The sequence below is a fragment of the Novosphingobium resinovorum genome (assembly GCF_036352595.1).
Taxonomy (GTDB): domain Bacteria; phylum Pseudomonadota; class Alphaproteobacteria; order Sphingomonadales; family Sphingomonadaceae; genus Novosphingobium; species Novosphingobium resinovorum_B.
This window is the reverse complement of sequence record NZ_JAZFAX010000028.1, coordinates 1-57,671: the sequence shown is the minus strand read 5'-3', so window position 1 is coordinate 57,671 and position 57,671 is coordinate 1. Positions and strand designations below refer to the sequence as shown.

At 67.9% G+C, this 57,671-nt stretch carries 49 protein-coding genes and 1 riboswitch (1 of these 50 running past the window's edge); of the genes, 23 read left to right on the top strand and 26 right to left on the bottom strand.

Annotated features, from left to right (window positions below; translation table 11 throughout):
* Positions 1-2,172, bottom strand: partial view of a TonB-dependent receptor gene (locus tag V2S85_RS21035; RefSeq protein ID WP_330704771.1) — the 5' portion only. The gene continues 177 nt to the left of window position 1, outside the view; 2,172 of the gene's 2,349 nt are visible here — the first part of the coding sequence; the start codon lies at positions 2,170-2,172; its stop codon lies beyond the left edge, outside the window.
* A gap of 111 nt (positions 2,173-2,283) precedes the next feature.
* Here V2S85_RS21035 and V2S85_RS21030 point away from each other — a divergent pair, with 111 nt between their 5' ends.
* A complete protein-coding gene (locus V2S85_RS21030; protein ID WP_330704770.1) occupies positions 2,284-2,901 on the top strand; it encodes a TetR/AcrR family transcriptional regulator in 618 nt (205 codons plus the stop codon).
* Positions 2,902-3,072: 171 nt separating this feature from the next.
* Entirely contained in the window at positions 3,073-3,711 is a 639-nt protein-coding gene (locus tag V2S85_RS21025) for a L,D-transpeptidase family protein (protein ID WP_271182012.1), read from the top strand.
* Here V2S85_RS21025 and tilS read toward each other — a convergent pair.
* From tilS to V2S85_RS21000, 5 genes are all read right to left on the bottom strand, one after another.
* The gene (gene tilS / locus V2S85_RS21020; protein ID WP_330704769.1) at positions 3,708-4,697 is read right to left on the bottom strand and encodes a tRNA lysidine(34) synthetase TilS; all 990 of its coding nucleotides are present in this window, start codon (positions 4,695-4,697) and stop codon (positions 3,708-3,710) included. The genes V2S85_RS21025 and tilS overlap by 4 nt on opposite strands.
* Positions 4,678-5,649 carry a hypothetical protein gene (locus V2S85_RS21015; protein ID WP_330704768.1) on the bottom strand — a complete coding sequence of 324 codons (972 nt, stop codon included), beginning with the start codon at positions 5,647-5,649 and terminating at the stop codon, positions 4,678-4,680. The genes tilS and V2S85_RS21015 overlap by 20 nt, the downstream gene beginning before the upstream one ends.
* 229 nt (positions 5,650-5,878) lie before the next feature.
* Entirely contained in the window at positions 5,879-6,889 is a 1,011-nt protein-coding gene (locus tag V2S85_RS21010; RefSeq protein ID WP_330704767.1) for a helix-turn-helix domain-containing protein, read from the bottom strand.
* A gap of 166 nt (positions 6,890-7,055) precedes the next feature.
* Positions 7,056-9,332, bottom strand: coding sequence for a phosphoenolpyruvate--protein phosphotransferase (gene ptsP / locus V2S85_RS21005; RefSeq protein ID WP_330704766.1), 2,277 nt, complete (start codon positions 9,330-9,332; stop codon positions 7,056-7,058).
* A gap of 144 nt (positions 9,333-9,476) precedes the next feature.
* Positions 9,477-9,632 (bottom strand): YdcH family protein, encoded by a 156-nt coding sequence (locus V2S85_RS21000; protein ID WP_330704765.1) that lies wholly within the window; start codon positions 9,630-9,632, stop codon positions 9,477-9,479.
* 262 nt (positions 9,633-9,894) lie between these two features.
* On the opposite strand from V2S85_RS21000, the gene V2S85_RS20995 reads away from it, so the two are divergent.
* The 7 genes from V2S85_RS20995 to V2S85_RS20965 all read left to right on the top strand — a co-directional run bounded on the left by V2S85_RS20995 (position 9,895) and on the right by V2S85_RS20965 (position 15,900).
* Positions 9,895-10,092 carry a YdcH family protein gene (locus V2S85_RS20995; RefSeq protein ID WP_330704764.1) on the top strand — a complete coding sequence of 66 codons (198 nt, stop codon included), beginning with the start codon at positions 9,895-9,897 and terminating at the stop codon, positions 10,090-10,092.
* Between the two features lie 227 nt (positions 10,093-10,319).
* Entirely contained in the window at positions 10,320-10,808 is a 489-nt protein-coding gene (locus tag V2S85_RS20990; protein ID WP_330704763.1) for a DUF1465 family protein, read from the top strand.
* A gap of 74 nt (positions 10,809-10,882) precedes the next feature.
* On the top strand, positions 10,883-11,779 hold the full coding sequence (locus tag V2S85_RS20985) for an MBL fold metallo-hydrolase (RefSeq protein WP_330704762.1): 897 nt from the start codon (positions 10,883-10,885) through the stop codon (positions 11,777-11,779).
* A 630-nt stretch (positions 11,780-12,409) separates the two neighbouring features.
* A complete protein-coding gene (gene nadA / locus V2S85_RS20980; protein WP_330704761.1) occupies positions 12,410-13,396 on the top strand; it encodes a quinolinate synthase NadA in 987 nt (328 codons plus the stop codon).
* Positions 13,397-13,634: 238 nt separating this feature from the next.
* Entirely contained in the window at positions 13,635-13,982 is a 348-nt protein-coding gene (locus V2S85_RS20975) for a hypothetical protein (RefSeq protein ID WP_330704760.1), read from the top strand.
* Between the two features lie 83 nt (positions 13,983-14,065).
* On the top strand, positions 14,066-15,745 hold the full coding sequence (gene ybaL / locus V2S85_RS20970; RefSeq protein ID WP_330704759.1) for a YbaL family putative K(+) efflux transporter: 1,680 nt from the start codon (positions 14,066-14,068) through the stop codon (positions 15,743-15,745).
* Positions 15,742-15,900 (top strand): hypothetical protein, encoded by a 159-nt coding sequence (locus V2S85_RS20965; RefSeq protein ID WP_330704758.1) that lies wholly within the window; start codon positions 15,742-15,744, stop codon positions 15,898-15,900. The genes ybaL and V2S85_RS20965 overlap by 4 nt, the downstream gene beginning before the upstream one ends.
* Positions 15,901-15,904: 4 nt before the next feature.
* On the opposite strand, the gene V2S85_RS20960 is transcribed toward V2S85_RS20965, so the two are convergent.
* The 3 genes from V2S85_RS20960 to V2S85_RS20950 form a co-directional block, all read right to left on the bottom strand.
* A complete protein-coding gene (locus V2S85_RS20960; RefSeq protein ID WP_330704757.1) occupies positions 15,905-16,387 on the bottom strand; it encodes a hypothetical protein in 483 nt (160 codons plus the stop codon).
* 165 nt (positions 16,388-16,552) lie between these two features.
* Entirely contained in the window at positions 16,553-17,641 is a 1,089-nt protein-coding gene (locus tag V2S85_RS20955; protein ID WP_330704756.1) for a L,D-transpeptidase family protein, read from the bottom strand.
* A 117-nt stretch (positions 17,642-17,758) separates the two neighbouring features.
* Positions 17,759-18,229: a peptidylprolyl isomerase gene (locus tag V2S85_RS20950; protein ID WP_330704755.1), complete on the bottom strand. Its 471-nt coding sequence runs from the start codon at positions 18,227-18,229 to the stop codon at positions 17,759-17,761.
* Between the two features lie 236 nt (positions 18,230-18,465).
* Between V2S85_RS20950 and mgtE the strand changes: the two genes are divergently transcribed.
* Entirely contained in the window at positions 18,466-19,911 is a 1,446-nt protein-coding gene (gene mgtE, locus V2S85_RS20945; protein ID WP_330704754.1) for a magnesium transporter, read from the top strand.
* A gap of 158 nt (positions 19,912-20,069) precedes the next feature.
* On the top strand, positions 20,070-20,465 hold the full coding sequence (locus V2S85_RS20940) for a DUF1489 domain-containing protein (RefSeq protein WP_330704753.1): 396 nt from the start codon (positions 20,070-20,072) through the stop codon (positions 20,463-20,465).
* Between the two features lie 269 nt (positions 20,466-20,734).
* On the opposite strand, the gene virB11 is transcribed toward V2S85_RS20940, so the two are convergent.
* From virB11 to V2S85_RS20900, 8 genes are all read right to left on the bottom strand, one after another.
* Positions 20,735-21,778, bottom strand: a complete 1,044-nt coding sequence (virB11, locus tag V2S85_RS20935; RefSeq protein WP_330704752.1) for a P-type DNA transfer ATPase VirB11 — start codon at positions 21,776-21,778, stop codon at positions 20,735-20,737.
* A 6-nt stretch (positions 21,779-21,784) separates the two neighbouring features.
* Positions 21,785-22,864, bottom strand: coding sequence for a TrbI/VirB10 family protein (locus tag V2S85_RS20930; RefSeq protein ID WP_330704751.1), 1,080 nt, complete (start codon positions 22,862-22,864; stop codon positions 21,785-21,787).
* Between the two features lie 3 nt (positions 22,865-22,867).
* Positions 22,868-23,791 carry a TrbG/VirB9 family P-type conjugative transfer protein gene (locus tag V2S85_RS20925; RefSeq protein ID WP_330704750.1) on the bottom strand — a complete coding sequence of 308 codons (924 nt, stop codon included), beginning with the start codon at positions 23,789-23,791 and terminating at the stop codon, positions 22,868-22,870.
* A complete protein-coding gene (locus tag V2S85_RS20920) occupies positions 23,788-25,032 on the bottom strand; it encodes a type IV secretion system protein (protein WP_330704749.1) in 1,245 nt (414 codons plus the stop codon). The genes V2S85_RS20925 and V2S85_RS20920 overlap by 4 nt, the downstream gene beginning before the upstream one ends.
* 4 nt (positions 25,033-25,036) lie before the next feature.
* Positions 25,037-27,466, bottom strand: a complete 2,430-nt coding sequence (locus V2S85_RS20915; protein WP_330704748.1) for a VirB4 family type IV secretion/conjugal transfer ATPase — start codon at positions 27,464-27,466, stop codon at positions 25,037-25,039.
* Positions 27,467-27,494: 28 nt separating this feature from the next.
* The gene (locus tag V2S85_RS20910) at positions 27,495-27,776 is read right to left on the bottom strand and encodes a VirB3 family type IV secretion system protein (RefSeq protein WP_330704747.1); all 282 of its coding nucleotides are present in this window, start codon (positions 27,774-27,776) and stop codon (positions 27,495-27,497) included.
* Between the two features lie 4 nt (positions 27,777-27,780).
* Positions 27,781-28,119: a TrbC/VirB2 family protein gene (locus V2S85_RS20905; protein WP_330704746.1), complete on the bottom strand. Its 339-nt coding sequence runs from the start codon at positions 28,117-28,119 to the stop codon at positions 27,781-27,783.
* A gap of 263 nt (positions 28,120-28,382) precedes the next feature.
* Positions 28,383-28,757, bottom strand: a complete 375-nt coding sequence (locus V2S85_RS20900) for a hypothetical protein (protein ID WP_330704745.1) — start codon at positions 28,755-28,757, stop codon at positions 28,383-28,385.
* 328 nt (positions 28,758-29,085) lie between these two features.
* Between V2S85_RS20900 and V2S85_RS20895 the strand changes: the two genes are divergently transcribed.
* The 3 genes from V2S85_RS20895 (at position 29,086) to V2S85_RS20885 (ending at position 34,415) form a co-directional block, all read left to right on the top strand.
* The gene (locus V2S85_RS20895) at positions 29,086-30,726 is read left to right on the top strand and encodes a hypothetical protein (RefSeq protein ID WP_330704744.1); all 1,641 of its coding nucleotides are present in this window, start codon (positions 29,086-29,088) and stop codon (positions 30,724-30,726) included.
* Between the two features lie 88 nt (positions 30,727-30,814).
* Positions 30,815-33,517: a TonB-dependent receptor domain-containing protein gene (locus V2S85_RS20890; protein ID WP_330704743.1), complete on the top strand. Its 2,703-nt coding sequence runs from the start codon at positions 30,815-30,817 to the stop codon at positions 33,515-33,517.
* A gap of 111 nt (positions 33,518-33,628) precedes the next feature.
* Positions 33,629-33,743: riboswitch (yybP-ykoY riboswitch) on the top strand.
* A 96-nt stretch (positions 33,744-33,839) separates the two neighbouring features.
* Positions 33,840-34,415 (top strand): TMEM165/GDT1 family protein, encoded by a 576-nt coding sequence (locus tag V2S85_RS20885; RefSeq protein WP_036526437.1) that lies wholly within the window; start codon positions 33,840-33,842, stop codon positions 34,413-34,415.
* A gap of 220 nt (positions 34,416-34,635) precedes the next feature.
* On the opposite strand, the gene phoB is transcribed toward V2S85_RS20885, so the two are convergent.
* The 8 genes from phoB to V2S85_RS20845 all read right to left on the bottom strand — a co-directional run bounded on the left by phoB (position 34,636) and on the right by V2S85_RS20845 (position 43,027).
* Positions 34,636-35,325: a phosphate regulon transcriptional regulator PhoB gene (gene phoB / locus V2S85_RS20880; protein WP_008828293.1), complete on the bottom strand. Its 690-nt coding sequence runs from the start codon at positions 35,323-35,325 to the stop codon at positions 34,636-34,638.
* Positions 35,322-36,023, bottom strand: a complete 702-nt coding sequence (gene phoU, locus V2S85_RS20875; protein ID WP_271184563.1) for a phosphate signaling complex protein PhoU — start codon at positions 36,021-36,023, stop codon at positions 35,322-35,324. Before phoU ends, phoB begins: the two co-directional genes overlap by 4 nt.
* Before the next feature lie 25 nt (positions 36,024-36,048).
* On the bottom strand, positions 36,049-36,810 hold the full coding sequence (gene pstB, locus V2S85_RS20870) for a phosphate ABC transporter ATP-binding protein PstB (protein WP_008828291.1): 762 nt from the start codon (positions 36,808-36,810) through the stop codon (positions 36,049-36,051).
* 4 nt (positions 36,811-36,814) lie between these two features.
* The gene (gene pstA / locus V2S85_RS20865) at positions 36,815-37,702 is read right to left on the bottom strand and encodes a phosphate ABC transporter permease PstA (protein WP_271184562.1); all 888 of its coding nucleotides are present in this window, start codon (positions 37,700-37,702) and stop codon (positions 36,815-36,817) included.
* On the bottom strand, positions 37,695-39,068 hold the full coding sequence (gene pstC / locus V2S85_RS20860) for a phosphate ABC transporter permease subunit PstC (RefSeq protein ID WP_330704742.1): 1,374 nt from the start codon (positions 39,066-39,068) through the stop codon (positions 37,695-37,697). Before pstC ends, pstA begins: the two co-directional genes overlap by 8 nt.
* 164 nt (positions 39,069-39,232) lie before the next feature.
* On the bottom strand, positions 39,233-40,279 hold the full coding sequence (locus V2S85_RS20855) for a substrate-binding domain-containing protein (protein WP_330704741.1): 1,047 nt from the start codon (positions 40,277-40,279) through the stop codon (positions 39,233-39,235).
* Positions 40,280-40,392: 113 nt separating this feature from the next.
* Entirely contained in the window at positions 40,393-41,850 is a 1,458-nt protein-coding gene (locus V2S85_RS20850; RefSeq protein WP_330704740.1) for a porin, read from the bottom strand.
* A 187-nt stretch (positions 41,851-42,037) separates the two neighbouring features.
* Entirely contained in the window at positions 42,038-43,027 is a 990-nt protein-coding gene (locus V2S85_RS20845; RefSeq protein ID WP_330704739.1) for a sensor histidine kinase, read from the bottom strand.
* Positions 43,028-43,333: 306 nt separating this feature from the next.
* Between V2S85_RS20845 and zwf the strand changes: the two genes are divergently transcribed.
* The 5 genes from zwf (at position 43,334) to V2S85_RS20820 (ending at position 51,146) form a co-directional block, all read left to right on the top strand.
* Positions 43,334-44,776 (top strand): glucose-6-phosphate dehydrogenase, encoded by a 1,443-nt coding sequence (zwf, locus tag V2S85_RS20840; RefSeq protein ID WP_330704738.1) that lies wholly within the window; start codon positions 43,334-43,336, stop codon positions 44,774-44,776.
* Between the two features lie 145 nt (positions 44,777-44,921).
* Positions 44,922-46,736 (top strand): phosphogluconate dehydratase, encoded by a 1,815-nt coding sequence (gene edd / locus V2S85_RS20835; protein ID WP_330704737.1) that lies wholly within the window; start codon positions 44,922-44,924, stop codon positions 46,734-46,736.
* Entirely contained in the window at positions 46,733-47,710 is a 978-nt protein-coding gene (locus tag V2S85_RS20830) for a glucokinase (RefSeq protein ID WP_330704736.1), read from the top strand. Before edd ends, V2S85_RS20830 begins: the two co-directional genes overlap by 4 nt.
* Positions 47,710-48,336, top strand: coding sequence for a bifunctional 4-hydroxy-2-oxoglutarate aldolase/2-dehydro-3-deoxy-phosphogluconate aldolase (eda, locus tag V2S85_RS20825; RefSeq protein ID WP_330704735.1), 627 nt, complete (start codon positions 47,710-47,712; stop codon positions 48,334-48,336). Before V2S85_RS20830 ends, eda begins: the two co-directional genes overlap by 1 nt.
* Positions 48,336-51,146, top strand: a complete 2,811-nt coding sequence (locus tag V2S85_RS20820; protein ID WP_330704734.1) for a phosphoenolpyruvate carboxylase — start codon at positions 48,336-48,338, stop codon at positions 51,144-51,146. Before eda ends, V2S85_RS20820 begins: the two co-directional genes overlap by 1 nt.
* A 41-nt stretch (positions 51,147-51,187) precedes the next feature.
* Here V2S85_RS20820 and V2S85_RS20815 read toward each other — a convergent pair whose 3' ends face one another.
* Positions 51,188-52,276, bottom strand: a complete 1,089-nt coding sequence (locus V2S85_RS20815) for a nitronate monooxygenase (protein ID WP_330704733.1) — start codon at positions 52,274-52,276, stop codon at positions 51,188-51,190.
* Positions 52,277-52,442: 166 nt separating this feature from the next.
* Here V2S85_RS20815 and astD point away from each other — a divergent pair, with 166 nt between their 5' ends.
* The 4 genes from astD (at position 52,443) to V2S85_RS20795 (ending at position 57,549) form a co-directional block, all read left to right on the top strand.
* Positions 52,443-53,867: a succinylglutamate-semialdehyde dehydrogenase gene (astD, locus tag V2S85_RS20810; RefSeq protein WP_330704732.1), complete on the top strand. Its 1,425-nt coding sequence runs from the start codon at positions 52,443-52,445 to the stop codon at positions 53,865-53,867.
* Positions 53,864-55,093, top strand: a complete 1,230-nt coding sequence (locus V2S85_RS20805; protein ID WP_330704731.1) for a hydrolase — start codon at positions 53,864-53,866, stop codon at positions 55,091-55,093. Before astD ends, V2S85_RS20805 begins: the two co-directional genes overlap by 4 nt.
* Positions 55,090-56,100, top strand: coding sequence for an arginine N-succinyltransferase (locus V2S85_RS20800; protein WP_330704730.1), 1,011 nt, complete (start codon positions 55,090-55,092; stop codon positions 56,098-56,100). The genes V2S85_RS20805 and V2S85_RS20800 overlap by 4 nt, the downstream gene beginning before the upstream one ends.
* Positions 56,101-56,286: 186 nt before the next feature.
* A complete protein-coding gene (locus V2S85_RS20795) occupies positions 56,287-57,549 on the top strand; it encodes an N-succinylarginine dihydrolase (protein ID WP_330704729.1) in 1,263 nt (420 codons plus the stop codon).
* The last annotated feature ends 122 nt before the right edge of the window (positions 57,550-57,671 follow it).

Sequence of the window (57,671 nt, the reverse complement as noted above, 5' to 3'; positions counted from 1 at the left end):
CAGGTTCTTGCCGTGGACGCCAAGGCTCCAGCGACCGCCCGGCGCGGTGTAGACGAGGCTCGCATCGACCAGCCCGAAGCCCTTCTGGTCGAGATAGGGGTTGGGAATCTCGAACTGATAGACCTTGCTGCGATACGAGTAGGTCGTGCTGAGATCGAGATCGCCGCCGCCCACCGGGGTCGAGTAGGCGAGCGTGCCGCTGGCGGTCCACTTGGGCGTGTTCTGCACCTTGCGGTTATCGGCCACGTCGGTGGGCGTCGAGGCGATGTTGGCGATATATTCCTTGTACTGCGCATCGATGTAACCAAGCGCGCCCGACAGGCTCAGCCGGTCGCCAGAGGTCATCAGATCGCGCCCCAGCCGCGCATTGGCTTCCAGTTCGAAGCCCTTGAAGCGCGCCTTGCCGGCATTGGTGATGATGCCGCAGAAGGTCTGCACCCCGCCCACGGTGCAGCCGGCAGAGCCGGGGATCTGCACGTCCTTGTAGTCCATGTAGAACCCGGCCGCCGCGATGTAGAGCGCACCGCCGAAGAGGTTGCCCTTGTAGCCGACCTCGTAGCTGTCCACCGTCTCCGGCTGGAAGCTGAGGTAATCGGCGATATCGGCATCGGTGGGAGCAGTCCCAGGCGTCGAGGGGGTCGCGTTGACGCCGACGCCGCGCGGGTCGAAGCCACCGCCCTTGAAGCCCTGGCTGTAGCTCGCGTAGATGTTGTGGTCCGGCGTCGGCTTGAAGCTGAGCGAGGCACGCGGCGTGAACTTGTCGAACTTCGCCTTGCCGGAGAAATTGGTTTGCGGCGCCCCCGCCGGCACCCCCGCCCCGCCGAATACCGGCGAGCCACCGCCGAGATAGTTTTGCCGCAATATCTGCGCCTTGCGCTCGTCCCAGGTATAGCGCCCGCCGACCGCGAGGCTCAGTTGCTCGGTGAAGTCGAACGTGAAGTCGCCGAAGATCGCGAACGTGTTTGTATCGACATCAGCGCGGGTGAAAGCGGTGAATCCGTTCAGGGCCGTGAACAGCCGCACATCAAAGTCGGTGTCGGCCTTGGCGGTCAGGTAATAGGCGCCCAACAGGCCCTGCACCATGCCGCCATCGTCCCACAGCAACTGGACTTCCTGGCTCATCTGCTCGTTGCGGTAGTAGGCGGGCACGTCCACGTCGACGGCGGGCAGCGCGTCGAAGTCGATCGGCGAGGCCGAGTTGTCCTTGCGCCACGAACTGATCGAGCGGAACGTCAGCGCGTCGGTCAGTTCGGCGGTGGCGTTGATCGCGAGGCCATAGGCTTCCACCACCTGCCGCGGATCGTTGAGGCCGCCGCGCGTGTCGTAGACGTCATCCAGCACCGGCGCGCCCGAGACGTAGCCCGGGATCAGGCGGTGACCGCCGCGCGCATTGGACTTGTCCTTGGTGTAGTCGCCCGAGATGCGGATCAGCACCGGCTCGCCATAACCGCCGATGTCGACGCTGGCGCGGCCCGCCCAGATGTCCTTGTTGTAGTTGTCCTGCCCCGTCGTCAGGTTCTTGCCGAAGCCGCCGCGCGACAACCGCGCCACCGATCCGCCGACGCGGATGAGGTCGCTGACCGGCGCCGAAGCCGTGGCGATCAGGTCGGCCTGGTCATAGCTGCCATAAGTCCCCTTCAGCTTGAAGGAGAAGTCCTGCGGCAACTGCTTCGTCACGTACTTCACCGCGCCGCCGATGGTGTTGCGGCCGTAGAGCGTGCCCTGCGGACCGCGCAGCACCTCGATCCGCTCGACGTCGTAGATATCGAGTACGGCGGCCTGCGGGCGGTTGAGGTAGACGTCGTCGAGGTAGATGCCCACGCCCTGCTCGAAGCCCGAGACCGGGTCCTGCTGGCCGACGCCGCGGATGAAGGCCGACAGCGTCGAGTTGGTCCCGCGAGAGGGCTCCAGCGTGACGTTGGGCGAGACGTTGGCGATCTCGGTAATGTCCACCGCGCCCGCCTTCGCCAACTGGTCTCCGCTGAAGCTGGAGACGGCGATCGGCACGTCCACCAGCCGCTCCTCGCGGCGCCTCGCGGTGACGATGATGTCGCCGCCTTCGGCAGCGGCTTGCGCTGCGGGGGCGCTGTCCTGCGCCATCGCCGGTGTCATGAAGCCGCCCGACAGAGCCAGCACACTCGAGGAAATCGCGAGGAATCGCACCCTTCGCATCACAGTCACTCCCATTCACGCTTCTTGTTGGCGCCCCTCATATTGATAGTTGAACCGAGTTTCAACTTTGAATGTTTGCCATGGCGCACGGTCCGGTCTAACTGTGTCATCGTGAGCACAGAAAAGCCTCCTGCCGAAGGTTCGGCCGCCAAGGCCCCGCGAACCGAGCGCGGGCGGCGCACCTTGCGCAAGCTGCTGGACGCCGCCGCCGTCGAGTTCGGCGAGCACGGCTTTCACGAAGCCTCGATCACCGGCATCACCCGCCGGGCGGGCACGGCGCTGGGCAGTTTCTACACCTACTTCAATTCCAAGGACGAAATCTTCCGCGCGCTGGTGGACGACCTCTCGGGCAAGGTCCGCGAAGCTGCGCGGAGCGCCCGGCAGCAGGATCTGCCCGCGCTGGAGACCGAACGAGCCTCGCTGACCGGATTCCTGCGCTTCGCCGCCGAGCACAAGGAAATCTACCGAATCATCGACGAGTGCGAGTTCGTCGATCCGGCCAGCTTCCGCCAGCACTACGAATCCACTGCCACCCGTATCCGCGAGCGCCTCTCCGAAGGCATCCGCAAGGGCGAACTGCGCGAAGGGCTGGGCGAGGCGCATGCCTGGGCGATCATGGGAATGAACGTGTTCCTCGGCCTGCGCTACGCGGTCTGGGGCGATGCGGAGGCGGAGGAGATCGCGGAACTGGCGAACTCGATCCTGCGCGAGGGGATCGTGAAACGTTAGCTTACGGCTCGCCCACCCCGTCCGGCTAGTTCGCTACGCTCTCAAGCCTCCCGGCCCTCCCGGCCCTCCCTCCTTCTCTGTCCACTTATACTGGCGCCTAACCGCCATTTACGCGATGCTAAGGCAGCCCTGCCAGAAGCGGATTCGCCAAAAGAATCGGAACATTACCAAGTGGACGCGCGCATCTTCCTCGCTTCGGGCTTCGTCGCCCTTGCCGCCATCGCCGGCGTGCTGATCGTCGCGTCCGAGCCCGACAAGCCCGCCCCCGCCTCGCTGGCCGAAGCAAAGCTGGCGCAGCCCGCGCCAAAACCTGCAGCAAAACCGCCGGTCCCCGCGAAGGACGAGCCCTTCGTCATCAAGCGCATCCTGCCGATCAAGGGCGCGATCAAATATGGCGAATGGCACTGGAACGAGCATGACGTGCCCCCCGGCCCGATCGTCGTCACCGTGGACCTCGATGCCCGCGTGATCTCGGTCTTCCGCGGCGGCTACGAGATCGGCGCGGCGGCGGTACTGCTGGGCACCGCGGACAAGCCGACCCCGCTGGGGATCTTCCCGATCACCCAGAAGGACAAGGACCACGTCTCCAACATCTACACCGGCGCGCCGATGCCCTACATGCAGCGCCTGACCAACGACGGCATCACCCTGCACGGCTCCGACGTGGCGCTGGGCTATGCCAGCCACGGCTGCGTGGGCATGCCCGACGCCTTCGCGGCAAAGCTGTTCGACACCACGAAGATCGGCGACAAGGTCTATATCACCAAGGGCAAGCAGGTCGGCATGGGCGACAGCCTGGTCGGGGGTTAACCTGTCCGCTTCGGCGCTCGCACCGGCGCCCTGGCAAAGCTCCACCCGCCCGCGTTGGGCCGCGCCACCAACTTGCCGATAGAGGCCGGCTGGCCCTGCGAAAGCCCATCGACCAGCCGCGCGATCGCCCCGCCCCGCGGATCCTCGCCGTCCAGTTCGCGCACGATCCGCGCCACCACCCGCAAGGCCACGGCGCGCGGCGCCTGCGGGCGGTACTTGAGGCCCATCGGCTCCTTCGTCACGCAGGATCGCCATTCGAGCGCCGCCATCCAGTCGAGCGCGGCGTCGGCCTCGGCGATATGCGCCGCGCTCTGGGCCACGGCGGCCACGTCGAGCCAGTCGGCGTCGGCCAGCGCCTTGCGGATGCGTACCCGGTCGAAGCGATCGTTGGCATTGCTGGGATCCTGCGCCGCGACGAGCCCCGCCGCCTCCACGACCGCACCCAGTTCGCCGCGCCGCCAGTCGAGCACCGGGCGCAGCAGCACCAGATCCGTGTCCGGCACCCGGCCCCGCGCGCGTGCTCCCGCCAGACCCGCGACACCGCTGGCCCGGTTGAGCCGCATCAGCAGCGTCTCGGCCTGGTCGTCGGCATGATGCGCGGTCGCCAGCGCCGCGATCCCCTGCCCGGCCGCCCACCGCGCCATCGCCGCATACCGCGCGGCCCGCGCCTCGGCCTGGACGTTGCCGGCGGCGACCTCGACCTTCAGGGTCTGGTGGGGAACGCCCAGCCCGGCGCAGATGCGCGCGACTTCGGCGGCCTCGTGCGCGCTTTCGGGGCGCAGGCCATGATCGACCGTCGCCGCCTCCACCCGCCCCGGCAGCGCCGCGTGGGCCAGCAGCAGCAGGCCGAGGCTGTCGGGCCCGCCTGACACCGCGATACCCAGCCGCGCCGCCTCGTCGTCGATCCGGTCAGGCCAGATCGCGGCGAGGCAGGCGTGGAAGCGCTCGACGCCCGGCAGGCTGCTCTCAGCTACAGGTGAGCCCATTGCGCGTGGTGTTGTAGAGGCCCGCCAGACGCCCGGCCGCTTCGGCCGCGTAGGTCTCGCTGAACTCGGCCAGCGCGATGCAGGCGCGCTTGGTGTCCTTGAGCTGCTTCATCGAGACCGCCAGGTACAGCAGGCTGTCCGAAGCGCGATCGCCGCGCTTGTCGGTCTGGAAGTTCTGCAGGAACCACTTGGCCGCCTCGCCCGGATTGCCGTCGTCCAGATAGGCGCGGCCCAGCAGGTTGCGGCCGAAGCTGGCGCGCGCATGCTTGGGATACTTTTCGAGGTACAGCTTCAGCTGCTGCTGCGCCTCGGGGTAGAACTTGGCCTCCCACAGGCGGAAGCCGTAGCTGTACTCGTCGTCGGCGGCGTCTGCCGACTGCGGCTTGACGATCGCCTTCACGGCATCGATCCGCGAATTGGAAGGCGCGGCCGGTCGAGGCGCCGCAGGGGTCGGCGCCGGACGAGGCGTGGCCGCGACCGGCGAGGGGGTCAGCGCAGGCACCGTCGTCCCGGTGGGCGCGGCGGGCGCCGGCGCGGCTCCGGGGCCGGGCACGAAGTCGTTCACCGGGGGGGCCGCCGCCGCCAGCTTGGCTTCCAGCTGGTTTATACGGTTGGTGTTCTGTTCGACCTGCGCGGTGAGCTGCGCCATCTGCGCCTCTACCGCATCCATGCGCGTGAGCACGTCGGTCAGCGGCGTGCTGGAGGGCACGCCCGGGGTCGGCGTGGGCGTCGGGGCAGCGTTGATCTGCGGTTCGAAGAACTTGCCGTCGCCGCCGGGGAAGACCTTGCGCTGCAGCGCGCGCACTTCCGCCTCGACCTTGTTGAGCCGCGCGCCGGTATTGGCGTCCTGCGCGAAGGCCGGGACCGTCCCGACCAGAACGAGGGAAACGGCGGCGGACGTCGCCAGCCAGCGCGTCCTGCGCCCGCAGATTGCCGCAAGGGTACGTGTCATCGCCAAATCATCTCCATGCCGGACTGCCTGCCGCGCGATGGCAGCGACGGGCCGAACCGGGGATTAACCAATGGACCGGCTTCAGGTGTTGCCCGAAGTCGCCCCCGCCTGTCGAGGCAGGGCAGGACGGAAAATCGTGTAAAAGCGCTTGGAGTCCGCATGGAAATCCACTGGAAGCGGATTTCGCGGTACCGGCCCGGGCGCCCATAAGGGCATCCCGGAAAAAGCCTCACTGGATCGACGAGGGCAGCAGCGATTCCGGGGTCGGCGCTTCAGTGGGCCCGCTTTCGGCGGTCGGACGCGGTGCGGGACCACGCTCCTGCCGCCGGGCGGGACGCTGGGCCGCGGTCGGAGCGCGCGTGGACGGCACGGTGCGGGCTGCCGGGGCGGACGGCGCCGCGATCGGCAATATCGCCACTGGGGCGGGAGAAGCGGGCGGTGAGGACGGCTGGCCCGCCGGATTGCCACGCGCCCGCAGGTCCGCAGCGGCGAGCGACACGCCCGAAATCAGCTGCGGTTCGGTGGAGAGCGGCGGAAGCGGCTGGCCGCCGATCGATATCTGCAGCGCGTCGGGGCGGCCGGTGCGCAGTTGCAGGCCGGCCTGGCCGTCCGGCACCGTCCAGCTCTCACCCTTGGCGAGTTCCTTCTGGAGCAGTTGGTCGCCCTTCGCATCGGTCACCTTGACCCAGACCTTGTCCCCGGTCGCGGTGAGCACCACCGGACCATCGGCCAAGGCGGGCGGCGGCGCCACCGGCTGCGGCCTGGGCGCGGCAACGGGAGCCTCCGTCTGGTCGGCGACGAGATCGGGCAGTTCGCCTTCGGGCGAGAGGAAGTTGCTCCAAAACGCCAGCACCACGGCCAGCACGACGATGACCCCCGCCACCGCCACCCAGGCCAGCCGCCGCGTCGGCACGCGCGCGGGATCGCCGGGTTCGAAGCTCGGCAGCGTCTCGACCCGCTGCGGCGCGTCGTGATCGAGCTGTTCGCGCACCTTGGCGGCGATGATCCGCTCGTCGAGCCCCACGGCGCGCGCATAAGTCCGGGCAAAGCCCACCGCATAAGTCCGCGCGGCAAGGTCGCCGAGACGATCCTCTTCCAGCGAGATCAGATGCCGCTCGGCGATCTTGGTCTGCGAGGCGATCTCGGAGCGGGACTTGCCCAACGCTTCCCGCGCCGCGCGAAGCTGGCTTCCGACGCTCTGCGGCCCGCGCGCAAGACCTTGGGTTTCGAGGTTTTCCATTCCGCTCCGTTAGGCGTGGTAAATGCGACCAGAATGTGCGTAACCAAACCCTCTGACCGGATAAAGTCAATCAGTCGGTGCCGTTCCGGCTAAAATTATACGGTAAATCAGGCTTCGGCGGGCGTTGGAACCGGAACATGGTGCGAACCGGTTCCATTTACCCCCGTCAATCGACGGAAATGTCGCGCTCCGCCGCCCAGGCCGCCATCGCGCCGCGCAAGTCGGCCGGCGGCGCGTCCAGCCAGCCTTCGACGGCGGCGGCGATCTCGGGCAGGTCCACCTTGCCGACCAGTTCCTTGATCGGGCCCACCGCCGCCGGGGTGATCGACAGCCGCCTGACGCCAAGGCCTAGCAGCGCCAGCGCCTCCAGCCGGCGCCCGCCCATCTCGCCGCACACACTGATGTCGACGCCGGTGCCGTCCAGCGTGCGCACCACGCGGCGGATGAAGCGCAGGATCGCCGGGCTCAGCCAGTCGTAGCGCTCCGCCAGCTTGGGATTGGAACGATCGGCGGCGAACAGGAACTGCGTGAGGTCGTTGGTGCCGATCGACAGGAACTGGATCTTGGGCGCCAGCAGGTCCAGCTGCTCCGCCAGCGAAGGCACTTCGAGCATCACGCCGTAGCGGATCGCCTCGGGCAGTTGCTTCTTCTGGCGGCGCAGATAGGCGAGCTGCTGGTCGAACACCGCCTTGGCGGCATCGAACTCCCACGGCTCCGCGACCATCGGGAACATCACGTTGAGCGGCCGCCCCGCCGCCGCTTCCAGCAGGGCGCGGGCCTGCGCCTTGAGCAAGGCGTCGCGCTCCAGCGCCACGCGCAGCGCGCGCCAGCCCATCGCCGGGTTTTCCTCCCCCTCGCCGTCGTCGTGGCGCAAGTACGGCAACGTCTTGTCGCCGCCGATATCGACGGTGCGGAACACCACCGGTCGCTCGCCCGCGGCATCCATCACGTCGCGGTAGAGCCGCGTCTGCTTCTCGCGCTGGGGGAGCGTGGCGGAGACGAGGAACTGGAATTCGGTGCGGAACAGGCCGATGCCATCGGCACCGGTGGAGTTGAGGTTGGCGACGTCGTCGCGCAGCCCCGCGTTTATCATGACCCTGATCCGGGTGCCGTCGCGCGTGGTGGCGGCCACGTCGCGCATGCCGGCATAGACTGCCTGGCGCTCGCGGCTCTTGGCGAAGCGGGCGTCGAACGCCTCGACCACGCCCGCCGACGGGCGCACCATCGCCGTGCCTTGCTCGGCATCGAGCAGCAGTGGATCGCCCTCGCGCACGACCCCGCGCAGCCCCCGCACGCGGCCGAGCACCGGGATGCCCATGGCCCGCGCGACGATGACGACGTGGCTGGTGAGCGAGCCTTCCTCGAGGATCACGCCCTTCAGGCGCCGCTTGTCGTATTCCAGCAGTTCCGCCGGACCAAGGTTGCGCGCGATCAGGATCGCGTCGTTCCTGAGGCCCATCGAGGCCGCCGTGCCGATCTGGCCCGAGACGATCCGCAGCAGGCGGTTCGCCAGATCCTCCAGATCGTGCATGCGGTCCGCCAGCAGCGGGTCGTCGATCTGGCGCATGCGCATGCGGGTGCGCTGCTGCACGCGCTCGATCGCCGCTTCCGCCGTCAGGCCGCTGTCGATCGCCTCGTTGATGCGGCGCGTCCAGCCCTCGTCGTAAGCGAACATGCGATATGTATCGAGCACTTCCTCGTGCTCGCCGCCCATGCCGAATTCGGCCTGGTTGGCCATGCGGTCGATCTGCTCGCGCATGCGATCGAACGCCAGGATCACGCGCTGGCGCTCGGCCTCGGTGTCCTCGGCGACGATGTGCTCGATGGTGACGCGCGGCTGGTGGTAGACGGCGACGCCCGAGGCGAGGCCCTTGACCAGGGTAAGACCGCGCAGTTGCTCCGGCCCGGTCTGGGCGGCGGTGAGCGCGCGGGCGTCCTCCTCGTCGATAAGGTCGGCGTTGACGATGAGTTCGGACAGCACCATCGCCACCGTCTGCAGCGCCTCGATCTCCACTTCCTCGTAGCGGCGCGGTTCGACGTGCTGGACGCAGAGCGCGCCCACCGCCCGCTCGCGCCGCACGATCGGCACGCCGGCGAAGGAGTGGAACTTGTCCTCGCCCGTTTCCGGGCGGTACATGAAGTCGGGGTGCGCGGCCGCCTCGGCGAGGTTGAGCGTCTCGATCCGGTCCGCGATCGAACCGACGAGGCCCTCTCCCACCGCCATGCGGGTGACGTGGACGGCTTCCTGCGCCAGGCCGCGCGTCGCGAAGAGTTCGAGCATGCCTTCGCGCAGGAGGTAGATCGAACAGACCTCGCTATCGAGGCATTCGCCGATCACCTCCACGACGTTGTTGAGCTTGGCCTGCGCATTGCTGCGCGAAGCCATCACCTCGTGAAGGCTGGTGAGGATGGTCCGGGCTGCTTCGACGGCTCCGCTGGTCATTCGTCTGGCGTAACGCAAAGTCATCGCTTTGGGAACGCAGCGGATGCCGTCGAATCAGGTTATGCGGATGTTATCGGGAAATTCCCGCCGTACCTTCGGAGGCTCCGGTGCAATTCTCCGCTCGATCAGGCCCTCCCGTCGCGCTCAGAATCGCGCGATTTCTTCCTTGAGGCGCAGCTTGCGCCTCTTGAGGGACTGGACGATTGCGGCATCAGGGATCGGGCGGCTCAATTCCTCGTGGATCTGCCGTTCGATACCGGCATGCTTGAGCTGCAGAGCGCTGACGTGCGAATTATCCATTGGACGTTCCTCCTTATAGGGGCCGGACCCTTGCGAACGGTGCCTTCCGAGCCGACTGCTGGGCAAGGCGAATGGCGAGCGACCTGTTCGGCGACTCGGCATTGGTGATCCGGCGCAAGAAACAAGGAACCACATCCGGGACACCTTGCGAAGACCCCTCTTGCTTCATATCGGTGAATCGCGTGAATCCTGCGTTGGCGAGAATCGATTCTCCATGGCATCGATGACGCAACAAGTGGCTCGAATACTGAGGAATTCCGGGTTGACCGAAGAGGAAATGCGCAAGCGCCTGGAGATCCTGCGGGTCGAACACCGCGATCTCGACGCGGCGATCGACGCGCTGATGAATGCCGGGGCCGGCGACATGCTGCAGATCGCCCGCCTGAAGAAGCGCAAGCTGCGCCTGAAGGACCAGATCGCCCAGATCGAGGACTATCTGATCCCCGACATCATCGCCTGATACCGCCAGTCCCAGGGTAAACGCCGCTGCAACGACGTTGCCCGCAGCGCCCGTCGCCCGCCGCCGGATCGGCCTGCTGAATCGACGGATTTGCGCCATTTCCGGGTAATTTCGGTTAACGTGCGTTCACCCTGCGACGTACCGTTCAGGGACAGCGCGTAATTAGCGCCGGAAATTCGATTCGCCCCGGTTGCCGCCGATTCGCGGCTGGGAAATATGGTCGCACCATGCCGATCACCGCGACCATCAATCCCCGCATCGTCGAGGCGCTCTATTGCGAGGCGCTCGTGCTCTCGGACGAGGTCCGCACCGCGTTTACGCTGTCGGGACGGCTCGATGCCGCCGGGATGGCCGCAGGGATCGACGGCGACGCGGGCCGTGTCGCATTGTCCAGCGAGGGGCTGCGCACGACCACGCGGATGATGCATGCGATCGCCTGGCTGCTCAACCACCGCGCCTATTTCATGGGCGAGATCAGTGATTTGCAACTACGCCGCCATGGCCGCCTGTCGCCCGCGATGCGCCAGTCCGACCCGGCGCACGCGCTGCTGCTCGCCCCCGAGACGGCGCAACTGGTCGAGATCACCCGGCGCTTCTACGACCGCCTGCTGCGACTGGACCAGGCCTGGCGCCTGACCTCGCCCGCCGCCACCGGCGCGATCCAGCGCCTGCGCGAGCGGATCGAGGCCCCCGTCCTCCCCGGCGTCGCGGTGTGAACCGAACGGCACTCAAAGGGTACACAACCGCCACCAAGGTCGACACGGCGCCGCATACACTCCATATCGCGCCCATGAACGCCTTTACCGAGATCGACCGGCCCTACGCCGTCGCCGAAAGCATCGGCCCGCTGGTCCGGCGCGTGCTGGCGCGCAACCCTTCGCCCTTCACGTTCACCGGCACGCAGACCTACCTGGTGGGCGATCGCGGCGAAGTCGCCGTCATCGATCCGGGCCCCGACGAGGCCGAGCATCTCGACGCGCTGATGGCGGCGATCGGCGCGGACCGGGTCGTGGCGATCTGCTGCACGCACACCCACCGCGACCATTCGCCCGCCGCCGCCCCGCTCTCGGCCCTGACCGGCGCCCCCGTCGTCGGCTGCGCGCCGCTGGTGCTGAGCGACGATGGCCCGCGCGCCGATGCCTCGTTCGACGCGGACTATGCGCCTGACCGCGTGCTGGCCGATGGCGAGACGGTGACCGGCAAGGGCTGGACCCTGCGCGCCGTGGCGACGCCGGGGCATACCTCGAACCACTTGTGCTTCGCGCTGGAGCAGGACGGCACCCCGACCGGCGCGCTGTTCACCGGCGATCATGTGATGGGCTGGTCCACCAGCGTCGTCTCCCCGCCCGACGGCGACATGAGCGACTACATGGCCAGCCTCGCCCGGCTCTACGAGCGCGAGCAGGACACCGTCTACTATCCCGCCCACGGCCCGGCGGTGGACAAGCCGCGCCAGCTGGTGCGCGGCATGATCGGCCACCGCCGCCAGCGCGAACGCCAGATCCTGCGCCAGATCGAAGCGGGCCACGCCACCATCGCCGCCATGGTGCCGCAGATGTACAAGGGCGTCGACGAACGGCTCTGGCCGGCCGCCGGGCGCTCGGTGCTCGCGCATCTGATCGACCTGGAGAAGCGCGGACTGGCGCTGCGCGACGGCGATGCATGGACGCTGGTCGCGGCGGGCTGACGGCAGCGCTTCGCGCTCAATTCCACCCGCACCGTTCACGCCGAGCGGGTTGAAGGGTGAGGGCATCTTGCGCCACGCGGCGGGGCCTTCGACAAGCTCAGGCTGAGCGGGGTTTGGAGGTCCGGATTGGGTGAGTAGCTGTCGTCAGTTCCTCCCCGGGACGGGGAGGGGGACCACCCGCAGGGTGGTGGAGGGGCACCCTCGGTTTGCATGCCACCGCGTTGATACGCTTCCCAATGCCCGCCGATCGAGGTCTGGCGATCCACCGCGTGCCCCTCCACCATGCTTCGCATGGTCCCCCTCCCCCAAGGGGGAGGAATGGGGCGTAACTTGCGATCGCCTCCCCTTCGCCGATCGCAAGTCTGCAGAAGAATCACGCAAAGACGCGTAGGAGCAGCACCTTCGGCGAAACCGCGTATTCACCCGGCGCTGCGGCCTACGGGTAGTTGCATAAGGGCATGAGCCATAGGCTCGAAGCGATGCCCCTGCCTCTCCGCGCCCCTGCGTGACCCGTTTCTTTCTTTCAGGCCATGATCCCGGACCGAAGATTCCGCTTGGGTCCGCGCCCTCGCATCCCTACATACGCCGCGCCCGGAGCAAGGTCCGGGCGAGGATGTAACAGGGACGACCATGACCGTAATGCCCGCCGACCTCTCAGGTATCGACGTGCGCGCCGAAATCGAGCGCCTGCGCAAGGAGCGCAATGCGGTCATCCTCGCTCACTATTACCAGAAGCCCGAACTGCAGGATCTCGCCGATTTCGTGGGCGACAGCCTCGAACTCAGCCGCAAGGCCGCCGAGACCGACGCCGACGTCATCGCCTTTTGCGGCGTGAAGTTCATGGCCGATACGGCCAAGATCCTCTCGCCCAACAAGATCGTCGTGCTGCCCGACATCAACGCCGGCTGCAGCCTGGAAGATTCCTGCCCTCCGGAGAAGTTCAAGGCGTTCCGCGAGGCGCATCCCGATCACATCGCGCTGACCTACATCAACTGCTCGACCGAGGTGAAGGCGCTGTCCGACGTCATCGTCACCAGTTCCAGCGCCGAGACGATCCTGCAGCAGATTCCGCTGGACCAGAAGATCATCTTCGGCCCCGACCGTCACCTCGGCGGCTACCTTTCGCGCAAGTTCAACCGCGAGATGCTGCTGTGGCCGGGCGTGTGCATCGTGCACGAGGCGTTCAGCGAGACCGAACTGCTCAAGCTGCGCGCCCAGCATCCGAACGCGCCGATCGCCGCGCACCCGGAATGCCCGCCGCACATCGTCGATCATGCGGACTACGTCGGCTCGACCAGCGGCATCCTGCAGTATGCCAAGACCATGCCCGGCGACACGCTGATCGTGGCGACCGAGCCGCACATCATCCACCAGATGCAGCTGGCGATTCCGAACAAGACCTTCATCGGCGCGCCCGGTGCGGACGGCAACTGCAACTGCAACATCTGCCCCTACATGGCGCTGAACAATCTCGAGAAGCTGTACATCGCCCTGCGCGACCTCAGCCCCCGCGTCGAGATCGAGGAGCCACTGCGCCTCGCCGCGAAGAAGAGCCTCGACCGCATGCTGGAAATGGCCAGCGGCACGGTGGGCAAGGGCGATCTGGGCGCGCGTTGAGCCCATTCCTCCCCGGCACGGGGAGGGGGACCACTCGAAGAGTGGTGGAGGGGCACGCGCCGGACGGCGTGCCCTCGAAGGACCGCGCTTTTCCCGGGCGCGCAGCACGGGTTGGACGATCCCGAGGGTGCCCCTCCACCATGCTGCGCATGGTCCCCCTCCCCCGTCGGGGGAGGAACTGGCGAAACATCTTCGCGCTTCCTATGTTGTATGGGAACGAACCGGGGAGCCCTGAAGCTTGCGTGATGTCCTCATCCTGAGGAAACTGAAGGTCTGGTGCCTGCTGCTGCTGGCCGCCGTCTTCGCGCATGCCCTGATCCCGATCGAGGCCCGCGCCTCCGGCTCCGCGTTCAGTCCCTCGACCGTGGAAGTGTCGACCGGGCACGCACCGCGCGCGGTGACGATCCGGCAAGCCGCTGCGCAGCGAGACCCGCTCGGCGGCGGGCTGGGGCTGGCGGTGCTCGCCGATTACGCCGTGCCTGGCGATGTCCGGGTCACGCCGCCGCGCCCCGCAGCGACCGGCCCGCCGGCCCGCCCCGGTCGGCGCTGCGCCCTCGCCCAGCCCCGCGCCCCGCCCTTCGCCTGACACGCCGCCGGATCGAACCGTTCGATCCGCCGTTTCAGCAATGCCCCGGCCATGCGCCCGGGCAGCGAAGCACGGGACGTTCAATGCCTCATCACACTCCCCTCATCGGCACGATAGTCGCCGGTCTGGTGATCGCCTTCTTCATGGGGGCGCTCGCCCATCGCCTCAAGGTATCGCCCATCGCGGGCTACCTTCTCGCCGGCGTTCTCGTCGGCCCCTTCACCCCCGGCTTCGTCGCCGACGCGGGCCTTGCGCAGGAACTGGCCGAGATCGGCGTGATCCTGCTGATGTTCGGCGTCGGCCTGCACTTCTCCCTGCGCGATCTGCTGGCGGTGAAGGCCATCGCCATCCCCGGGGCGCTGGTGCAGATCGCCGCCGCCACGCTGCTGGGCATCGGCATCGGCCACATGATGGGCTGGACCCTCGCCGCCGGCTTCGTGTTCGGCCTCGCGCTGTCGGTGGCGAGCACCGTCGTCCTGCTGCGCGCGCTGCAGAGCCGCAACCTCGTCGAGACCGAGCGCGGGCGCATCGCCGTCGGCTGGCTGATCGTCGAGGATCTCGTCATGGTCCTGGCGCTGGTGCTGCTGCCGGCGCTCGCCTCGGCGCTGTCGGGCGGGGACGGGGCGGCGACCTTGCCCTGGGTGATCTCGACCACGCTGCTCAAGGTCGCGGGCTTCGTGGCGCTGATGCTGATCGTCGGCCGCCGGGTGCTGCCCTGGGCGCTGCACTGGGTGGTCCACACCGGATCGCGCGAACTGTTCCGCCTTGCCGTCCTTGCGGTGGCGCTGGGCGTGGCGTTCGGGGCGGCCTACGTGTTCGACGTCAGCTTCGCGCTGGGGGCGTTCTTCGCCGGCATGATCCTGGGCGAGACGCAGCTCTCGCGCCGTGCCGCCGAGGAGACGCTGCCCTTGCGCGATGCTTTCGCGGTGCTGTTCTTCGTCTCGGTCGGCATGCTGTTCGACCCCTCGGTGGTGACCGAGCAGCCGATTCCGCTGCTGGTGACGGTGCTGACGATCGTGGTCGGCAAGTCGCTCGCGGCCTGGGTGATCGTACGGGCCTTCGGCCACCCGAACGACACGGCGATGACGATCTCGGCCAGCCTGGCGCAGATCGGCGAGTTCTCGTTCATCCTGGCCGGGCTCGGCGCCGGGCTGGGACTGCTGCCGGAGGCGGGTCGCGACCTGATCCTGGCGGGGGCGATCATCTCGATCTTCCTCAACCCGTTCATCTTCAACTTCGCGGTCGGCAGCACCGGCGCGGTGAAGAAGAAGCAGGAGGAGGACGCCGAACAGGCCGAGATCGAGCACGAGAAGAAGCGCGAGGAGCACGTCATCCTCGTCGGCTACGGCCGCGTCGGCAAGCTGGTGGCGCGCGGCCTGCGCGCCGCGCCGACGGCGGTGCTGCTGGTCGAGGCGCAGGGCGACCTCGCCCGGCAGGCGCGCGCCGACGGCTTCGAGGTGGTCACCGGCAATGCCGTCGATCCCGAAGTGCTGAAGGAAGCGGGGATCGAACGGGCCCACCGCATGCTGATCGCGATACCCGAGGGGTTCGAGGCCGGGGCGATCTGCGATGCCGCCAAGGCGCTGCGCCCCGACCTCTCGGTGATCGCCCGCGCCCATTCGGACGAGCAGTTCGAACACCTCGTCGAACACGGCGCCGACAAGGTGGTGATGGGCGAGCGGGAGATCGCCCGCCAGATGCTGGAACTGATCGGGGCGGGCGCCGGGCGCATCACCGCCGTGCCCTCGGGCCGGTCGGCATGAGGATACGCTCGAACAGGCCCCGGCGCAGGCCGCCGGGCTGGTTCAGGTGGGCAGTGCTGGGCGGGATGCTGCTGGCGGTGGCGTTGCCGGCCGCCTGCGTCCTCGGCCACGGGGAGCTGCCGGGCTACGGCACCTTCCCGTCGCTGGGACACTGAGGGATCAGAACTTCGCCTGGACGCCCGCCGCAAGATAGTGGTCGCCGACATTGAGCTTGGCGGCGAGGAACGGCGCCAGCGGCATCGCGGCGGTGCCGTAGGCGCGCAGGTCGTTGCCGATCAGGCGGGCGCCCAGGCCCAGGGTGAACGACATCGGCAACGTGTAGGTGGCCTCCACCTTGCCGAAGATCTTGGTGCCCGAATTGTCGCAGCGCCCGTCGCCGACCTGTTCGTCGTCCGACCGGCGGAAGCACTGCGAGTTGTCCTCATAGTAGCCGTCGTGGTCGCGCTTGTGGAAGAAGGCGCCGACGCCCGGCGTGATCGCGAAGCCGCCATCCTGGATTACCGGCACCCCGACGGCGAGTTCACCGCCCCAGCTGCCTTCGGAACGGGCGACGTTGGCCTCGGCGGTGACGGTGGAAGCGGCGGCCGGATGCGCGGCGACCAGCGCGAAAGTGCCGGCAAGCGCGGCGAGACGGATCTTCATGGGGTGGGGGCTCCCTGTCCTCGTAAACGATGACCAAGCGCTAGATACCGCGATGCAGCGAGACAAGCCGCGCGGATTCGCCCTGCCCCGTCAGGGACTCGGCCCGTCGCGTCGCCGCCCCGCCATCGTCATCGCGCCCGTGGCGAAGCAATGACGGAAGGGCTTTCAGGCTTCGAACAGCACCTGCGTCCCCGCATGGACCATCTGCGCGAGGCGCGCGGCGTCCCAGTTGGTCAGCCGCACGCAGCCGTGGCTTTCGGTGCGGCCGATCGTCTGCGGCTCGGGCGTGCCGTGGATGCCGTAGTGCTCCTTGGACAAGTCGATCCACACCACCCCGACCGGCCCGTTGGGACCGGGGGCAAGGCGCTTCTCCTTGTCCTTCCCGCTGGCATCCCAGAACAGGTCCGGGTCGTACTGGTAATCGGGATTGCGCGAGACGCCCCTGATCTTCCACTCGCCCAGCGGCAGCGGATCGTGCCCGCTGCCGGTGGTGACGGGAAACTGCGCGATCAGCCTGCCGGCCTTGTCGAAGGCCTGCAGCGTACCCGCCGACTTGTCGACCACGACCTTCTCGGCGGTCGGCTGCTCGCCCGCCACGCCCAGGCGCTGGAGCGTGTCGGCCCAGCCCCTCTGATCGCCCTCGATGCGCGCTACCGGCACGTTGGCGATCGCCGGCACCCGCACCGTGGTCCCCGCCCCGACTTTCGTGCCATGACCGTTGAGCGCCACCAGCGTATCGGGCGTGGTGTGGAAGCGCTCCGCCAGCGCCTCCGTCAGCGAACGGTAGCCGAGATGGTCGTAGGACGCCTGCTGGGAGGTCTTGGTCGGCAGATCGCGCACGAAAGGCCCGCGCGCGAAGGCGGCGGGGATCACCACCAGCCGCGTCGCCGCCGCAACCCCGCCCTGCCCTTTCTGCCCCTGGAACAACGCCTGCTGCGTCGCCGGATCGAGATTCCCGGTCTGCGGCAACCCGCGCGCCTGCTGGAACCCGGCGAGGGCGAGGTGATACGACTGCCCCTCCCGCCCGTCGATGACGCCCGGCGAGAAGCCCAGCCGGTCGAGCGCGACTTGCGCGCGCATCTGCAGGCTGTCGGCCGCCTCGGTCTCTCCCCCGCCGGGGGCATCGGCGAAGGCGAGCGTGTCGGAATTCGTCGCGCGCGCGCCCGTTTGCTGCCCCGTTTGCTGCTGGGCCTGCTGCCCGCACGAGGCCAGCAGCACGAAACACGAGAGGCTGAGGGGAACGAGACGTTTCAAGCGGCACCCATTTGTTATGATTCTGTTGCTTTGAAAACGCCCCGAAACCGGGAAAGCTCCGCAAATGAAAAGGGCGGCCCCGCAGGACCGCCCTTCACTGTTCCGCTTCGGGACCGATCAGCCTTCGCTGACGGTCGCCTTGACGATCTTGCCCGGCTCGCGCGGCGGCTCGCCCTTGGGCAGCGCGTCGACGTGCTCCATGCCTTCGACCACCTGGCCCCAGACGGTGTACTGGTTGTCGAGGAAGGTCGCGTTGTCGAACACGATGAAGAACTGGCTGTTGGCCGAGTGCGGCGCGCTGGTGCGGGCCATCGAGCAGACGCCGCGAACGTGCGGCTCGGCGTTGAATTCGGCCTTCAGGTCGGGCTTGGACGAGCCGCCCATGCCGGTGCCGTTGGGGCAGCCGCCCTGCGCCATGAAGCCCGGGATCACGCGGTGGAACTTGACGCCGTCGTAGAAGCCTTCGCCGGCCAGTTCCTTGATGCGCTCGACGTGGCCGGGGGCCAGGTCGGGGCGCAGCTTGATCTTGACGTCGCCGCCCTCGCCGTTGCCGGTGTCGAGCGAGAGAGTGAGGAATTCTTCAGCCATTGCCTGTCTCCATGAGGCCGGTGCCCGAGGGCGTTCCGGTGAACTTTGGCGCCCGATATAAGCGATGGCGCGGCAATGTCACGGGGGGAGCGCAAGACCACCTCTGCCACCACTCCCGTCGCCCTGAACCTGTTTCAGGGTGATGAAGTGGAAGATGGCGTGCTCATCTGGCAAAACTGCCCGAACCGGCCCTGCCCCCGGTTGCAATTGCGAAATAGCCGCGTAGACCGGCCCAGATGAGCGAAGCGGACCTCAAGCACGACCCGGCGGACGAAACGGAAGGCACCGTGCGCCCCGAGTCGGCGCAATCCGCACCCGAATCCGAATCGCTCGACGAGGACAACCGCCTCAAGCCCGAGTTCGTGCGCAGCGTGAAGGAGGCCCTCGACGACGAGGATACCGACCGCGTCTACGACCTCGTCGAAGGCCTGCACCCCGCCGACATCGCCGACCTTTTCGAACTGGTCGACGAGCGCGAGCGCCTGACGCTCGCCAGCGCGATCCGCGACCTCATGGGTTCGGAAGTCATCGCCGAACTCAACGACTGGGTCCGCGAACTGCTGGTCGAGGCGCTGCCCGCCGACGTCGTCGCCGAGATCGCCGAGCAGCTCGACACCGACGACGCCGTCGCGATGCTGGAAGACCTCGACGAGAAGGACCAGCAGGCCGTCCTCGCCGAGATGGAGCCGGAAGACCGCGCCGCCATCGAATCGGCGCTGTCCTATCCGGAGGAATCCGCCGGCCGCCTGATGAGCCGCGAGCTTGTCGCGGTCCACGAATCGATGACGGTGGGCGACCTCATCGATTTCCTGCGCGAGCACCGCGAACTGCCGACCGAGTTCTGGGAAGTGTTCATCGTCGATCCGATGCACCGCCCGATCGGCACCTGCGCGCTCTCGTGGATCCTGCGCACCCCGCGCAACATTCCGCTCTACGACGTCATGGCCCGCGACCAGACGCTGATCCCGGCCGACATGGACCAGGAGGAAGTCGCGCTGCGCTTCCAGAAGTACGCGCTGATCTCGGCGGCGGTGGTGGACCCTGCGGGCCGCCTGATCGGCCAGATCACCGTCGACGACATCGTCCACATCATCCAGGAAGAAGCGGGCGAGGACGCCCTGCTGCTGTCCGGCGCGGGCGATGGCGACATCAACGAGCCGATCCTGCTGACCGTGCGCGCGCGCCTGACCTGGCTGGTGGTGAACCTGGCCACGGCGATGCTGGCGGCCTCGGTCGTCGGGCTGTTCCAGGGCGCGATCACGCGGTTCGCGCTGCTGGCGGTGCTGATGCCGATCGTCTCGGGCATGGGCGGCAATGCCGGCACCCAGACCCTGGCGGTGGCGGTGCGCGCCATCGCCACCAACCAGCTGACCGATTCCAACACCGTCAGGATGATCCTGCGCGAATTCCGCATCGCGCTGGCCAACGGCTTTGCACTGGGGCTGCTGATCGGCGTGGGGACGTGGCTGATCTTCTCCAACCCGCTGCTGGGCGCGGTGATCGCCTCGGCCATGGTCATCAACAACCTCGTGGCCGGGCTGATGGGCATCCTGGTGCCGGTGGCGCTGGACAAGTTCAACGTCGATCCGGCAGTGTCCTCGGCGGTCTTCGTGACCACGGCGACGGACACGATGGGCTTCTTCTCGTTCCTCGGCCTCGCGGTGGTGGTGGGGCTGGCCTGACGCCAGCGCTTTTCGGCTGGGGCTTCGACAAGCTCAGCCTGAGCGGCATTTAAAAGACCTGCTCTCAACCCGCTCAGGCTGAGCTTGTCGAAGCCCCATCGGCAGGGCGCTGCAATGGCGATCTTTCATGCCCGCCCGTAAGCGACTATCTACGCCCCATGCCGCTCAACATGACCAAGATCGCCTTCTCCGCGACAAGCCCCGCGTCCCTGCGGGCATGGCTGGAAAGCCACCCGGACGAGGCGCTGATGACCACCCGCTACTTGCCCAAGCGGCACGAGGAGATGATCGGCGGCTCGCTCTACTGGATCTTCGAGCATGCCCTGATCGGCCGCTCGCCGATCGAGCGGTTCTCGCAGCGCGAGGACGGGCGCTGGCACATCCACCTCCAGCCGCGCCTGATCCCCGTCGTCACCCAGCCCAAGCGCGCCCATCAGGGCTGGCGTTACCTGAGCGAGGAGGACGCTCCCCGCGACCTTGCGGCAGGCGAGAGCGCGAGCGACGCGATGCCGCCCAAACTGGCGCGCGAACTGGCGAAACTGGGGCTGGTCTGACCCTAGGCGGCGTGGACACATTCCTCGCGGTCACGACCGGAGGCAAAACCCGTCAATTCAAGGAGGCGAGGCGTAGGACTATGTCGATAGTTCAAGCCGAGCCGACGCAGAAGTGGCGGGTTTTGGTCCATCCCCTTAGGGGTAGCCTCCATTTGCCCCCCCGGGCCGCGTTGCACGGCCTTGAAAGAGAACCACTCTTCCTGCGCCCGCAGCCCTCGCCGGGGGGCTAATGGGGGCTATCGTGACCGCGAGGAATGTGTCCACGCCGCCTAGACCAGCGTGCGGCTCTCCGCGATCGCCGAGATGCCGCGCTTGCCGCCGCTGCGGTCCAGCTGCACCACGATGTCGATCACCGAGGCCGCATATTCCAGCGTCTCCGCGCGGGTCAGGCCGATCCCGGTCTGCATCGACATCAGCGCGATCTGCTCCAGCGCGCCGCGCGGCGTATTGGCGTGGACGGTCGAGAACGAACCCGGATGGCCGGTGTTGATCGCCCGCAGGAAGCTGACCGTCTCGGTGCCGCGCAGCTCACCCAGCACGATGCGGTCGGGGCGCAGGCGCAGCGCCGCCTGCAACAGGTCGTTGGCCGAGACCTTGGCCTCGCCCAGTTCGCCCTTGACCGCGATCAGGCCCACTCCGTTGGCGCCCGGCAGGCGCAGTTCGGCGGTGTCCTCCACCAACACCACCCGCTCGTCCACCGGGATTTCCGAGAGCATGGCGTTGAGGAACGTCGTCTTGCCGGTCGATGTGCCGCCCGAGATCAGGATCGTGCGCCGCCGCCGGATCGCATCGCGCAGGAACGCGATCGGCTCGGCCATCGGATCGGGCATCGGCGTTTCGACGGGCGCCGCGATCGGCCCGCGATCGTAGGCGTCCAGAGGCAGTTCCAGCAGCCGGTGCCGCCGGATCGCCAGCGCCCAGTTGGCGCGCGTCGCGGGCGGGCCGACCAGCTGGATGCGCGCTCCGGCCCCCGCTTTCCCGTCATGCCCGCCATAGGCCGGCAGCGTCGCCGACAGCAGCGGATGCTCGCGGTTGATGCCCTGGTGGCTGATCCGCGCGACCTGCTCGGCCAGGCGCTGCAGCAGGCGGTTGTCCATCTGCGGCAGCGTGATGCACTGCATGCCGGACAGGGCGGCGTCCTCCACCCAGATCTCGCCGGGGCGGTTGACGAGGATCTCGGTCACCGTCTCCTTGTCCAGCCAGGGGCGCAGCGGCGCCAGATAGGCGTCGAGATAGACACTGCGAGGCTCGGCCACGGGCGGCGGCGCCTCAGGCATCGCGCGATCGGGCTGCAGGGTCAGGACTTCGGCCATGATGCGTCACTGCGCCGTGCTGAAATCGAGATCCTTGGCGGTGAACACGCGGATCGGCTCGCCCTGGCGCACGCGGATCGTCGGCCCGATCTGCGAATTGCCGCTGCCGGCAAGCGCGGAACCGCTGTTGACGATCACGCTCGAACCGCTCGACGCCAGCGTGGTCAGCCCGCCGACCACCGACATCAGCACTGCCGATCCGAAGCGCTCGAAGAAGTGGCTGTTGACCTTGCCGGCAAGCCCCGTCTCGCCGCCGAAGGCGACCGCCGGAGAGCCGAGGTTGACCGAGACGCCGTCCGGCCGGATCAGCCGCGACCAGATCACGTAGGCGCGCTTCTGGCCGGTGGTCATGCCGCTCTTGTACTGGCCGATCAGGCGCGAGGAGCGCGGGATCAGCACATGCCTGCCATCGAAGCTGCGCACGTCGGTCGAGACGATGGCACGCACGTAGCCGGGCACGTCGGTGTCGATCGCGGTCTCCAGCACCGCCGGGATCAGCGTGCCCTGGGTGACCGTGGTGGCCGGGTCGAACGAGCGGGCGGCCGAGGCGGTCGAGCCGGTGCCGCCGACGCGCGCGGCGAAGTCGTCGTTGGGATTGCCACCCGCCTTGGCCGCTTCCCCGGCAAGGCCGGCGACCGGCACCGCCGCGCCGCTTCCGGCGTCGAACACGATGGTCGGGCTGGCATAGCGGTTGACCTGCGGCGCGGCGGCAGCGTTCACGCCCGGATCCGCCGCGAGCACCGGAGCCGGCGCGGGCGCGGGCAGCGGCGCCGCAGCCGGAGCGGGCACCGCCGGCGCGGGCACGGCGGCAACGGCCGGAGCAGGCGCGGCGGCCACGGGCGACGGCGCGACCGGCGCGGCGTCCACCGGACCGTTGCGCGCGGAATCCATCGACCACAGCGTCAGCCCGCCCAGCGCGGCGACCACCAGAACCCCGGCGGCCAGCCCCAGCCCGTCCGCCTTCTTGCGCTGCGTGACCTGCGGCAGGACATTGCGCGTGGCGAGGTCGATGACCTGCGCCCCTTCGCCGTCACGCGGATCGGCCTGCGTGGCGATGCGTTCGCGCAGCGAGGAGTTGGGCGCCATCGATCAGTTCCCCTGGGAGACAGGCGCGGACGCGGGCGTCGGCGCGGGTGTATTGGCGGCGACCGCCGGAGCAGTGGCCGGGTTCGAAATCGCGGCGGGAGCGGGGACCGGAGCCCCTGAAGCTGCCGTCGCCACCGCTGCCGCCTTCGGCACGGCCAGCGGGCGCAGCGCCAGCGGACGCGAGTTGACCAGTTCCGCCTTCGACTTGCCCGAACGCAGCACGATCGTATCGGGCACCGCGTCGATGACGATCGTGGTGCCGCGCACGGCGTAGTTGACCGGGCCTTCGTCGCCCTTCTCGTTGGTGACGAGGATCGCCGGCACCGGCGCCTTGTCCGGCCACAGCAGGTAAGTCGAGGTGCCGTCGTCGTAGATGCGCGAAGGCATCAGCCGCTCCACCCCGGCGCGCTTCCACGCGAAGTTGAGCGCCGCCGGATCGGCGGGCAGCGCGGCCGGATCGCCCGAGGCGATGGCCTGTTCGGCGGGATCGAGCGCGGCGACGGCAACGGGCGCCGCTTCGGCCTTCTTCGGCTCGTCCTTGTAGGTGAAGCGCAGCATGTACAGCGGCTTCGCCTTGGCCGAGGCGACGAGGTCGAAGAAATAGGTGTGGCGGTTGGTCACCACCGTCATGTTGGTGCGCGCGGTCTCGTCCAGCGGCTTCACGAAAAGCAGGTCGGCGCGCTTGTTGGGGGTGATCTGCCAGGTCTGCGAATCGCCGACCGCGACGTTCTCGATCGCCTCGCCGTCACCGAAGGCGATGGTTGCCTGGACGCCGGCCTTGCCGTCGATGCGCACGACCTCGCTCTCGCTATAGGCATGGGCGACGAGCCGCTCGTCCGCCCGAGCCGGTACGGCCAGCGCGAGCGCGGCCAGGCTGCATGCCAGTGCGGTGCCGAACGCGGCTTTGCGCAAAGGTGCGCGGGTCATCGTGTCTTCTCCTTCGCCGGCAATCTGCCGGTGTCGTTCGATGCGCTGCGGAACCGGCTGCCGATCCCTTTCGCGCGCGTGGCCGAATCGCCCTGACGGAGAGGTTCGATCCCCCCGCCCGCGACTTGCGTTACCACGGTTCGTCGGTCGCTTGAACGCATTGGACTCTCGCTGCCCGTCGCCGCGGCCCCGCCCGCCGCCGCGGCCGCCGCCGAGACGGTCGCGGTGCGGCTCTGGTATGCGGAAACGGAAAGCGCGGCCGCCGCGGCCGGAGCCGGCGCCGAGGCCTGCCCTTGCGGCGCATCGCGGGTCCGCTCGGCGGCGCCGAGGCCGAAGACCTGCCAGCCGGTCACCATCGTCGCGGCAACTTTCACCACCATCGCCATCAGCGCGACGTGGACCGAGGCGACCAGGAAGAACGCCATCGCCCCGCGCCCGTCGATCTCGCCGGCATTGGCGTTCTGCACGAGGCCGGAGATGATCGGCACCAGCAGCTCCAGCGTGATCCCGCCGCCCAGCACCACGAACAGCGGCGTCACGGCGGTCAGCACCACCCCGCGCAGCCATCCGGCGGTAAGGCCCCGGGTGCCTCCGAACAGGGCCATCACCACGAAGATCGGGCCCAGCGCCAGCAGCACCGCCAGCGCGATGCGCGCGGTCAGCAGTACCCCCACGGTGCCCAGCAGCAGCAGCAGCGCGCCCATCCACATGACGCTTTCGGGGGTGAACAGGCCGCCCGCGCCCTTGGCGGCGATGGCCGCGCCTGCCGCTCCGGCGCCGCTTTCGGACGCACCGCCGGCGGCCTGGCTGGTCGCTTCGGAAATGTCGTTGATGGCGCCGAACACGATGTCGATGCGGTCGCCGAACAGCTGCGTCGCCGACCCCTTGGCGCCCATCAGGATACCCGCGATCCAGTCCGGTCCCCCGATCGCGAGGTTCCAGACGACGCCCTGGTAGGCGACCCAGCTGGTCGCGAACGTCAGCACCACGCCCAGCCGCAGCATGCGCGGTGACAGCGCCGAAATGCCGAGGCTGGAACGCCCGGTCAGCAGCGAAAAGGCGAAGAACGCGATGTAGAGCGTCAGCACGATCGTCAGCACCGGGGCCATTGCGCCGCCTGCCCCGAACAGGCGCCCGAAGGCCCCCGCCGCCATCTCGTTCGCCACGCAGTCGACCGCGCGCAGCGCCGGGGCGACGCCGGCGGAGGCGACTTCGGTAAGCTGTTCGCAGGCCTGGCTCATCGCCTTACTCCGCCGCCGCCGTCCAGGGCGCGTCTTCGTCCAGTTCACCCGGCCACTGCATGCCGGTCAGCACCGGATACCAGCTCTCGGGCGCATCGCCGTAGCGTTCGCGCAAGGTGTCGAGCTTGCGCACCGTGCTCTCGCGGCCCGACAGGACGGTCAGCACCTCGGGCATGCCTGAAAGGTCGAGGCGCACCACCACCGAGGCGTCCGACTGGCGGATCAGGAAGCAGCGCGAATGCGCGGGCAGCGTGCGGATGACGTCGAGTTCGTGGCTCGAAAGGCCGAAGCCCTCGCAGTAATCCTCGGCCCGCGCGCGCGAATTGGGCATGAACACCATCGTCGCGGTCTGCTCGACCAGGGCGGTGGCGATCTTGCTGTCCAGCGCGTCGCGCGCGGACTGCGTCGCGAAGCCGACCAGCGCATTGCGCTTGCGCAGCGTCTTGAGCCAGTCGCGGATGCGCGCGGCGAAGACCTCGTCGTCGAGCGCCTTCCAGCCCTCGTCGATCAGGATCATCGTCGGTTCGCCGTCGAGGCGCTCGTCGATGCGGTGGAACAGGTACATCATGACCGGCGTACGCAGGCGCGGGCTTTCCAGCAGCGCGGTCATGTCGAAGCCGAGCACGCGCTGCGACAGGTCGAGGCGGTCGTGCTGGTTGTCGAACAGCCAGCCGTGCTCGCCGCCCTGCAGCCAGGCGTCGAGGCGCGAGGCGAGGTCGCCCGGCTCCGGGCGGCGCGCGCCTGCCAGCAGTTCGCGGAAGTGCGAGAGGCGGCGCAGCGACGGATCGTTGTGGTACGCCGCATCGACCGCATTGGCGATCGCCGCGAGTTCCTCGGGGCCCTTGGCGGCGAGCAGCACGCCCAGCCAGTCGCGCAGGAAGGCGCGGTTGGCGGCGGTGTCGGGCAGAGCGAGCGGGTTGAAGCCGGTCGGATGACCTGCCGCGACACGGCTGTAGGTGCCGCCGATCCCGCGCAGGAACACTTCGGCGCCGCGATCCTTGTCGAACAGGATCGTGCGCGGCGCGAACTTCTGCGCCTGCGCGGCGAGGAAGTTCATGACGACCGTTTTACCCGAACCCGACGGACCGATGACGGTGAAGTTACCGAGGTCGCCCTGGTGGAAGTTGAAGAAGAACGGCGTCGCGCTGGTGGTGGACAGCAGCGTGACCGCGTCGCCCCAGTGGTTGCCGCCCGCCTGCCCCATCGCGAAGCCGTGAAGGCTGCCGAAACAGGCCATGTTGGCGCTGGAAATCAGCGCGCGGCGCACGATGAAATGCTCGTTGCCGGGAAGCTGGCCCCAGAATGCGGGTTCGAGGTTCACGTCCTCGCGTACCGCGACGGCGCCCGCGTCGGCCAGCGAGGCGGCGCACAAGGCGGTCACTTCGTCCAGCGCACCCAGCGAATCGGCACGGACCAGGACCGAGAGGTGATGATCGCCGAAACCGACCGAGCCGGTACCCAGCGCATCGCGCGCGGCCGCCATTTCGCGGCGCTCGGCGATGGCCTCCTCGTCGGCGCTGCGCAGGCGGCGCAGGGCAAGGTCGATCCGCTCGCGCGCGATCTGGCGGTCCGAAGGCGCGTAGCTTTCGGTCAGCACCAGTTCGCAGGGCAGGCGCAACAGCGCGTCGGTGAGGCCGGGCGCGGTCGAATCGGGGTAGTCCTTGAGGCTGACGATCGAACCGAATGTGCCGCCCGTCGCGCCGCGCAGCTCCAGCGCGTCCATGCCGAAGCTGGCGCGCCGATAGGGCAGCATGTGGCCGATGTCGGTCTCGTCCGAAGGACGGCGCACGGGGCGCATCTCGCCGTTATAGAGCGCCGACAGCAGTTCGAGCACTTCCGAACAGCGGCCCGCCGGGGCTTCATAATCACCCAGCAGGCGGGCACCATAGGCCCCCAGCGAGGCGACCATGGCGGAGGCCGCGGCCTTGAGAGCGCGGACGTCACCGGGATCGACCTCGGCGTTCTCGGCGCTCTTGTTCTTCATGAACCGCGCGAGCCTGTCCGCCCAGCCCGCCTTGCCGCGTGCGGGGCGGCGGACCAGGGTGATGAACTGGTCGTTGACGAACAGAGCGCCCGAACCGGTCCTCTCCCGCCAGCGCGCGTCGATGTGCGCGGCGAGCGGATCGTCGAACTGCGCCGCCATCTCGATCTCCACCCGGCGGCGGATGACGTGATGATAGAGCACGAAGCGCGCATCGAGCGCCGAGCGCAGCAGCACCTCGCGCGTGGCGACGTGGGCGTTAAGTTCGTCGCTGTCGGCGGTCTCGAAGGCGAGGCCCGGCACCATCAGCGAGAGCATCACCGAACCGTCGCGCAGGCGCACCACGTTCTCGTCCACGAAAGCCGCGTAAGGCAGCCGGTCGCCGGCGAGCACTTCCCTGGCGCGCAGCTTCGCCATCTGGCCCTTCAGCGGCGATTTGAAGCTCTTGGCCATGCGTTGTCGTCCCCCCGCCGTCTGTCGCCTACGGCGCGTAGCTGTTGCAGCCCCAGCGCTGCCAGTTGGCGATGCGCGGGCATTTGCTGACCTTGGCGATCCACAAGTCGAACACCCGCGGCTCGCGCAGGCAGGCGAGGTAACCGATGCCGTGGATCACCAGCATGGCCGGCAGCGTCCAGAAGCTCTTGGTGATGAGGAATATCTCGGTCACCAGAGCGAAGTTGATGATGAAGAAGCTGTACGTAACGCCCGCGAACATCTGCGGGCGGGTCAGCGCGCGATGGACGGGATAGCGGGCGAGCGTCATCGCCTCAGCCTACCGCCGCCGACTGGATGCCGGTGACGATCGCACCCGCGCCGAACAGGATGAACACGCCGATGATGACGGTCGCGCCGAAGCGCCAGTTCATCCGGCCGGTCAGCATCATGAAGCCGACGGCCGCCACCGCCATGACCGCAACCGCCGTCGCGACGTTGCCCAGCAGCGTGCCCTGCAACCAGCCGAGCGCGGCGACGATCGGACCGGACCCTGCCGGATCCTGCGCCACGGCCTGAGCCTGCGCGAAGCCCGGCGCCAGCAGCGCCGTGATGCCGGCGCCGGCCGCGAGGTGGCGCGAAAAGCGGCTGCGAAGATGTGCGTATCGAATCACTGTGCCCTCCGTATGAGGGCGCAGTGGGCCAGTTCGATGACAAGTGTGTGACGATGGCGCGGCGAAACCGGGCATCGCCCGGTCACACAGACGGAACACGTTAAGGTGCAGCCGCGCGGCGTGACGAGGATGGTTCAATGCAGGATCGTCGCGCTCCATTGCCATGGATACGCCGTCGCGGCTGCTGCGAGCCCGAAGGAAAAGGGCGCCCCTGCTGGCCGTTCAGGCCGGGGCGCCCCTCACACTCGTCGGAAAAAGGAAGATCAGCGCGAGGCCACGGAACTCGCGACGAGCATCTCATGGAGCGCGCGGCGAGCCGCGAAGCGCGAATCCACCCACGAGCCATCGGCCAGTTGCAGGTCATAGCGCACCGAGGTCGAGACGGCGGCGCGATAGGCCGAGAGCGCCTTGGCACTCATGCCCGCACGGGCATAGGCAGCGCCGAGGTTGATGAGCGTGGCAGGATCATCGGACTTCGCCGCGCCGTTAGCCTCCAGCTTCGCCACTGCCTCCTGCGTACGACCAGCGGCGAGTTCGGCATAGGCGACATCGGTAGCCCGATATGCCGGCTCTGCCGTGGCGAGAGACAACGAGGACTGTCCCATCAGGACGGCGGCGGCGAGGATGGAAAGGGACATGGCGATTTCTCCCGTGGACTGGTGCGGTACGAATGCATCGTCCGCCTGAAATCGCTCCCCATCAAGAAAATGACGCAACTGTCATAAAACTGCAATTGAACCGTGCATCGCCCGGCAAACAGCGAGTCGATCGGCACCAACGAGCCCCTGCCCCAGCCCTGACGAAGTCCATCCGCATCGGTGTCGTATTTCAGTCTTATTAATGAAGATTAGTGTCATCGTAGTGCCAACAAAGCGTCACCCCCCTCGCCTAGACGGCGCGAACGACGAGGGGCGGATCGTTAGCGCCCCCGTTCGATCCGTTCGACCTGAACACGGGGGATTCATCGTGAAGAAAATTTCCGGTCTGCTGCTCATGGGCTGCAGCGCATTCGCTCTTGCCGGTTGCGGCGCCGACGACATTTCCTCGCCGGGCGCTGGCTCGATCGACGTCGACATCAACAACCCCACGCCAACTCCCACGCCGACCCCCAGCAGCGGTGTGGTCGAAGCCGCGACCGAATGCCCCGGTTCGGCGGCAACCGGCGGCCTGGCGCTCAGCAACGACGGGATCATCACCGGCCCCGAAGGTTCGTGGCGCGTCTGCACCCTGCCCTCGCTGGTTAACGTCAGCTCGACGCTGCCCAAGCAGGCCGGCGTGATCTACCGCCTCAACGGCCGCGTCGACGTGGGCTGTGACGGCGGCTTCTCGGCGCCGACCTCCGCCGCACCGCGCACCACCAGCACCGTCGCCTGCGCCAGCCGCTCGCTGACCGCCGACACCAACGTCACCCTGACGGTCGAGCCCGGCGTGATCGTCTATGGCGACAGCACCTCGGCACCGGCATGGCTCGCGGTCAACCGCGGCAACAAGCTGATCGCCAACGGCACCGCCAGCAGCCCGATCATCTTCACCAGCCTGCAGAACGTGCGTGGCACCAACACCAACGATTCGCAGGGCCAGTGGGGCGGCGTCGTGTTGCTCGGCCGTGGCATCACCACCGACTGCTCGACCGGCATGGGCACCGTCGCGGGCAACAACTGCGAACGCGTGACCGAAGGCGCCGCCGATCCCGCCAACTTCGGCGGCCGCGACAACACCTACAACGCGGGCAGCATGCAGTACGTGCAGATCCGCTTCTCCGGCTATTCGCTGGCACCCGGCAACGAACTGCAGTCGCTCACCGGCGGCGGCATCGGCACCGGCACCACGCTGGACCACATCCAGTCGGTCAACAGCTCGGACGACGGTTCGGAGTTCTTCGGCGGCGCGCTCAACATGAAGCACTACGTCTCGATCAACGCCGACGACGACAGCCTCGACCTCGATACCGGCGTCCAGGCGAACGTGCAGTACGCCCTGATCATCCAGAAGGCGAGCGCGGGTGACGCGTTCTTCGAGTTCGACAGCAACGGCAACGAAGCCGATACCCCGCGCTCGCGCATCACGATCGGCAACTTCACCGCGATCCAGACCGCAGTGGGTTCGGGCAACAGCGGCGACATGGCCGGCGGCCTGGTGCGCGGCAACGCCGACGCCACCTTCCTCAACGGCGTCATCTACACCCCGGACAACGAGTGCCTTCGCCTGAACGGCTCGGCCCCGGCCGGCACCAGCCCGGCTTCGCTGGTCGCCCACTCGGTGGTCATGACCTGCGGTGGCACGACTCCGGTGCTCGGCACTGGTTCCTACACCGACGCCACGGCGGCTGCGCAGTTCAGCGCCGGCACCAACAACAACGCGACCTTCACCTCGACCCTGACGAGCACTTTCGTCAACGGTTCGGGCGAGACCGCGGTGACGCCGTTCACCAACTACGCCAGCCTGAACGCCTCGGGCCTGACCGACATCTCCAGCTTCTTCACCACGACGACCTACATCGGCGCGGTCCAGAACAGCTCGGACGTCTGGTTCCGTGGCTGGACCTGCGACGCCACCAACGCGAGCCTCGGATCGAACAGCGCCTGCACCGCGCTGCCCACCACCTGATCCGGCCGCCCGCACAGTAACGAGAGGGGGGCGGTCCTTGCTGGCCGCCCCCTGTTCGCATCCGATACATGTTCCAGGGGGACATACCATGATCAAGCCGCGGCTCGTCTCGCTGCTGCTCTCCACCGCGATGCTCGCGCCGACGACGGCGTGGGCGCAGGACAGCACTTCTTCTCCCGCCTCCGGCAACGTCGGCGCCGTTCCCGACCAGACCGTCGATGACACCACTTCCCAGGAACAGGCGCCCGACGTCTCGATCCCTGGCGGCGCGATCATCGTCACCGGCCAGCGCAACCGCAACATCGAACGCGTCGCGCCGCAAGTCGTCTCGGTCCTCTCGTCCGAGCAGATCGCGCGGACCGGCGAAGGCGACATCGCCGGCGCACTCGGCCGCGTCACCGGCCTCTCGGTGGTCGGCAACGGCTACGTCTACGTGCGCGGCCTGGGCGACCGTTATTCGCTGGCGCTGCTCAACGGTTCGCCGCTGCCCAGCCCCGAACCGCTCAAGCGCGTCGTCCCGCTCGACCTGTTCCCGACCGCGATCATCGCCTCCTCGCTGGTGCAGAAGAGCTATTCGGCAAACTTCCCCGGTGAGTTCGGCGGCGGCGTCATCAACCTCACCACCAAGTCGATCCCGGAAGAAAGCTTCCTGACCATCGGCGGCGGTCTTGGCTGGGATACCGAATCGACCAACAAGCTGGGCTACACCTACTACGGCGGCAAGCAGGACTGGACCGGCTACGACAACGGCAACCGTTCACTGCCCCCGGCGCTCAAGTCCTACCTGAACGGCGACACCGTCATGGGTTCGACCAGCGACCAGGCTCTGGAGATCGGCAGCGTCCTGTTCCGCGGCCGCAACGCGGTGGTCCAGCGCGTCGACAAGGTGCAGCCCAACTTCTCGGTCGATATCTCGGGCGGTACCAGGACCGAAGTGCGCGGTGCCACGCTCGGCGTGATCGCGGCGGTCGGCTACTCGAACAAGACCCAGACGCGCGACGCCGTCCAGCAGCTGACCCAGGGCCAGAGCGCCAATCCCGACACGCTGTGGGAGGATTACCGCACCGTCAGCACCGACAACCGCATCGTCGTCAACGGCATGCTGGGGCTCGGCCTGGAGTGGGACGACAACTCCATCCGCTGGACCAACGTCTATATCCACGACACCAGCAAGTTCACGCGCCTGCGCAACGGCCACCAGGAAAGCAACCAGACGGTCGACTTCATCTCGCAGAAGACCGCCTGGTACGAACGCGCCCTGCTCGATTCGCAGCTGACCGGCGAGTTCAAGCCCGACGACAAGACCACCATCGACGTGCGCGCGGGCTTTGCGAACTCCAAGCGCCTCGCACCGTTCGAGATCGACACCGAATACGTACGCACCAACGATGGCAGCCAGTTCGGCAGCAACTTCGTCAACACCATGGGCACCGGTGCGGTCGATCCGACCACGATCAGCTTCTCGCGCCTGAGCGAAGACGTGTGGTCGGCGGGCGCCGACGTCTCGCACGAGTTCTTCACCGGCTGGCGCGGCACGGTGGGCTATGCGTTCCAGCTCAACCGTCGCACCAACTCGAACCGCCAGTTCGGCGTCTATGCGAGCGGTGACCAGAACCTGATCCAGGCGTTCGGCCTGCTGCGCCCCGACGTGCTGCTGCAACCGGGGATGTGGTATCTGAACCAGGCCTCGGGCATCAACTACAACCTCGAACTGCGCGACCTGACCGCGAACGTCGGCCTGTTCGATGCGCGCCTGCTCAACCACGCCTTCTACGGCAAGGTCGACGGGCAGATCACCGACGCGCTCTCGATCGATGCCGGCGTGCGCTGGGAATATGCCGACCAGACCACCGTGCTGCGCCCGGTCGGCGGGACGGCTACCCCCACCACGGGTCTCAAGAACGAGTACTTCCTGCCTGCCCTGACCCTCACTTACGAGATCGAGCCAGGCATGCAAGTGCGCGTCAACGGTTCGAAGACGATCGCCCGCCCGCAGTTCCGCGAGCTGGTCTACCAGAACTTCTTCGATCCCGACAGCAACCGCACCTATCGCGGCAACCCGTTCCTCAAGGACAGCCAGCTCACCAACGCCGAAGCCCGTTTCGAATGGTACTTCGCGCGGGACGAGAAGCTCTCGCTCGGCGGGTTCTACAAGCACATCAAGGATCCGATCGAATCGATCCTGGCGGGTTCGGAAAGCTTCATCACGACTTACGCCAACGCCCCGGCGGCCGATCTCTACGGCGGCGAGCTGGAACTGCAGAAGTACGTGTACCTCGACAAGATGGGCGGCGCGTTCTTCGAAAACCGTCGCCTCGTCCTGATCGGCAACTACACCTACACCAAGTCGAAGCTGAAGGTCGGCGCCGAGGATACCACCGACATCTACGGCGCTTCCACCACGCAGTTCGCGGCGGACTACTTTCGCAACGGCGCGCCGCTGACCGGCCAGTCGGAGCACCTCGTCAACCTGCAGATCGGGATGGAGGACACCAGCAAGCTGTCGCAGCAGACGGTACTGGTCAGCTACGCCAGCAAGCGTTCTGTCAGCCGTGGTCTGGTCGGCACCATCCGCCAGCCCGACGTGATCGAGTACCCCGGCCTGCGCATCGACGTGGTGCTTCGCCAGGGCTTCGAGATCGGCGGCAAGCAGATCGAACTGAAGGCGGAAGGCCGCAACCTCACTGCCCGCAAGCATCTCGAATACCAGACCTTCGAAGATGGCCGGGTGGACTTCAACACCTACGATCTGGGCCGGGTGTTCTCGCTCTCGGCTTCGGTGACATTCTAAACCGTCATTTCCGGGGAGGCACCTGCCCTCCCGACGGTGACCTCACAGGCCCGGTCTTCCCGACCGGGCCTTTTTTTGTGCTTCCCAAGCGGCGTGCCGACGCGTATGTGCCCGCCTGTCATCTGGGGAGTAGCCGCCCGCTTCGGGCATGACGCCGAAGCGGAACCTGCCGTCAACACACTTGGTCGAGAGGCCATGGCGCGCAGGAGGACGTTTCCAAACGTCCGGGCGAGACCAATGACGCATGCGGTTTCGCTCGGCCGGGCGGATTCCGAATGCGTCGTTGCGTTTCGTTTCCGCCCGGCCCGAAAGAACCATGACCTTGGAAGCCCTGCTCACATCGACCGCCGTGGTCGCCCTCGCCGAGATCGGCGACAAGACCCAGCTTCTCGCCATCGTCCTCGCCACGCGCTTCAAGCGGCCCTGGCCGATCGTCGCGGGCATCTTCGTAGCGACGATCGCCAACCACTTCCTCGCCGCCCTCGTGGGCGAGCAGGCGGCCGCCTTCCTCGACGGGCAGTGGTTCCGCTACCTCGTCGCCGCCAGCTTCATCCTGATGGCCGGCTGGACGCTGATCCCCGACAAGTTCGATGAAGACGAAGAGGCCAAGCCGAGCCGCTTCGGGCCGTTCCTGGCGACCGCGATCGCGTTCTTCCTGGTCGAGATGGGCGACAAGACCCAGATCGCCACGATCGCGCTGGGCGCCCGCTTCCAGAGCGTGGTGCCGGTGATGATGGGCACCACCATCGGCATGATGATCGCCAACGTCCCGGCGGTGTTCCTCGGCAACGCGCTCATCAAGAAGGTGCCGCTGAACGTCGTGCGCACGGTGGCGGCGCTGCTGTTCCTGGTGATCGGCCTGTGGCTGCTGGCGCAGACGGCGGGCCTGCTGGGCTGAAACGACGAAGGGGCCGCGGCAAGGCGGCCCCTTTATGATTGCGTCATCAAACCCGCCGTCACCCTGAACTCGTTTCAGGGTCCATCGGGCAGCTTGGGCCGGAGCGTCGTTTCGCCATCGGCACTTCCGGTTTGCGAAAACACAGCGCGGCGCTGGCGGCCAAATGGACCCTGAAACGAGTTCAGGGTGACGGCGGGTTTAAAACGGACCGTCGCGTACTTTACGCCACGTCCATCGCATACCCCGCCGCGCGCACGGTGCGGATCGGATCGGTCTCGCCGTCGCGGTTGATCGCCTTGCGCAGGCGGCGGATGTGGACGTCCACCGTGCGCTCGTCGATATCCGAGTCCATGCCCCAGACGCCGTCGAGGATCTGCTGGCGCGAGACCACGCGGTTCGGACGCTCCATAAAGTAGCGCAGCAGGCGGAACTCGGTCGGGCCAAGATGCAGCGCCTCGCCGCCGCGACGCACGCGGTGGCTGGTGGCGTCGAGTTCGATATCCCCCCACGACAGCACGCTGCCCGCCAGCGACGGACGCGCGCGGCGCAGCAGCGCTTCGATACGCGCCATCAGTTCGCGCGGGGAGAACGGCTTGGTGACATAGTCGTCCGCGCCGGTCTTGAGGCCGCGGATCATGTCCTCTTCCTCGCCGCGCGCGGTGAGCATGATGATCGGGACCGAGGCGGTTTCCTTGTCCTTGCGCAGCTGGCGGCAGACCTCGATGCCGGGCACTTGCTCGATCATCCAGTCGAGCACGATGGCGTCGGGCGTCTGCTCGCGCACCATGACGAGGGCTTCCTCGCCGTCGGGCGTGGAGCGAACGTCGTAGCCTTCGGCCGAGAGGTTCCAGGTCAGCAGTTCGCTGAGGGCGACGTCGTCTTCGACGACGAGGATCGAGGCGGCGCTCACGACAGCATTCCCGAGCTGGTATCATCCGTCAAAGAGTCGCGCTCCGTGCAGTATTCGCCGGTCGCCGCGTAATAGACCATTTCCGCCACGTTGGTGGCATGGTCGCCGATGCGCTCCAGGTTGCGCGCGATGAAGAGAAGCTGCGCGGCGCTGGTGATCGTCGCCGGGTTCTCCATCATGTGCGTCAGCAGCGAGCGGAACAGCGTGTTGTAGAACTGGTCCAGCTTCTGGTCGCGCTTGATGACCTCCACCGCCAGCTGCGCATCGCGCGAGCCGTAGGCGTTCAATACATCGCGCACCATGGACTCGGCGATCTCGGCCATGGCCGGGACCAGCGTGACCGGGTCGATCTTGGTGCGGCCTTCGAGCGCATTGACGCGCTTGGCGATGTTCTTGGCATAGTCGCCGATGCGCTCGATCACGCCCGAGATCTTGAGCGCGGCGATGACGTCGCGAAGATCGTCGGCCATCGGCGCGCGCAGGGCGATCGTGCGAACGGCGAGGCGGTCCACTTCGGCCTCCAGCGCATCGAGCCGGGCGTCGGCCGCGACGACTTGCGCGGCGAGTTCCTCGTCATGATGGACGAGCGCGGTGATGGCGTCGCGGATCGCGACTTCGGCGAGCCCGCCCATCTCCGCGACGAGGCCGCGAAGCTGCCCGATCTCGGAGTCGAAGGCCTTGACGGTATGGTCTACCATGGCTTTTCCCTGTCAGCTCACCAACTCAGCCGTAGCGGCCGGTGATGTAGTCCTTGGTGCGCGTTTCGCGCGGATTGGTGAAGATCTGGTCGGTCTCGCCGTATTCCACCATGCTGCCGAGGTGGAAGAAAGCGGTGCGCTGCGACACGCGCGCAGCCTGCTGCATCGAGTGGGTGACGATGACGATGGCGAAGCTTTCCTTCAACTCGTCGATCAGTTCCTCGATGCGCGCGGTGGCGATCGGGTCGAGTGCGGAGCACGGCTCGTCCATCAGGATGACCTCGGGGCTGACGGCGATGGCGCGCGCGATGCACAGGCGCTGCTGCTGGCCGCCCGACAGCGCGGTGCCGGCGTCGGTCAGGCGGTCCTTGACCTCTTCCCAGAGGCCCGCCTTGGTCAGCGCGTTCTCGACGATGCGGTCCATGTCGGACTTCGCGCTGGCGAGGCCGTGGATGCGCGGGCCGTAGGCGATGTTCTCGTAGATCGACTTGGGGAACGGGTTCGGCTTCTGGAACACCATGCCGACGCGGGCGCGCAGGGCGACCGAGTCCATGGTGGACGCATAGATGTCCTCGCCGTCCAGCAGGATCTGGCCGTCGACGCGGGCACCGGCGATCGTGTCGTTCATGCGGTTGAGGGTGCGCAGGAACGTCGACTTGCCGCAGCCCGAGGGGCCGATGAAGGCAGTGACGATCCCGTTGTCGATGTCGATCGAGACGTCGTTGATCGCCTTCTTCTGTCCGTAGAAGACGTCGACGTTGCGGGCGGTGATCTTGGCTTCGGTCATGGTTCTACCAGCGGACTTCGAATTTGTTTCGAAGGTAAATGGCGATGCCGTTCATGGCGAGCAGGAAGACCAGCAGCACGATGATGGCGGCGGAAGTGTTCTGGACGAAGGCCTTGTCTATTTCGTCGGACCACAGGAAGATCTGCATCGGCAGCACGCTCGACGGGGCGGTCAGGCTGTCGGGCGGGGTGACGACGAAGGCGCGCATGCCGATCATCAGCAGCGGCGCGGTCTCGCCCAGCGCGCGGGCCATGCCGATGATGGTGCCGGTCAGGATGCCCGGCAGCGCCAGCGGCAGGACGTGGTGGAAGGTGGTCTGCACCTTGCTGGCGCCGATGCCGTAGGCGGCCTCGCGGATCGAGGGCGGCACCGCCTTGATCGCGTTGCGGCCCGAGATGACGATGACCGGCATCGTCATCAGCGCCAGGGTCAGGCCGCCGACCAGCGGCGAGGAACGCGGCATCTGGAAGGTGTTGATGAACACCGCCAGGCCCAAGAGGCCGAAGATGATCGAAGGCACGGCGGCGAGGTTGTTGATCGACACCTCCACCCACTCGATCCACTTCTTCTTGGGCGCGAACTCTTCCAGATAGATCGCGGCGAGCACGCCCATCGGGAAGCTGAGCAGCAGCGTCACCAGCATGGTGAGCAGCGAGCCCTTGGCCGCGCCCCACACGCCTGCGGTGGTGGCATCGGTCGAGTCAGACCCGGACAGGAAGTCCCAGTCGAGCCCGGCGACGCCGTTCTTCAGCATGATGACGAGCAGCAGCGCCAGGAACCCGAGGCTCAGGACGATCGCGCCGAGCCCAACGAGCTTGAAGCGCTTCTCGGCGGCGTGGCGCTTCGCGAGGCGGCGAACCGCCTCGGGCGAATTCCAGTCGGACTTACTCATAGGCTTCGCGGAACCGCTTCACGACGCGCAGGGCGACGATGTTGAGGATGAGGGTGACGATGAACAGCACCAGGCCGAGCGCGAAGGCCGACAGCGTCTTGGGGCTGTTGAACTCCTGGTCGCCGGTCAGCATCTGGACGATCTGGTACGTCACCGTGGTCATCGAGGCGAACGGGTTCGCCGAAAGGTTGGCGGCGGCACCGGCGGCCATGACGACGATCATCGTCTCGCCGATGGCGCGGCTGATCGCCAGCATCACGCCCGCGACGATGCCGGGCAGCGCGGCGGGCAGCAGCACCTTCTTGATCGTCTCCGAACGGGTGGCGCCCAGCGCCAGCGAACCGTCGCTCATCGCGCGGGGCACGGCGGCCAGCGCGTCGTCGGCCATCGAGGAGACGAACGGGATGATCATCACGCCCATCACCAGACCGGCAGCCAGCGCGCTCTCGGTCGAGGGGTTGGCCATGCCCAGCGAAGCGGCGAAATCGCGGATCAGCGGCGCCACGGTCAGCGCGGCGAAGTAGCCGTAGACCACGGTGGGAATGCCCGCGAGGATTTCGAGGAGCGGCTTCACCCACTTGCGCACGTCGCGGGTGGCGTACTGCGTCAGGTAGATCGCGCTCATCAGGCCGAGCGGGATCGCGACTACCATGGCGATGATCGCGCCGATGTAGATCGTACCCCAGAACAGCGGCACCGCGCCGAAGTTGTTGTTGATGTTGTCGCCCATCGTGCTCGCGGGCGACCAGTGGGTGCCGGTGAGGAAGGCGATCGGCGACACGTCCTTGAAGAACATGCCCGCCTCGAACACCAGCGAGGCGACGATGCCGAACGTGGTCAGGATCGCCAGCAGCGAGGCTGCGAGCAACACGCCCAGCACCAGCCGCTCGACATGGGTGCGCGCCTTGAAGTCCGGACGGACGCGGGTGAAGCCGAAGGCTCCGCCCGCGAAGGCGACGATCAGCACGATCACCGCGCCGATCAGGCCGAACTTGGTCTGCGCCTGCCGGAACGGCTCGACCAGACCCTGCGCCTCCGGGTTGAAGGCGACGGCGTTCGGATCGGAGGCGATGGTCTGCGCCTCGGCGACGATGGCGCCCAGCTGGAACGGGTCGGTCGGCAGGCCATGCGCGGCGGGAGTGGCGAAGACCGCGCCTTGGACGAGGCCCGGCATCACCGCCTGCCATACCAGCCAGGCGGCCAGTGCCGGGACCACGATCCACAGCGCCAGGTGCCAGCCGTGATAGGCGGGCATCGAGTGCATCGACCCCCGGCCGGTATAGAGCAGCCGCGCCCGGCCGCGCGCGGCGAACCAGCCGACAAGGCCGAGGCCGAGGACGGCCAGGAGAACTCCGGTAAGTATCATGACTGGCCCATCGGCCCCTTGTTCATACCGGGCGCTCCATCCACGCCGTCATTGCGAGGCCGCAGGCCGAAGCAACCCAGGGCGGTTTGCACCTGCCCTGGGTTGCCGCGCGGCTGCGCCGCTCGCAATGACGATGCAAGGGATCGAAGCACCGTAGTGGGTTCTTACTTCAGCTCGGACGGATCGAGCGGGGTCATGTTCGCGACGATTTCGGCGCTCTTCTTGCGCACGTCCTCGGGCGCGATGACCATGCCCTTCTTCTGCAGGAGGCCGTCGGCGCCCCACGACTTCACCCACTCGGCGACGTAGCCCTGCAGGCTCTTGATCGGGCCGAGGTGCTGCTTCTTGACGTAGATGTAGAGCGGACGCGCGCCGGGGTACGAATAGTCCGAGATCGTCGCGTAAGTCGGGGTCACGCCCGACATCGGAATGCCCTTCAGGCTGTCCGGGTTCTCTTCGAGGAACGAGTAGCCGAAGATGCCGATGGCCTTGGCGTTCTGCGAGATCTTCTGGACGATCAGGTTGTCGTTCTCGCCGGCGTCCACGTAAGGGCCGTCCTCGCGGATGTCGTGGCAGACCGCCTCGTACTTGTTCTTGTCGCTGTCCTTGAGCGCCTTGGTGGCGGCATCGGTCTTGCAACCGGCCTCGAGGATCAGTTCCTTGAGCGCGTCACGCGTGCCCGAGGTCGAGGGCGGGCCGTAGACGAGGATCGGCTCGGCGGGGAGCGACGGATTGACGTCCTTCCAGGTCTTCGCGGTGTTGGGCTTGCCGAAGGGGTTGGCCGCCAGCGCCTTGTAGATGTCGGTCGGGGTCAGCTGGAAGCCGGGGCCGCTCTTCGATTCGGCGAAGGCGATGCCGTCGATGCCGACCTGGACCTCGACGATCTCCTTGACGCCGTTCTTCTGGCATTCCTCGAACTCGGACTTCTTGATCCGGCGCGAGGCGTCCTCGATATCGGGGTGCTGGGCGCCGACACCGGCGCAGAACAGCTTCATGCCCGCGCCCGTCCCGGTCGATTCGATGACCGGCGACTTCACGCCCGCAGCCTTCGCGTAACCCTCTGCCACGGCGGTGGCGAAGGGGTAGACGGTCGATGAGCCGACCGCGCGCACGAAATCGCGCGAACCGGCCGAGGAACCGCCCGAACCACCACAAGCGCTGAGCGCGGCGAGCGAGACGGCGGCGAAGATGAAGGTCTTGGTCGAACGCATTGGTAAACCCCTTGGGCTTTGATCTTGATCAGCCCCCTATTGGTCTTTGATGACACTTTTACGTCAATAGCGTGACTAAGTGGCCAACGCCCCTAAAATCCTGCGGGAACGGCTCAATAATTCCACTGGATCTGGGCGCGCAGGACGTCGCCCTCGGCCTGTCCAGCGCGACGTTCGTCGGCCTCGGCACGCTTCATGCGGGCATAGGCGAGCGTGAACTCGATCGGCTTCACCGGCGTCCATTCTACGCCCAGTTCAATGTCGTTGGTATCGAGTCGCGGCGCATTGACCGCGCCCTTCCAGCCGCCCTTGTAGCGTTCCCACCGCGCATAAGGGATGACCCGGCCCGCGCCGAAGTCCGGCACGCGGTACATCAGCATCACGTAGCCGCCGCTGGCATTGTGCGATTCGATCGCCTGCGTTCCGGTATCGAACTGCAGCCCGCGCCCGAAAGTCCACTCGGCCTGGATGCCGAAGGGCTGCGGGTAGAGGATCGCGTGCGCCACCGCGCGGCGTTCGGTGAAGTTCTGCGCCGTCACCCCGCCCGCGCGCACTTCCGGCTTCACCTTGTTGTGCATCAGCGAGCCGCCCAGTTCGAGCACCTGCCCGTCCAGCCCGATACCGTCGAGCCGCATTGGCCATGTCGCCATCGCCACCGACATCAGGCTCTCGTTGCGCTCCTGCCGGTTGACGCCCTGCCCGTTGAACACGCCGAAGCCGAAGGCACCGTAATTGCCGAAAAGCTTCTGCCCGCCCGCTTCCAGTTCGTCCCAGATCGCCTGCACGCGGTCGGGGGTGTAGTAGGCGACGATGCCGAGATCGCGCTCGCTGGGCACTCCGGCGTTGATCGCGTCGGTGCGGTCGAGCGGCACGCGGTTGGAGGAGGACTGCAGGTTCTCCCACCCAAACGGCACCTTGGACTGGCCGAAACGCAGCTTCAGGCGCTGCGCCTTGTCGAGCGCGACGTCCACGTAGGCATCGCGCAGCTGCAGGAAGTTGTCGCGCCGCTCGCCCGAAGTCTGGTTGTTGACCGCGCTGGCGAAGTCGGGTTGCAGGTAGAACGAGACGCCATGGCCGAGATCGCCCTGCATCACGAGACGGATGCGGCGGAAGAAGAAGTTGCTGTCCGGGCCGATGCTGCCGTCCTGTACCGACCGCAGGCGCGAGCGGCCTGAAGGCGCGTCCTTGTCGCCCGAGATGATCTCGTTGAAGCGCATCTGGGTATAGCCGCGCAGCTTGATGCCGCTCGCGGTCTTGGCGAGCTTCGCCGGAATCGAGCTGGCTGCCGGGGCGGGCGGAGAAGCCTCAGCGGGAGTGGCCGGCCCTGCCGCGAGAGCCGGAACGGGCGTCGCAGCCGCATTCGGAAGCAGAGTCGCGGTCTGCGACGCCGCGCCCTTCGCCGCCGCAAGCTGCCCCTCGAGCGAGGTGATGCGCTGCGCCATCGCCTCCATCTGCGCGCGCATCGCCGCGAGGTCGGCCTGGGTGACCGAATCGGCGGACTGCGCCAGGACCGGGGAAACCCAGCCCAGGGCGACGACGAGCGCTATGGCGGAAACGGGCAATCTTCGCATGGCTGCGGATTGCATCACGATTGGGTTCAGGATTCGCGTCATTTCGATGACGCGAATATGTCCATCGAATGACACTTTGATGACGTCACGCCACCCACCCCCAGCCCCTCCCGCAAGCGGGAGGGCCGGAAGGCTTGCGAGCGAAGCGAGTTAGCCGGACGGGGTGGGAAACACCGCCCCCGCGCGATCAGCCCTCCGCGCGCAGCGGCAGCATCAGCGAGGCGGTCGTGCCCACGCCTTGCCGGCTCTCGATGTCGAAGCGGCCACGGTGGCGCTCGACGATGTGCTTGACGATCGACAGGCCCAGCCCGGTTCCGCCCACCGCGCGGCTGCGACTGGTATCGGCGCGGTAGAAACGCTCGGTCACGCGCGGCAGGTGTTCGGGGCCGATGCCCTCGCCCTCGTCGCGCACGGTGACGAGCACCCAGCCGGTGCTGGCGGCCTCCACGGACACTTCCACGGGGCCTTCCGGCTTCGCATACTTGCGCGCATTGTCGATGAGGTTGCGCAGGACCTGCGAAAGCTGGCCGCGATCGCCCGCGATGACCGCTTCGGACTGGTTGGCACGGACATGGACTTCCATCGTGCCCTTGAACTCGCCCGCCACTTCGTGCGCCAATGCGACGACATCGACGGTGTCCGAAGGCGCCTCGTGCTTCACCGCCTCGATCCGCGAAAGCGACATAAGGTCCGAAATCAGCGCCTGCATCCGCTGCGCCTCATGGCGGATAGTGCCCAGGAAGCGGTTGCGCAGCGCCTCGTCGCCGCCCGCCTTGGGGTTCATCAGCGTCTCGCAGTAGCCGATGACGCTGGCGAGCGGGGTGCGCAGTTCGTGGCTGGCATTGGCGACGAAATCGGCGTGGGACTTGGCCACGCTGACCCGCTCCGACAAGTCGTAGAGGCTGACCAGCCGTTCGTGGAGCCCCACGACCTTGCAGTCGACCTCCCACACCGACCCGCCGGTGGACAGTCCCTTGACCCGCGCCGAGCCGCCCTCGTCGCTCAGGATCGCGGCGACCGCGCGCGGCTCGCGGATGGCGATGCGCACGTCCTGCCCGACGATGTGCGCGCCCAGCAACGCCTTCGCGGCGGTGTTGGCGAAGCGCACCTGCCCTCGCACGATCATCATCGCGGGGGTCTGGAGATGTTCGAGGAGGTGGACGCCCTCGATGCTCATGCCTGTTATGCTCCTGCCGTGGCGTGCCGGAGGCGCCGCCTGTCCGCGCGTGCCATGGTTCCAAGACACTATTGTTGCAACATTCGTATTCACCAAAGCCGGAAATGACATTTCCGTGTCCATTCGAGGCATGACCAGTTTGGAAAACGTGCTTGAGGCGCCTTCCCGCCCTAGCCTTCGGCGGCTGCCTTTGTTATGCCGCACCCGCATGGCGGTCCGCCCACAAGTGGACGCAGACCATGCGACCTTGAGAACGAACATCGATGGTCGCGAGGAGGAGCGCGGTCGTCCGGTGGAAAGGGTACCGTGACGCAATTCACTTCCGATCGCCTGCTCCTCTTCGGCGCCACGGGCGATCTTTCACGCAGGATGCTCCTCCCTTCGCTTTGCGCGCTCGACGCGGAAGGCCTGCTGGGTCCTGACATCGAAATCATCGGCACTGCCCGGTCGGACATGGACGACCAGGGCTTCCGCAACTTCGCGCGCGAATCGCTGGAGCAGTTCCTGCCCGCAGGTCGCCGCGGCGGGCTGGCGCAGTTCCTCAACCGGCTGAGCTACCAGCCGCTCGACGCGAACGACATCGACAGCTTCCACGCGCTGGCCAAGAAGGTGGGCACCCCGAAGCAGGGCCTGTCGATCTTCCTCTCCACCGCGCCCAGCCTGTTCGAGCCGACCATCCACGGCCTCGAAAAGAGCGGGCTGACGGGCGAAAACGTGCGCATCGGCCTCGAAAAGCCGCTCGGCATCGACCTCGCATCGAGCAAGGTCATCAACGACGCCGTCGCCGCCGCCTTCCCCGAGGACCGGATCTTCCGGATCGACCACTATCTCGGCAAGGAGACGGTGCAGAACATCCTGGCGCTGCGTTTCGCCAACCTGATGTTCGAGCCACTGTGGAACGCCGCGCATATCGACCACGTGCAGATCACCGTAGCCGAGACCGTGGGCCTCGAATCGCGCGTCGCCTACTACGACGACAGCGGCGCCTTGCGCGACATGGTGCAGAACCATATGCTCCAGCTGCTCGCCCTCGTGGCGATGGAACCGCCGGTTTCGTATAACGCCACCTCGATCCGCAATGAGAAGGTCAAGGTCCTTCACTCGCTGCGCAAGGTGAAGCCCGAGGAAACCGTCACCGGCCAGTACCGCGCAGGCGCGATCACCGGCAAGGCCGTTCCCGGCTATGATGAAGAACTCGGCAAGGATTCGAACACCGAAACCTTCGTCGCGATCAAGGGCTTCATCGACAACTGGCGCTGGCAGGGCGTGCCCTTCTACATGCGCACCGGCAAGCGCCTGCCCAAGCGCACGACCGAGATCGTCGTGCAGTTCCGCGACGTGCCGCACTCGATCTTCCACGGTCGCGGCGCCAAGACGGTGCCCAACCGCCTCGTCATCGGCATCCAGCCGGAAGAGAACATCACCCTCTCGCTCATGGCCAAGGTCCCCGGGCTGGACCGCGACGGCTACGGCCTGCGCTCGGTGCCGCTGGCGATCACCCGCCCCGACGCCTTCGCCGACCATCAGCGCCGCATCGCCTACGAACGCCTGCTGCTCGACCTCATCGAAGGCGACCAGACCCTGTTCGTGCGACGCGACGAAGTGGAAGCCCAATGGGAATGGATCGACGCGATCCGCTCCGGCTGGGAGGAACAGGCGCAGGAGCCCAAGACTTACACTGCCGGAAGCTGGGGGCCGTCCGCCGCGATCGCCCTCGCCGAACGTGATGGGGTGACTTGGCACGAATGAGTGGGCACGAGTGACCTCGTGCCAGCACCGAAGTTTGCTTGAGCAGGCCCATACGGGCCGGAATATAGCGATTGACACCGGTTACCGTCCCGCGCACATGCGGGGCGGGAAGAAGCCGGATGTCGCGAAAGACCAGGAGTAGACCATGACCAACCTCCACCCGGTGGTCGCGCGCGTCACCGACCGTATCATCGAACGGTCGAAGGACACCCGCGCGCGCTATCTCGACATGATCGCCCGCGAGACGGACCGCCATTCCGACCGCAGCTTCCTCTCGTGCTCCAACCTCGCGCACGGCTTCGCCGCCTCGGGCGAGGACAAGGCGACGATCGCCGGGAACAAGGCGGTCAACCTCGGCATCGTCACCGCCTACAACGACATGCTCTCGGCGCATCAGCCCTACGGCCGCTACCCCGAGCAGATGAAGCTGTTCGCGCGTGAAGTGGGCGCCACGGCCCAGGTCGCGGGCGGCGTGCCCGCCATGTGCGACGGCGTAACGCAGGGCTTCGACGGCATGGAGCTGTCGCTGTTCAGCCGCGACGTCATCGCGCTGTCCACCGGCGTCGCCCTGTCCCACGCGATGTTCGACGGCATGGCGCTGCTGGGCATCTGCGACAAGATCGTCCCCGGCCTCGTCATCGGCGCGCTGCGCTTCGGCCACCTGCCCGCGATCTTCGTGCCGTCCGGCCCGATGCCCACCGGCATCTCCAACAAGGAGAAGCAGAAGGTCCGCCAGCTCTACGCCGAAGGCAAGGTCGGCCGCGAGGAACTGCTCGCCAGCGAAAGCGCCAGCTATCACTCGCCGGGCACCTGCACCTTCTACGGCACCGCCAACTCCAACCAGATGATGATGGAGATGATGGGGCTGCACATGCCGAACGCCGCGTTCGTGCCGCCGAACACCCCGCTGCGCACCGCGCTGACCCGCTCGGCCACGCACCGTCTGGCGGCGATGACCCGCAAGGGCGAGGACTATCGCCCGATGGCCAAGGTCGTGGACGAAAAGGCGATCGTCAACGCCATCGCCGGTCTGCTCGCCACCGGCGGCTCGACCAATCACGCGATCCACCTGCCCGCCATGGCGCGCGCGGGCGGCATCCTGATCGACTGGCAGGACTTCGACGAGCTTTCGGGCGTGGTCCCGCTCATCACCCGCGCCTATCCCAACGGCTCGGGCGACGTGAACCACTTCCACGCGGCGGGCGGCATGGCCTGGGTGATCCGCGAGCTGCTCGACAGCGGCCTCGCTCACCGGGACATCCTGACCGTGGCCGAAGGCGGCATGAGCGCTTACGCGGACGAGCCGGTGATGGTCGATGGCGAACTCGGCTGGACCCCCGCCCCGGCGGTCAGCGGCGACGACACGATGCTGCGCCCGGTCTCCAACCCGTTCCTGCCCGATGGCGGCATGCGTCTGGTGGAAGGCAACCTGGGCCGCGGCACCTTCAAGACCAGCGCGGTCGATGCCGAACGCTGGACGATCGAGGCGCCCTGCCGCGTGTTCGACGATCAGGAAGGCGTCGCCAAGGCATTCAAGGCCGGTGAGCTGGACAAGGACGTGATCGTCGTCGTCCGCTTCCAGGGTCCGCGCGCCAACGGCATGCCCGAGCTGCACAAGCTGACCCCGCCGCTGGGCGTCCTGCAGGATCGCGGCCACAAGGTCGCGCTCGTGACGGACGGGCGCATGTCGGGCGCTTCGGGCAAGGTGCCCGCCGCCATCCACGTCACCCCTGAAGCCTTCGCGGGCGGCCCGCTGGCATACTTGCGCGACGGTGACATCGTGCGCCTCTCGGCGGAGGACGGCACGATCTCCACCACCGCCGACCTTTCGGGCCGCGAACCTGCGCCGACCCCGCCGCCCGCGATGGGCACCGGCCGCGAACTCTTCGCGATGTTCCGCATCAACGCGTCGAGCGCCGAACACGGCGGTTCGTCGATGCTGGAGGTTGCCGGGCTGTGACGACGGAAATCGTAGCCGTCGACATCGGCGGCACTCACGCCCGCTTCGCCATCGCCACTATCGGCGATGACGGCCGGATCACGCTTGGCGAACCCGCCACCCTGCACACCAAGGACCACGGCAGCTTCCAGCTGGCGTGGGAGGCGTTCCGCGCCATGAACGGCGGCACCCTGCCCGATGCCGTCGCCATGTCGGTGGCGGGCCCGGTCGGCAACGAGGTGATCAAGTTCACCAACAACCCGTGGATCCTGCGCCCCGCGAAGATCCAGGAGATGCTTGGCCCCACGCGCCAGACCATCATCAACGACTTCGCCGCCGTCGCCCACGCCGTCGCCTGCGCGGACGAGAGCGACTTCCTCTACCTGACCGGTCCCGACGAGGCGTTGCCCTCCTCCGGTACGCTCAGCATCCTCGGCCCCGGAACCGGGCTGGGCGTCGCGCACCTCTACCGTGACGGCAAGGGTGGCTACCACGTCCAGGCGACCGAGGGCGGTCACACCGACTACGCCCCGCTCGACCTGATCGAGGACGCGATCCTCGCCCGCCTGCGCAAGCGCCACACCCGCGTCTCGGTGGAACGCATTGTCTCCGGCCCCGGTATCGTCGATATCTATGCGACGCTTGCCGCCATGGAGCACAAGGCCATCCACGAACTGACCGACGTGCAGATCTGGACCGCCGCCGCAGAGGGCACGGACAGCCTTGCCGTCGCCGCCGTGGACCGCTTCTGCCTCGCGCTGGGCGCGGCGGCGGGCGACTGTGCGCTGGCGCAGGGCGCGAGCGGCGTCGTCATCGCCGGTGGCCTTGGCTACCGCATCCGCGAAACCATCAAGACCTCGGGCTTTGCCGAGCGTTTCCGCGCCAAGGGCCGCTTCGCCGGCCTGATGGCCACCCTGCCCGTCAAGCTCATCACTCATCCGCAGCCCGGCCTGTTCGGCGCAGCGGCCGCCTTCGCAAGGGAGCACCTCCAGTAATGACTACCGTATCCGAAGCCGTCGAAAAGGTCATGCGCCTCGCCCCGGTGATCCCGGTTCTGGTCATCGAGGACATCGAGCACGCCCTGCCGATCGCCGAAGCGCTCGTCGCCGGTGGCCTGCCCGCGCTGGAGGTGACGCTGCGCACCGAATGCGCGATCGAGGCGATCAAGATCATGAAGCAGGTCCCCGGCGCCGTCGTCGGCGCGGGCACGGTGCTGACGCCTGACGACCTCAAGCGCTCGATCGACGCGGGCGCCGAATTCATCGTCTCGCCCGGCCTGACGCCGAACCTCGCCGAAGCGGCCTACAAGTCGAAGATCCCGTTCCTGCCCGGCACCGCCAATGCCAGCGACGTGATGTTCGCGCTGGAATGCGGGTTCGATCGCCTGAAGTTCTTCCCGGCGATGGCAGCCGGCGGCCCGCCCGCGCTGAAGGCGATCTCCGCCCCGCTGATGGCCGCGAAGTTCTGCCCCACCGGCGGCGTCACCCCGCAGAACGCGCCCGAATGGCTGGCGCTGGACGCGGTGATCTGTGTCGGCGGCAGCTGGATGGTCCCCAAGGGCAAGCCGGACGTCGCCAGGATCGAAGCCGAAGCACGCCTCGCCGCAGGGCTGGCGCGCTGATGGCGGCCGGGTCGGGCCAGCTGGCGCTGGGCACCGTCGATGCTCTCGACGCCCGCCTCAAGGAGCTGCACAAGCTCACGGCGGTGACGCCGCTGTTCAACCCCGTGTTCCAGCTCGGTCTGGAATTGTCGCGGGCACTGGAAAACGGCGAGATGTCTCTCGACGACATCGAGGCGCTCGTTTCCGAAATGGACTGCGAGGGGCTGCGCGCCCGCGCTTCCCGGCTCGACCGCATTCTGGGCACTATGCCCATCGCGGAGAACGACAAGGCGCTTGACGCCCTTGCCGCAAAGACCGCCGATGACGACGACTTCACCGCCTTCGCCGTGCGCTGGCAGCGCCCGGCAGCACACGTAGTCTTCACCGCCCACCCGACCTTCCTGCTGACCGCCGCGCAAACCGAAGCCGTCACCACCTCCGCCTCCAACGGCGATTTCAGCGTGGCCTCGGTCTGCGTCGCCTCGCCTGCGCGCGACACGATCACGCTCGATTCCGAGCATGAAGCCGCCATGACGGCGATGGCACGCGGCCAGAAGGCGCGTGATCGCATCAACGCCCGGCTGTTCGACCTTGCCGCCGCCCGCTGGCCCAAGCGCTGGAAGGGCCTGAACCCGACGCCGGTGCGCTTCGCCCACTGGGTCGGCTACGACATGGACGGCCGCACGGACATCTCGTGGTCCACCTCGATCCGCTACCGGCTCGAGGAAAAGGCCCAGCGTCTGGCCGGTTACGCCGAAGCGCTGGAGCAGGCCGCACCGGAAATCGCCGCACAGCTCTCCCGCGCCCACGCCCACACGGCAGAGGCCGTCGCTGCCTTCAAGCAGGATCTCACCGACCCCGAGGCGCTGTCCGCCGCCGCCAACGGCCTCACCGCCGAGCACGCCGACAAGATCATCAGCCTCGAAGGCGTGATCACCCGGCTTGAGGACGAAGCCCGCCACGCCGATCAGGAGCAGGCCCGCGCCCTCCTCGTCACCGCCGCCGCGATGCGCGCCGACGGCCTCGGCATGGGCGGCATCCACTTCCGCGTGAACGCCTCGCAGCTGCAGAACGCGATCCGCCGCCGCATCGATCCGGACGGCAAGCTCAGCCTTGCCAGCCAGGCCGCGCTGGTGCGCATGCGCGAGCTGCTGGCCGAAGTGAAGCCGCTCAAGTCCAACTTCGCCGCGCTGGCGATCGAGAACAGCACCGCCGTGCGCCAGTTCCTCGCGATGGCGCAGATCCTCGGCCACATCGACGCCGACGCGCCGATCCGCATGCTCGTGGCCGAGTGCGAGGAGCCGACCACCGTGCTCGCCGCGCTCTACTTCGCGCGGATGTTCGGGATCGACGACAAGGTCGATGTCTCGCCGCTGTTCGAGACCGAAACCGCGCTGGAACACGGCGGCCGCTTCCTCGACGCGGTGCTGGCCGAGCCGGCCTACCGCGATTACGCAAGGCGGCGCGGCCGCGTCTCGATCCAGACCGGCTTCTCCGACGCGGGCCGCTTCGTCGGTCAGGTGCCTGCCGCGCTCGCCATCGAACGCCTGCAGGGCCGCCTGTCGGAAGCCATGGCCGCCAACGGCTTGTCCGACGTCTGCGCGCTGATCTTCAACACCGGCGGCGAATCGATGGGTCGCGGCTGCCACCCCTCCAGCATCGACGACCGGTTCGACTGGCAGCTCTCACCCTGGGCGCGCCGCCGCTTCCTGCGCGCAGGGATCAGGCTGGAGCCCGAAGTCAGCTTCCAGGGCGGCGACGGCTACCTCTGGTTCGGCTCGGACGAACTGGCGCTGGCCACGCTCACCCGGATGGCCGAGCGCCCGCTGTGGGATGCCGACGTCAACGTGCCGACGGACCTGTTCTACCGCCGCACCGACCTCAGCCTCGACTTCTACCGCGCGATCCGCTCGGTCCAGCACGAGCATCTGGAAAGCTCGACCTATAGCCGCGCGATCACCGCGTTCGGACTGGGGCTGCTGAACGATACCGGCAGCCGCAAGTCGCGCCGCCAGTCGGACCTCGCCTCCGACCGGTCGATGAACCTGCGCCAGATCCGTGCGATCCCGCACAACGCGATCCTGCAGCAGCTGGGCTATCCGGTGAACGTGATCGCCGGGATCGGCACCGCAGCGGACGGCAACCGCGAGGAAATCGCTGGTCTGCTGCGTGAATCCGCACGCGGCCGCCAGATCGTGCGCCTTGCCCGCGCCGCCAATGCGCTCGCCTCGATCAAGACCGTCTCGGCCTATGGCGAGCTGTTCAACTCGGCCTATTGGGCCAGCCGCCCCTATCGCGGCGGTGAGGAGAACATTGCCGACGCCTGCCTCAAGCTGGCCGAGTACCTGACCAAGGACGACCGTGCCGGCGTCTACCGCCGGCTCGCCTCGCGGCTGCGTGTCGATGCGCTGAAGCTGCACCGCCTGCTCGATCTCGTCCCGGACGAAGCTCCGCAGGCCGACCGCGAGCATACGCGCCGTTCGCTCGGCGTGCTCCATGCGCTGCGCATCGCGCTGTTCCAGCACATGTTCCTGCGCTCGGTGATGACGCCGCAGTTCAGCCGCGCCAACGACATCAGCCGCGACGACGTGCTGGAGATGTTCTTCACCCTGCGCGTCGAGGACGGCCTGGCCCAGCTGCGCCGCGCGTTCCCGGTGCATTTTCCCTCGATCAGCGACTTCGCGGTGGACGCGCCCAGCGATTACCCGGATTCCAGCGCGACGGGTTATGCGCAGATCCACAAGGACTTCATCGACCCGATCGCGCGGTCCTATGCGCTGTCCCTAAGGATCACCACCGCGCTCGCGAACGAGTTCGGCGCGCACGGGTGATCGAGTAAGTAGATGCCATCGTAGATGGGGCTTTGGCAGGTTCAGCCTGTCGAAGCCCCATCGGCATGCGCCGCAGTCCGTGCCGCCGCCAGTTCCGCCGCCAGCGTCGTGACCAGCTCCGCCGCCGGCATCGCCCGTGCGAGTGGCGCACCCTGCCCCGCCCATTGCGCGCCGAAGCCGTGCTCGCCCCTGGCCTTGGCGGCGGCATTGAGCGCCTTTCCGGCGTGATAGGCGATGGGATAGTCCGGCATCCGACGATCCCCCACTTGCGCCGAAAGCGCGGTGAACCGGTTCGCCAGCGCCCGCGCCGGGCGACCCGACACCAGCGGCGTCAGCGTGGTGCGAAAGGCCGCCGGGCTCATCAAGGCGGCGCGATAGGCATCGTCCGCCGCCGATTCCGGACAAGCGACGAAGGCCGTCCCCAGCTGCGCCGCCTGAGCGCCAAGGTCCAGCGCGGCGGCGATCCCGGCGCCATCCATGATCCCTCCCGCCGCGATCACCGGCAGGCCGCCCTGCCGCACCAGCAACCGCGTCAGCGCCATTGTGCCAAGCTGGGCATCGGGCGCGGCGGGGTCGAACATGCCTCGGTGGCCGCCCGCCTCGATACCCTGCGCCACGACCGCGTCGATCCCCGCCGCCTCCAGCGCGCGGGCTTCGTCGAGGCTGGTGGCGGTGGCCAGCAGCATCACGCCGCGCGCGCGCAGGGCGGCGATGGCCTCGGCACCGGGCAGGCCGAAATGGAAGCTGACGACCGGCGGCGCCGTCTCCACCAGCAGCGCCAGCATCTCCGTATCGTCGGCGAAGCTGGTATAAGGCGAGGTCAGTGCGGCGGGCGGCTCGGCGCCGAACTCGACGAACAGCGCGCGCAGCCAGTCCAGCCAGCCCGCCTCGCGCTCCGCGTCGGCCACCGGCGTACGGTGGACGAACAGGTTGACGTTGAAGGGCCGCCCGGTCCGTTCGTGCACTTCGGCGATCATCGCGCGCGCACCGGCCGCATCGGTCGCGCCCACCGCGATCGAGCCGAGCGCCCCCGCATTGGAAACCGCCGCCGCCATCGCGGGCGTGCTGGTGCCCGCCATCGGTGCCTGCACCAGGGGAATGTCGAAACCGATCCGCTGCATCAGGGTCATCACGCCGCCGTCTCCCGCTTCATGTCCATCGCCGGGGCATGCCGATGGACTTCCCCGCGCCGCCTTCCTATGTCTTGAGCCATAGCCCCGGATCAATCGCGTAGCCGTCCACTTTGTTGCCGCATTTCGCAAATGGCACCGGGCTCGCGCGCAAGAGGAACCCCGTATGACCGTGCTGCACTCCATCGATCCGGCCAGCGGCGAGCAGGTATGGAGCGGCGAGGCGGCCGGTCCCGAGGACGTCGCCGCCGCGCTGATGCGGGCGCGCAAAGCCTTCCCGGCCTGGGCGGCGCTGCCCGTCGCCGCACGCGTCGCCGTGGCCGAGCGCTACAAGGCGGCGCTCGAGGCCCGCAAGGATGCCATCGCCGAGACCATCGCGCGCGAAACCGGCAAGCCCTTGTGGGAGACGCGCACGGAACTCGCCTCGATGATCGGCAAGGTCGGCCTCTCGATCGCCGCGCAGGCGGAGCGCGCGGGGGAGAAGCGCAACGCCATGCCGTTCGGAGAGGCGGTGCTGCGCCACCGTCCGCACGGGGTCATGGCCGTGCTCGGACCGTTCAACTTCCCCGGCCACTTGCCCAACGGCCACATCGTCCCGGCCCTGCTGGCGGGCAACACGGTGGTGTTCAAGCCTTCCGAGATGACCCCCGCGACCGGCGCCGCCATGGCCGAATGCTGGGCCGAGGCGCTCGCCGACCATCCCCACGTCTTCCAGTGCATCCAGGGCGGCCGCGAGACCGGCGAGGCGCTGGTGGCCGGCCACATCGACGGGCTGCTGTTCACCGGCTCGGCGGGCGCGGGCGCGCATTTCCGCCGGGTGTTCGCCGACCGGCCCGACGTCATCCTCGCGCTCGAACTGGGCGGCAACAACCCGCTGGTGGCGTGGGATGCGGACGACGTCGAGGAAGCCGCCTCGGTGGTCGTGCAGTCCGCCTTCATCACCAGCGGCCAGCGCTGCTCCTGCGCGCGGCGGCTGATCGTGCCGGACGGCGCCTTCGGCTCCGCGCTGGTCGAGGCGGTGGCGGCGATGGCCGCGCGCATCACCGTGGGCGCGTGGAACGAGAGCCCGGAGCCATGGATCGGCCCGCTGATCTCGCACGCCGCCGCCAGCGCCGCCCGCGCCCGCTTCGACGAGCTGGTCGCGCGCGGGGCCAGGGTGATCGTGCCCTTCAGCGGGATCGAGGGGCGCTCGGCTGCCTTCGTGACCCCGGCGATGCTCGACGTCACCGGGGTCTTCGTGCCCGACGAGGAGATTTTCGCGCCGGTGCTGCAGGTCAGCCGCGTGCCCGGTTTCGACGCAGCGATCGAGGCCGCGAACGACACCCGCTTCGGGCTCTCGGCCGGGCTCGTCAGCGCCGACGACGGCTTGTGGGACCGCTTCGCGCGCGAATGCCGCGCCGGGGTCATCAACCGCAATCGCCCGACCACCGGGGCTGCCGGATCGATGCCGTTCGGGGGCCTCGGCGAAAGCGGCAACCACCGCCCCAGCGCCTATTACGCGGCCGACTACTGCGCCTATCCGGTGGCCAGCTTCGAGGCGGCGGACGCGCAGGGCAACCGCGGCGCGCTGGACGGGAAGCTGCGGGCATGAGCGCGCTGACCGCCGCGGAACTCGACCTGCTCGCGCCCGTAGAGCGCGCGCCGATCCTGGCGAACACGATGGACTGGGCCGCGATCAACAGCGGGACCGGCAATCTCGCCGGCCTCGCCGCCGTGGCCGGCCAGCTTGCCGACGCCTTCGCGCAGCTTCCCGGCGACGTGCGGCTGGTCGATCCCGCGCCGGTGGAGAAGGTCGATGCCGGGGGCCGGATCCACGAGATCGGCCATGGCCGCCACCTCGTCCTCTCGGTGCGGCCCGAGGCGGAGCGCCGGGTGATCCTGACCGGGCACATGGACACCGTCTACGCCGCCGAACATCCCTTCCAGACGATGACCTGGCTGGACGGAGACACCCTGAACGGCCCCGGCACGGCGGACATGAAGGGCGGCCTCGCGCTCATGCTGGCGGGGCTGGCGGCCTACGAACGCGCCGGTCCGACGCGCGCCTGCTCGCTGGGCTACGACGTCCTCGTCAACAGCGACGAGGAGACCGGATCGCTGTCCTCCGCCGCGCTGATCGCCCGCCTCGCGCAAGGCAAGCTGGCGGCGCTGACGTACGAGCCCGGCCTGCCCGACGGCTCGATGGCGCGCGCCCGGCCGGGATCGGGCAACTACGCCGCGATCGTCACCGGCCGCTCGGCGCATGCGGGCCGCAACCCGCAGGACGGCCGCAACGCCCTTGTCGCCGCCAGCGACCTCGCCATGCGCCTCGCCGCCGGAGTACGGGAGGGCCTGACCATCAACCCCGCGCGGATCGAGGGCGGCGGCGCCAACAACACCGTGCCCGACCTCGCCATCCTGCACTTCAACTTGCGTCCGCGCACGGCCGAGCTTGCCGCGATCGCACAGGCCTTCGTCGATGCAGCCGTGGCCGAAGTCAGCGCCGCGCACGAAGTACACATCCACCTCCACGGCCACATCTCGCGCCCGCCCAAACCGATCACGCCGAAGACGGAAGCGCTGTTCGGCCTCGTCAGCAAGGCGGCGGCGGACCTCGGCCTGAATGGTGGGGGGCCGATGCGCTGGCAGGACACCGGCGGCGTGTGCGACGGCAACAACATCGCCGCCTGCGGCGTCCCCGTGCTCGACACGATGGGCGTTCTGGGCGGCTCAATCCATTCACCGCAGGAGTTCATGATCGCCAGTTCGCTCGATGCCCGCGCCCGCCTCACGGCCCTCGTCATGCACCGTCTGGACCGGGAGGGCATCCCGGCATGACCTTCCTGCTGCGCACCGCGCGCGAGGGTGACCTCGAGGCGCTCTACCGCATGGCCAAGGGCACCGGCGGCGGCTTCACCAACCTGCCGCCCGACCGCCCGACGCTGCAGGGCAAGCTGGAGCGCGCCGCGAAGTGCTTCGCGCGCGACGACGGACAGATCGCCAACGACCTGTTCGCCTTCATCCTGGAAGATACCGAGACCGGCAAAGTGCGCGGCACCTGCCAGGCGTTCTCGCAAGTCGGCACCGAGCTGCCGTTCTATTCCTACCGCATCGGCCGCATCACCCAGCATTCCAAGGAACTCGACCGCACCTTCCGCGCCGAGATGCTGACGCTTTCCACCGACCTCGACGGGGCGAGCGAAGTCGGCGGGCTCTATCTCGACGCCACCGAGCGTTCGGCGGGCGTCGGCAAGCTGCTGGCGCGCAGCCGCTACCTGTTCGTCGCCATGCACCGCGAACGCTTCGGCGAGACCATGCTGGCCGAACTGCGCGGCGCCATCGACGATGCCGGCAACTCGCCGTTCTGGGACGGCCTCGCGGGCCGCTTCTTCGACATGAGCTTTCGCGATGCCGATGAATTCAACGCCAAGCACGGCAACCAGTTCATCGCCGACCTGATGCCCAAGCACCCGATCTATACCGCGCTGCTCTCCGAAGCCGCGCGGCAGGTGATGGGCCAGCCGCACTATTCCGGCCGCCCGGCGATGCGGATGCTGGAGAGCGAGGGCTTCGCCTTCCAGAACTACATCGACATCTTCGACGGCGGACCGACGATGATCGCGCGGACCGACGATATCCGTACCGTCAAGGCGGCGCAGACGGCGACCGTCAGCGCGATCGGCCCGGTGCGCGAAGGCGAGCCGACCCACCTCGTCGCCACCGGGCGGCTGGCCGATTTCCGCGCATGCCTGGGCTGTGTGGGCGCCGACGGCACGCTCGACGAGGCGGCGGCCGCGCTGCTGGATGTCGGCGTCGGCGATACGGTGACGTTCGCGCCTGCGTGACCGGCGCGCGCGGCGGGGGCTTCGACAAGCTCAGCCTGAGCGGGGTTGAAATCGGGTCTTCAACCTCCTTGCGTGGTTGCGTGCGATTCAGAGCAGTTCTTTAAATCCCGCTCAGGCTGAGCTTGTCGAAGCCCCCGCCGCCCGAAACCATTTTCCTATACCGCCCCCGAAGGCTAGGCTCACCGAATGCGCACAGAGATAAATTTCGACGGCATCGTCGGCCCCAGCCACAACTACGCGGGGCTGAGCCTCGGCAACCTCGCCTCGACGAAGAACTTCGGCAAGACCTCGGCCCCCCGCGCAGCGGCGCTGCAAGGGCTGGCGAAGATGCGCGCCAATCTCGAACGCGGGCTGGCGCAGGGCTTCTTCCTGCCCCAGCGCCGACCCGACGCCGCATGGCTCGCGCAGCTCGGCACCAGCGTCGAGGCCGCCAGCTCGGTGCTGCGGGCCAATTCGCTCTCGGCCTCGTCGATGTGGGCGGCCAATGCCGCAACCGTCTCGCCCGCCGCCGACACTGCCGACGGCCGCTGCCACCTGACCGTCGCCAACCTCGTGACGATGCCCCACCGCAGCCACGAATGGCAGGGGACGCTGGCGCAGTTGCGGATCGCCTTCGCCGACGAAGCGCACTTCGCCGTCCACGCACCCGTGCCCGCGCCGTTCGGCGACGAGGGCGCCGCCAACCACATGCGCCTGTGCGCGGGCCACGACACGCCGGGCGTCGAAGTCTTCGTCTACGGCGTGACCGGAGGCCCCTACCCCGCCCGCCAGCACCGCGAGGCATCCGAGGCGGTCGCCCGCATCCACGGGCTCGCGCCCGAGCGCACCGTCTTCGCCCGCCAGTCGGACGCGGCGATCGCGGCGGGCGCCTTCCACAACGACGTCGTCGCCGTCGCCAACGAGCGGGTGCTGTTCACCCACGAACACGCCTTCGCCGACCGCGATGCGCTCCATGCGGAGCTGCGCGCGAAGCTGCCCGAGATCGAGATCGTCGAAGTCCCCGCCAGCGAAGTCAGCCTGGCGGACGCGATCACCTCCTACCTGTTCAACGCCCAGCTGGTGACCTTGCCGTCCGGAGAAGCCGCTCTGGTGCTGCCCGGCGAGGCGCGCGAGACGCCCTCGGTCTGGCGCTGGCTCGAAGCCCACGTCGCCGGGAACGGCCCGATCCGCCACCTCTTCGTCCACGACCTGCGCGAGAGCATGGCGAACGGCGGCGGCCCCGCGTGCCTGCGCCTGCGCGTGGTCGCCGATCCCGCGACGGTGGACCCGCGCTTCATCGCCACGCCCGAGAAGCTCGACCGGATCGAGGCCCTCGTCGCGCGGCTCTGGCCCGAGCGGATCGCGGTGGAGGAATTGTCCAGCCCGGCGCTATGGGCCGCCTGCCTGGCCGCGCGTTCGGCGCTCTGTGCGGAACTGGGACTGGCCGAACTCGACCGAGACGCCTTCTAGCACTACTTTGGCAGAAGTTTGAAATGCGTGACTGATAGGCTCCCACCGCAATGAGGGCATTGGTCTGGCGGAGGTCTTGATATTCGGTCAATGATGGCCTGTCGGATGGCGGGCATGCTCGG

Bases quoted from the DNA above. Each gene is read 5' to 3' on its own strand.
- nadA (WP_330704761.1), top strand. From the start codon at position 12,410: ATGACCGTAATGCCCGCCGACCTCTCAGGTATCGACGTGCGCGCCGAA.
- pstA (WP_271184562.1), bottom strand. From the start codon at position 37,702: ATGAGTAAGTCCGACTGGAATTCGCCCGAGGCGGTTCGCCGCCTCGCG.
- V2S85_RS20990 (WP_330704763.1), top strand. From the start codon at position 10,320: ATGCCGATCACCGCGACCATCAATCCCCGCATCGTCGAGGCGCTCTAT.
- V2S85_RS20910 (WP_330704747.1), bottom strand. From the start codon at position 27,776: ATGACGCTCGCCCGCTATCCCGTCCATCGCGCGCTGACCCGCCCGCAG.
- edd (WP_330704737.1), top strand. From the start codon at position 44,922: ATGACCAACCTCCACCCGGTGGTCGCGCGCGTCACCGACCGTATCATC.
- V2S85_RS20915 (WP_330704748.1), bottom strand. From the start codon at position 27,466: ATGGCCAAGAGCTTCAAATCGCCGCTGAAGGGCCAGATGGCGAAGCTG.
- V2S85_RS20900 (WP_330704745.1), bottom strand. From the start codon at position 28,757: ATGTCCCTTTCCATCCTCGCCGCCGCCGTCCTGATGGGACAGTCCTCG.
- virB11 (WP_330704752.1), bottom strand. From the start codon at position 21,778: ATGGCCGAAGTCCTGACCCTGCAGCCCGATCGCGCGATGCCTGAGGCG.
- V2S85_RS20960 (WP_330704757.1), bottom strand. From the start codon at position 16,387: ATGAAGATCCGTCTCGCCGCGCTTGCCGGCACTTTCGCGCTGGTCGCC.
- V2S85_RS20855 (WP_330704741.1), bottom strand. From the start codon at position 40,279: ATGCGTTCGACCAAGACCTTCATCTTCGCCGCCGTCTCGCTCGCCGCG.
- V2S85_RS20805 (WP_330704731.1), top strand. From the start codon at position 53,864: ATGAGCGCGCTGACCGCCGCGGAACTCGACCTGCTCGCGCCCGTAGAG.
- ptsP (WP_330704766.1), bottom strand. From the start codon at position 9,332: ATGACCAGCGGAGCCGTCGAAGCAGCCCGGACCATCCTCACCAGCCTT.
- V2S85_RS20820 (WP_330704734.1), top strand. From the start codon at position 48,336: ATGGCGGCCGGGTCGGGCCAGCTGGCGCTGGGCACCGTCGATGCTCTC.
- V2S85_RS20815 (WP_330704733.1), bottom strand. From the start codon at position 52,276: ATGACCCTGATGCAGCGGATCGGTTTCGACATTCCCCTGGTGCAGGCA.
- V2S85_RS20920 (WP_330704749.1), bottom strand. From the start codon at position 25,032: ATGAGCCAGGCCTGCGAACAGCTTACCGAAGTCGCCTCCGCCGGCGTC.
- pstB (WP_008828291.1), bottom strand. From the start codon at position 36,810: ATGACCGAAGCCAAGATCACCGCCCGCAACGTCGACGTCTTCTACGGA.
- V2S85_RS20950 (WP_330704755.1), bottom strand. From the start codon at position 18,229: ATGGCTGAAGAATTCCTCACTCTCTCGCTCGACACCGGCAACGGCGAG.
- phoU (WP_271184563.1), bottom strand. From the start codon at position 36,023: ATGGTAGACCATACCGTCAAGGCCTTCGACTCCGAGATCGGGCAGCTT.
- pstC (WP_330704742.1), bottom strand. From the start codon at position 39,068: ATGATACTTACCGGAGTTCTCCTGGCCGTCCTCGGCCTCGGCCTTGTC.
- V2S85_RS21015 (WP_330704768.1), bottom strand. From the start codon at position 5,649: ATGACACGTACCCTTGCGGCAATCTGCGGGCGCAGGACGCGCTGGCTG.
- V2S85_RS21000 (WP_330704765.1), bottom strand. From the start codon at position 9,632: ATGGATAATTCGCACGTCAGCGCTCTGCAGCTCAAGCATGCCGGTATC.
- mgtE (WP_330704754.1), top strand. From the start codon at position 18,466: ATGAGCGAAGCGGACCTCAAGCACGACCCGGCGGACGAAACGGAAGGC.
- V2S85_RS20795 (WP_330704729.1), top strand. From the start codon at position 56,287: ATGCGCACAGAGATAAATTTCGACGGCATCGTCGGCCCCAGCCACAAC.
- ybaL (WP_330704759.1), top strand. From the start codon at position 14,066: ATGCCTCATCACACTCCCCTCATCGGCACGATAGTCGCCGGTCTGGTG.
- V2S85_RS20940 (WP_330704753.1), top strand. From the start codon at position 20,070: ATGCCGCTCAACATGACCAAGATCGCCTTCTCCGCGACAAGCCCCGCG.
- V2S85_RS20890 (WP_330704743.1), top strand. From the start codon at position 30,815: ATGATCAAGCCGCGGCTCGTCTCGCTGCTGCTCTCCACCGCGATGCTC.
- V2S85_RS20925 (WP_330704750.1), bottom strand. From the start codon at position 23,791: ATGACCCGCGCACCTTTGCGCAAAGCCGCGTTCGGCACCGCACTGGCA.
- V2S85_RS20965 (WP_330704758.1), top strand. From the start codon at position 15,742: ATGAGGATACGCTCGAACAGGCCCCGGCGCAGGCCGCCGGGCTGGTTC.
- V2S85_RS20930 (WP_330704751.1), bottom strand. From the start codon at position 22,864: ATGGCGCCCAACTCCTCGCTGCGCGAACGCATCGCCACGCAGGCCGAT.
- eda (WP_330704735.1), top strand. From the start codon at position 47,710: ATGACTACCGTATCCGAAGCCGTCGAAAAGGTCATGCGCCTCGCCCCG.
- V2S85_RS20985 (WP_330704762.1), top strand. From the start codon at position 10,883: ATGAACGCCTTTACCGAGATCGACCGGCCCTACGCCGTCGCCGAAAGC.
- V2S85_RS20845 (WP_330704739.1), bottom strand. From the start codon at position 43,027: ATGAGCATCGAGGGCGTCCACCTCCTCGAACATCTCCAGACCCCCGCG.
- V2S85_RS20850 (WP_330704740.1), bottom strand. From the start codon at position 41,850: ATGCGAAGATTGCCCGTTTCCGCCATAGCGCTCGTCGTCGCCCTGGGC.
- V2S85_RS20800 (WP_330704730.1), top strand. From the start codon at position 55,090: ATGACCTTCCTGCTGCGCACCGCGCGCGAGGGTGACCTCGAGGCGCTC.
- V2S85_RS21010 (WP_330704767.1), bottom strand. From the start codon at position 6,889: ATGGAAAACCTCGAAACCCAAGGTCTTGCGCGCGGGCCGCAGAGCGTC.
- astD (WP_330704732.1), top strand. From the start codon at position 52,443: ATGACCGTGCTGCACTCCATCGATCCGGCCAGCGGCGAGCAGGTATGG.
- tilS (WP_330704769.1), bottom strand. From the start codon at position 4,697: ATGGGCTCACCTGTAGCTGAGAGCAGCCTGCCGGGCGTCGAGCGCTTC.